41 protein-coding genes and 2 tRNA genes are annotated in these 50,134 nt (G+C 76.2%); 27 read left to right on the plus strand and 16 right to left on the minus strand.

Annotated elements, in window-relative coordinates; translation table 11 throughout:
• The coding region (locus AC3WUG_RS12140; protein ID WP_492327888.1) for an RNA polymerase sigma factor at positions 1-633 on the minus strand (633 nt) is incomplete at its 3' end.
• Positions 634-652: 19 nt separating this feature from the next.
• Positions 653-1,078 carry a peptidase inhibitor family I36 protein gene (locus AC3WUG_RS12145; RefSeq protein WP_492327889.1) on the minus strand — a complete coding sequence of 142 codons (426 nt, stop codon included), beginning with the start codon at positions 1,076-1,078 and terminating at the stop codon, positions 653-655.
• A gap of 79 nt (positions 1,079-1,157) precedes the next feature.
• Here AC3WUG_RS12145 and AC3WUG_RS12150 point away from each other — a divergent pair, with 79 nt between their 5' ends.
• Complete coding sequence (locus AC3WUG_RS12150; protein WP_492327890.1) at positions 1,158-1,640, plus strand: NUDIX domain-containing protein; 483 nt, start codon at positions 1,158-1,160, stop codon at positions 1,638-1,640.
• Between the two features lie 32 nt (positions 1,641-1,672).
• Here the strand turns inward: AC3WUG_RS12150 and AC3WUG_RS12155 are convergent, their stop codons facing one another.
• A complete protein-coding gene (locus AC3WUG_RS12155) occupies positions 1,673-3,091 on the minus strand; it encodes an ATP-binding protein (protein WP_492327891.1) in 1,419 nt (472 codons plus the stop codon).
• Positions 3,088-3,741 (minus strand): response regulator transcription factor, encoded by a 654-nt coding sequence (locus AC3WUG_RS12160; RefSeq protein WP_492327892.1) that lies wholly within the window; start codon positions 3,739-3,741, stop codon positions 3,088-3,090. The genes AC3WUG_RS12155 and AC3WUG_RS12160 overlap by 4 nt, the downstream gene beginning before the upstream one ends.
• Before the next feature lie 94 nt (positions 3,742-3,835).
• Here AC3WUG_RS12160 and AC3WUG_RS12165 point away from each other — a divergent pair, with 94 nt between their 5' ends.
• From AC3WUG_RS12165 to AC3WUG_RS12175, 3 genes are read left to right on the plus strand one after another with little or no spacing between them, the layout of a single operon-like run.
• The gene (locus AC3WUG_RS12165; RefSeq protein ID WP_492327893.1) at positions 3,836-5,068 is read left to right on the plus strand and encodes a LolA family protein; all 1,233 of its coding nucleotides are present in this window, start codon (positions 3,836-3,838) and stop codon (positions 5,066-5,068) included.
• Positions 5,065-6,051: an ABC transporter ATP-binding protein gene (locus tag AC3WUG_RS12170; protein ID WP_492327894.1), complete on the plus strand. Its 987-nt coding sequence runs from the start codon at positions 5,065-5,067 to the stop codon at positions 6,049-6,051. Before AC3WUG_RS12165 ends, AC3WUG_RS12170 begins: the two co-directional genes overlap by 4 nt.
• Complete coding sequence (locus AC3WUG_RS12175) at positions 6,038-6,904, plus strand: DUF2705 family protein (protein WP_492327895.1); 867 nt, start codon at positions 6,038-6,040, stop codon at positions 6,902-6,904. Before AC3WUG_RS12170 ends, AC3WUG_RS12175 begins: the two co-directional genes overlap by 14 nt.
• A 16-nt stretch (positions 6,905-6,920) precedes the next feature.
• Here the strand turns inward: AC3WUG_RS12175 and AC3WUG_RS12180 are convergent, their stop codons facing one another.
• On the minus strand, positions 6,921-7,307 hold the full coding sequence (locus AC3WUG_RS12180) for a DUF1304 domain-containing protein (RefSeq protein WP_492327896.1): 387 nt from the start codon (positions 7,305-7,307) through the stop codon (positions 6,921-6,923).
• A 74-nt stretch (positions 7,308-7,381) separates the two neighbouring features.
• Here AC3WUG_RS12180 and AC3WUG_RS12185 point away from each other — a divergent pair, with 74 nt between their 5' ends.
• The 4 genes from AC3WUG_RS12185 (at position 7,382) to AC3WUG_RS12200 (ending at position 9,569) form a co-directional block, all read left to right on the plus strand.
• Positions 7,382-7,732: an ArsR/SmtB family transcription factor gene (locus AC3WUG_RS12185; RefSeq protein WP_492327897.1), complete on the plus strand. Its 351-nt coding sequence runs from the start codon at positions 7,382-7,384 to the stop codon at positions 7,730-7,732.
• Positions 7,729-8,217 carry an SRPBCC family protein gene (locus tag AC3WUG_RS12190; RefSeq protein ID WP_492327898.1) on the plus strand — a complete coding sequence of 163 codons (489 nt, stop codon included), beginning with the start codon at positions 7,729-7,731 and terminating at the stop codon, positions 8,215-8,217. The genes AC3WUG_RS12185 and AC3WUG_RS12190 overlap by 4 nt, the downstream gene beginning before the upstream one ends.
• A 136-nt stretch (positions 8,218-8,353) precedes the next feature.
• Entirely contained in the window at positions 8,354-9,112 is a 759-nt protein-coding gene (locus AC3WUG_RS12195; protein ID WP_492327899.1) for a YoaK family protein, read from the plus strand.
• 76 nt (positions 9,113-9,188) lie between these two features.
• Positions 9,189-9,569, plus strand: a complete 381-nt coding sequence (locus tag AC3WUG_RS12200; protein WP_158374374.1) for a VOC family protein — start codon at positions 9,189-9,191, stop codon at positions 9,567-9,569.
• A gap of 136 nt (positions 9,570-9,705) precedes the next feature.
• Here the strand turns inward: AC3WUG_RS12200 and AC3WUG_RS12205 are convergent, their stop codons facing one another.
• Positions 9,706-10,434 (minus strand): PadR family transcriptional regulator, encoded by a 729-nt coding sequence (locus AC3WUG_RS12205; RefSeq protein WP_492327900.1) that lies wholly within the window; start codon positions 10,432-10,434, stop codon positions 9,706-9,708.
• Positions 10,435-10,711: 277 nt separating this feature from the next.
• Between AC3WUG_RS12205 and AC3WUG_RS12210 the strand changes: the two genes are divergently transcribed.
• Entirely contained in the window at positions 10,712-12,166 is a 1,455-nt protein-coding gene (locus AC3WUG_RS12210; protein ID WP_492327901.1) for a lipase maturation factor family protein, read from the plus strand.
• Between the two features lie 43 nt (positions 12,167-12,209).
• Here the strand turns inward: AC3WUG_RS12210 and AC3WUG_RS12215 are convergent, their stop codons facing one another.
• Positions 12,210-13,433 carry an ROK family transcriptional regulator gene (locus AC3WUG_RS12215; protein ID WP_492327902.1) on the minus strand — a complete coding sequence of 408 codons (1,224 nt, stop codon included), beginning with the start codon at positions 13,431-13,433 and terminating at the stop codon, positions 12,210-12,212.
• A gap of 59 nt (positions 13,434-13,492) precedes the next feature.
• Here AC3WUG_RS12215 and AC3WUG_RS12220 point away from each other — a divergent pair, with 59 nt between their 5' ends.
• Complete coding sequence (locus AC3WUG_RS12220; RefSeq protein WP_492327903.1) at positions 13,493-14,383, plus strand: LacI family DNA-binding transcriptional regulator; 891 nt, start codon at positions 13,493-13,495, stop codon at positions 14,381-14,383.
• Between the two features lie 52 nt (positions 14,384-14,435).
• Here AC3WUG_RS12220 and AC3WUG_RS12225 read toward each other — a convergent pair whose 3' ends face one another.
• The gene (locus AC3WUG_RS12225) at positions 14,436-16,610 is read right to left on the minus strand and encodes an alpha-galactosidase (RefSeq protein ID WP_492327904.1); all 2,175 of its coding nucleotides are present in this window, start codon (positions 16,608-16,610) and stop codon (positions 14,436-14,438) included.
• 38 nt (positions 16,611-16,648) lie between these two features.
• Positions 16,649-17,968, minus strand: coding sequence for an ROK family protein (locus AC3WUG_RS12230; protein WP_492327905.1), 1,320 nt, complete (start codon positions 17,966-17,968; stop codon positions 16,649-16,651).
• Positions 17,969-18,088: 120 nt separating this feature from the next.
• Here AC3WUG_RS12230 and AC3WUG_RS12235 point away from each other — a divergent pair, with 120 nt between their 5' ends.
• The 11 genes from AC3WUG_RS12235 (at position 18,089) to AC3WUG_RS12285 (ending at position 33,699) form a co-directional block, all read left to right on the plus strand.
• Positions 18,089-19,804, plus strand: a complete 1,716-nt coding sequence (locus AC3WUG_RS12235) for an ABC transporter substrate-binding protein (protein ID WP_492327906.1) — start codon at positions 18,089-18,091, stop codon at positions 19,802-19,804.
• A 43-nt stretch (positions 19,805-19,847) separates the two neighbouring features.
• Positions 19,848-20,837 carry an ABC transporter permease gene (locus tag AC3WUG_RS12240; RefSeq protein WP_147794172.1) on the plus strand — a complete coding sequence of 330 codons (990 nt, stop codon included), beginning with the start codon at positions 19,848-19,850 and terminating at the stop codon, positions 20,835-20,837.
• Positions 20,838-20,849: 12 nt separating this feature from the next.
• Entirely contained in the window at positions 20,850-21,860 is a 1,011-nt protein-coding gene (locus tag AC3WUG_RS12245) for an ABC transporter permease (protein ID WP_492327907.1), read from the plus strand.
• Positions 21,860-22,747, plus strand: a complete 888-nt coding sequence (locus AC3WUG_RS12250) for an ABC transporter ATP-binding protein (protein ID WP_492327908.1) — start codon at positions 21,860-21,862, stop codon at positions 22,745-22,747. Before AC3WUG_RS12245 ends, AC3WUG_RS12250 begins: the two co-directional genes overlap by 1 nt.
• Positions 22,747-23,685: an ABC transporter ATP-binding protein gene (locus AC3WUG_RS12255; RefSeq protein WP_492327909.1), complete on the plus strand. Its 939-nt coding sequence runs from the start codon at positions 22,747-22,749 to the stop codon at positions 23,683-23,685. The genes AC3WUG_RS12250 and AC3WUG_RS12255 overlap by 1 nt, the downstream gene beginning before the upstream one ends.
• The gene (locus AC3WUG_RS12260) at positions 23,678-25,720 is read left to right on the plus strand and encodes a beta-galactosidase (protein ID WP_492327910.1); all 2,043 of its coding nucleotides are present in this window, start codon (positions 23,678-23,680) and stop codon (positions 25,718-25,720) included. Before AC3WUG_RS12255 ends, AC3WUG_RS12260 begins: the two co-directional genes overlap by 8 nt.
• 56 nt (positions 25,721-25,776) lie before the next feature.
• Positions 25,777-28,356, plus strand: coding sequence for a glycoside hydrolase family 2 protein (locus tag AC3WUG_RS12265; RefSeq protein WP_492327911.1), 2,580 nt, complete (start codon positions 25,777-25,779; stop codon positions 28,354-28,356).
• The gene (locus AC3WUG_RS12270; protein ID WP_492327912.1) at positions 28,353-29,876 is read left to right on the plus strand and encodes a glycoside hydrolase family 1 protein; all 1,524 of its coding nucleotides are present in this window, start codon (positions 28,353-28,355) and stop codon (positions 29,874-29,876) included. The genes AC3WUG_RS12265 and AC3WUG_RS12270 overlap by 4 nt, the downstream gene beginning before the upstream one ends.
• A gap of 100 nt (positions 29,877-29,976) precedes the next feature.
• A complete protein-coding gene (locus tag AC3WUG_RS12275) occupies positions 29,977-31,557 on the plus strand; it encodes a Na+/H+ antiporter (RefSeq protein ID WP_492327913.1) in 1,581 nt (526 codons plus the stop codon).
• 174 nt (positions 31,558-31,731) lie between these two features.
• Complete coding sequence (locus AC3WUG_RS12280; protein ID WP_492327923.1) at positions 31,732-33,279, plus strand: ATP-dependent DNA ligase; 1,548 nt, start codon at positions 31,732-31,734, stop codon at positions 33,277-33,279.
• A gap of 150 nt (positions 33,280-33,429) precedes the next feature.
• Positions 33,430-33,699 carry a hypothetical protein gene (locus AC3WUG_RS12285; protein WP_158374346.1) on the plus strand — a complete coding sequence of 90 codons (270 nt, stop codon included), beginning with the start codon at positions 33,430-33,432 and terminating at the stop codon, positions 33,697-33,699.
• A gap of 192 nt (positions 33,700-33,891) precedes the next feature.
• Here the strand turns inward: AC3WUG_RS12285 and ligD are convergent, their stop codons facing one another.
• Entirely contained in the window at positions 33,892-35,544 is a 1,653-nt protein-coding gene (gene ligD / locus AC3WUG_RS12290) for a non-homologous end-joining DNA ligase (protein WP_492327914.1), read from the minus strand.
• Positions 35,545-35,611: 67 nt separating this feature from the next.
• On the minus strand, positions 35,612-37,189 hold the full coding sequence (locus AC3WUG_RS12295; RefSeq protein ID WP_492327915.1) for a CYTH and CHAD domain-containing protein: 1,578 nt from the start codon (positions 37,187-37,189) through the stop codon (positions 35,612-35,614).
• 285 nt (positions 37,190-37,474) lie between these two features.
• On the opposite strand from AC3WUG_RS12295, the gene AC3WUG_RS12300 reads away from it, so the two are divergent.
• The 4 genes from AC3WUG_RS12300 (at position 37,475) to gap (ending at position 42,400) form a co-directional block, all read left to right on the plus strand.
• The gene (locus AC3WUG_RS12300) at positions 37,475-39,040 is read left to right on the plus strand and encodes a methyl-accepting chemotaxis protein (protein ID WP_492327916.1); all 1,566 of its coding nucleotides are present in this window, start codon (positions 37,475-37,477) and stop codon (positions 39,038-39,040) included.
• Between the two features lie 139 nt (positions 39,041-39,179).
• The gene (locus AC3WUG_RS12305) at positions 39,180-40,274 is read left to right on the plus strand and encodes an epoxide hydrolase family protein (protein ID WP_492327917.1); all 1,095 of its coding nucleotides are present in this window, start codon (positions 39,180-39,182) and stop codon (positions 40,272-40,274) included.
• Between the two features lie 37 nt (positions 40,275-40,311).
• The gene (locus AC3WUG_RS12310; protein WP_492327918.1) at positions 40,312-41,268 is read left to right on the plus strand and encodes a GlxA family transcriptional regulator; all 957 of its coding nucleotides are present in this window, start codon (positions 40,312-40,314) and stop codon (positions 41,266-41,268) included.
• 127 nt (positions 41,269-41,395) lie between these two features.
• A complete protein-coding gene (gene gap / locus AC3WUG_RS12315; protein WP_492327919.1) occupies positions 41,396-42,400 on the plus strand; it encodes a type I glyceraldehyde-3-phosphate dehydrogenase in 1,005 nt (334 codons plus the stop codon).
• Between the two features lie 46 nt (positions 42,401-42,446).
• Here the strand turns inward: gap and AC3WUG_RS12320 are convergent.
• The 3 genes from AC3WUG_RS12320 to AC3WUG_RS12330 form a co-directional block, all read right to left on the minus strand.
• Positions 42,447-42,523 (minus strand) — tRNA-Met (locus tag AC3WUG_RS12320).
• Between the two features lie 192 nt (positions 42,524-42,715).
• Positions 42,716-42,789: transfer RNA gene (locus AC3WUG_RS12325), tRNA-Met, on the minus strand.
• Positions 42,790-42,887: 98 nt separating this feature from the next.
• A complete protein-coding gene (locus tag AC3WUG_RS12330) occupies positions 42,888-45,824 on the minus strand; it encodes a UPF0182 family membrane protein (RefSeq protein ID WP_492327924.1) in 2,937 nt (978 codons plus the stop codon).
• A 264-nt stretch (positions 45,825-46,088) separates the two neighbouring features.
• On the opposite strand from AC3WUG_RS12330, the gene AC3WUG_RS12335 reads away from it, so the two are divergent.
• A complete protein-coding gene (locus tag AC3WUG_RS12335; protein ID WP_492327920.1) occupies positions 46,089-46,661 on the plus strand; it encodes a PPA1309 family protein in 573 nt (190 codons plus the stop codon).
• A gap of 15 nt (positions 46,662-46,676) precedes the next feature.
• Here the strand turns inward: AC3WUG_RS12335 and AC3WUG_RS12340 are convergent, their stop codons facing one another.
• The gene (locus AC3WUG_RS12340) at positions 46,677-47,891 is read right to left on the minus strand and encodes a YlbL family protein (protein WP_492327921.1); all 1,215 of its coding nucleotides are present in this window, start codon (positions 47,889-47,891) and stop codon (positions 46,677-46,679) included.
• A gap of 126 nt (positions 47,892-48,017) precedes the next feature.
• Here AC3WUG_RS12340 and AC3WUG_RS12345 point away from each other — a divergent pair, with 126 nt between their 5' ends.
• Entirely contained in the window at positions 48,018-49,481 is a 1,464-nt protein-coding gene (locus AC3WUG_RS12345; RefSeq protein ID WP_492327922.1) for a zinc-dependent metalloprotease, read from the plus strand.
• Positions 49,482-49,503: 22 nt separating this feature from the next.
• Here the strand turns inward: AC3WUG_RS12345 and AC3WUG_RS12350 are convergent, their stop codons facing one another.
• Entirely contained in the window at positions 49,504-50,052 is a 549-nt protein-coding gene (locus AC3WUG_RS12350; RefSeq protein WP_218706849.1) for a M48 metallopeptidase family protein, read from the minus strand.
• Between the last annotated feature and the right edge of the window lie 82 nt (positions 50,053-50,134).

Genomic DNA, 50,134 nt, shown 5'->3' on the forward strand with positions numbered 1-50,134 from the left:
GCGGTCGGGCGTCGTGCCGCCCGGCGTGCGGTCGGGCGTCGTGCCGCCCGGCGTGCGGTCGGGCGTCGTGCCGCCCGTGCTGCCGTCGGGCGTCCTGCCGTCGAGCACCGCGGCCAGCCGGGCGCGGGCCCGGGACAGCCGCGAGGTGAGCGCGGTGAGCGAGCAGCCGAGCACCTCGGCCGCCTCGCTCGGCGTGAGCCCCGCCCACACGGTCAGGGACATCGCCTCGCCCTCGGCCGGCGGCAGCTGGTCGAGCAGCCACCGGGCGAGGTCGTCGCCGGCCAGCCGGTCCGACGGGTCCGCGACCGGCGCCCGGGTGGGCTCCGCCGCCGCGACGCCCGCGACGGTGCGCAGCTGGCGGCTGCGCTGGTCGTGGACGTGCTTGACCTTGTTGCGGGCGACGCCGAACACCCAGGGCCGGAGCTCGGCGTCGGGCACGGGCGCGTCGGCCCACCGGCGCCAGAGCACCAGGAAGGTCTCGGCGACCACGTCCTCCGCGAGGTCGTCCGGGACCTGACGGCGGGCGTACCCGCGGACCTGGGGCGCGAGCAGGCGGTAGGCAGCGGCGAACGCCTCGGCGTCGCCGTCCTCCGCGGGGGCGCGCCCCGCGCCCCCGTCGCCCCCTGCCCCCACGCCGTCCTCAGGTCGCTCGTCAGCATGTCGTCGCACTCATCGTACGGACCGACAGGCTGCCCACGGACGTCGTCGCCGTCTGCGCGCCGGCGTTCCAGCAGGTGACGCCGCCGGTGCCGCCCGAGCCGGAGTAGGTGCGCACGTCGACGCCCATCCGGTTCCAGACCGAGCCGGCGTTCGCGATCGACGTCGCCTGGAGCCCGGACGCGCCGGTGGACCAGAAGGTGCCCGAGTACCCCGTGCCGCTCCACAGGCAGAACCGGCCGGTCCCGCACTGGCTGGCGCTGTACCCGGTCACCTCCACGGGCCCCGTCGGGTCGTCGTCCGCCGCGCTCGCGGGCGCGGCGAGCGCGGACGCCCCGAGCGCGGACAGCGCGAGCGCCACAGCGCCGACGAGGGCGACGCGGGCACGACGGGCGGAGGCGGGCTGCACATGGGGTGTCATCCCGCCATGCTCGAAGCTCGTCACGCCGGACGCCTGTGAGATCCGTCACACGTCGCCATGCATGGCAGAGTCGGACCCCGTGACCGACCGCTACGCCCCCGACGACCACCTGGGCCACCGCTCGCTGCTCGTCGCCGCCGCCTACGTGCTCCTGCTCCGCGGGGACGAGGTGCTGCTGCAGCTCCGCCACGGCACCGGCTACATGGACGGCCGGTGGGCGACGCTCGCCGGGCACGTCGACCCGGGCGAGTCCGTGCACGAGGCGGCCGTGCGCGAGGCCGCGGAGGAGGCCGGCGTGCGGCTCGACCCGGCGGACCTCGAGCCGGTGACGACCCTGCACCGCTTCGAGCGCGGCGGGCCGCAGGTCGAGCAGCGGTGCGACTGGTTCTTCGTGGCGCGGCACTGGTCCGGGGACCCGGCCGTGGCCGAGCCCGACAAGGCCGCCGAGATGCGCTGGTTCCCGCTGGGCGCGCTGCCCGACCTCGTGGTGCCGCACGAGCGGCTGGTGCTCGACGGCGTCCGCGACGGCGGCCTGCCGGCGGTCGTGTCGCTCCCGTCCTGACGCCCGCCGCCCTCCCCGTCGCGCAGCCCCGGTCACGGCAGCCGCAGCTCCGCGCGCAGGCCGGGCGCGCCGTCGGGCCGGTCGGCCAGGACCACGTCGCCCCCGTGCTCGCGCGCGACCTCCCGGGCGATCGCCAGGCCGAGCCCGCTGCCGCCCCCGGGGCGCGCCCGCGCCGCGTCCAGGCGCACGAACCGCGCGAACGCCCGCTCGCGGTCGGGCGCGGCTATCCCCGGGCCGTCGTCGACGACGGCCACCAGCCCGTCGGCGACCTCGACGCGCACCGCCCCCGCGGCGTGCCCGATCGCGTTGTCGACGAGGTTGCGGACCACCCGGCCCAGGGCCGCCGCGTCCCCGCGCGCCCGTCCCGTGCCGACCACCTCGAGCGCCACGGGCCGCGCCGGCGCGCCGGCCGCCGCGGGCGCACCCGGCTCCTCGGCACCGACGGCCCCGGCCGCCGCGAGCGCCGCCGCCTCCCGCGCCACCTCGCCGAGGTCCACGTCGGCGTCCGGCACCGGCCGCGACCCGAGCCGCGCGAGCAGCAGCAGGTCGTCGACCAGCGCCTGCATCCGCCGCACCTGGTCGCCGAGCCCCTCGACGAGCTCCCCGGGCGCGTACGCCTCCGGGTGCGTGCCGGCCACCTCCAGCTGGGCCCGCAGCGCCGCCAGCGGGGTGCGCAGCTCGTGCGCGGCGTCCGCGACGAACGCGCGCTGCCGGCCCGCCGCCTCCTCGAGCCGGTCCAGCATCTCGTTGAGCGTCCGGGCCAGCGCGCCGACCTCGTCGTCGGTCCCGGGGTCCGGCAGCGAGCCGGGGCCGCCGGCCCGCGCGACCTGGGCCGCCGCGGACCGCAGGCGCTCGACCGGCCGCAGCGCGCGCCCCAGCGCCACCCAGATCGCCGCCGCGAACAGCGCGGTCAGCACCGGCACCACGCCCGCGAGCGCCAGGCGCAGCGCGCGGACCAGCCCCTCGACCTCCGCGACCGGGACCGTCGCGACCACCACCGTCCCCTCGGGGGCGCCGGCGGGCGCGACGACCGCGACCCGGGCCGCGCGGTCGTACGCGGACGCCCCGGTCCCCCCGACCACCGGCTCGCCCCGCGCCGCCGCGGCCCGGGCCCGGAGGTCCGCCAGCGCGTCCCCGCCGAGCACCGGCAGCGTCCGGCTGGCGGTCGGCGAGGTGGCGGCGACGCGGCCGCCGGCGTCGAGCACCTGGACGATCTCCCCCGGCTCCGCCACCGGCAGCGCCTCGGGGACCTGGTCGCTCGCCACGAGCGCCGCCACGGTCTCCGCGCGCCCCCGCACCACCTCGTCGAGCGCCGCCACCCGCCCGCGGGACAGCACCGTGCTGAGCACGACCGCCCCGACGACCAGCGCGGCGCACAGCAGCCCGGCCGTGAGCACGGTGAGCCGGGCGCGCAGCGACCACCGGGCCCGGCGCGGCCGGTCCCCGCTCACCCCGCGACCCGGTAGCCCGCGCCGCGGACGGTCGCGATCGCCTCCCGCCCGAGCTTGCGGCGCAGGTACCCCACGTACACCTCGACGACGTTGCCGTCCTCGCCGGGCCCGTCCCAGACGTGGTCCCGCAGCTCGACCTTCCCGACGACCCGGTCCGCGTGCCGCATCAGGTACTCGAGCAGCGCCAGCTCCCGCGCGGTGAGGTCGACCGGCGCGCCGGCCCGGGTCACGGTCCGGGCGGCCGGGTCGAGCACCAGGTCGCCGACCGCCAGCACCGCGGGCCGCACCTGCGGCGGCCGGCGCAGCAGCGCCCGGATCCGCGCGACGAGCACGACGAACGAGAACGGCTTGGTCAGGTAGTCGTCGGCCCCGACGTCCAGGCCGTCCGCGACGTCGTGCTCCCCGTCCTTCGCGCTCAGCAGCAGCACCGGCGTGGTGACCCCGGCGGCGCGCAGGCCGGTGACCACGTCGTAGCCGTTGCGCCGCGGCAGCATCACGTCGAGCACGATCGCGTCGTAGTCCCGGTCGGTCGCGAGGTCGAGCCCCGCGGCGCCGTCGTAGGCCACGTCGACCGCGAACCCCTCGGCCGTCAGCCCGCGGCGCAGGGCGTCCACCAGCCCGCGCTCGTCGTCCACCACCAGCACCCGCACCCCCGCAGCATCGCACCGCGGGCGGCGCGCGGCGGCCCCGGGGCGGCTCGGCGTTCTCAGCGCCGCCTCAGCGCGGGTGGCGCACAGTGGGGGCATGGCCGACACCGAGCGCCCCCGCCGCACCCTCTCCCCCCGCGCCCGCTGGGCCGTGCCCGGGGTCGTCGCCGTGGCGGTGGCCGCCGCGGTCGGCGTCCCGGCGCTCGCCTCGCCGGGCGACGCCGACCTGCCCGCGCTCACCCCCCAGGAGCTGCTGAGCAAGGTCGCGGACGCCGGGCCGACGCCGGTGCAGGGCACCGTCGTCTACACCGCGCGCCTGGGGCTGCCCGAGCTGCCCGCGGAGCTGACCGGCGCGGACCCGCTGAACCTGCTGGGCGGCTCGTCCACGCTGCGGGTGTGGTCCGACGGCGCGGAGCGGTCCCGGGTCTCGCTGCTCGGGGCCACCTCGGAGTACTCGGTCGTGCACGACGGCGACGAGGCGTGGACCTACTCCTCCACCGACGACGCGGTCACGCACTACACCCTCGACCCGGCCGACGTGGCGCGGTACCAGGCGCTCGCCGACCGGGCCGCCGCGGCCGACGGCGCCGACCTGCCCACCCCCGAGGCCGCCGCCGCGCAGGTGCTCGCGCTCGCCGAGCAGGACGCCGACGTCACCGTCGACAGCCCGACGACCGTCGCCGGGCGGGACGCCTACCAGCTCGTGGTCAGCCCGACCGACGACGAGACGCTGGTGTCCCGGGTGGTCGTCGCGGTGGACGCCGAGACCTCCCAGCCGCTGCGGGTGCAGACGTGGTCGACGTCCGACGGCGCCGCCCCCTCGCTGGAGGTCGGCTTCACCGACGTGCAGTTCACCGCGCCCGCCGACTCCGTGCTGGCGTTCTCCGCCCCCGCCGGCTCCAGCACCGAGGACGTCGTCGTGCCGCTGCCGGACGTGCCGGAGGGCGCGGGCGAGCCCGGGACCGTCCCGCCGCTCCCCGACGGCGTGGCGGTCGCCGGTTCGGGCTGGTCGACCGTCGTCACGCTGAGCGACGTCGACGTCGCGGGCCTCGTCGGCGGGGACGCCGCCTCGCTCGCCACCGTCCCCGGCGCGGAGCGCGTGCTCGGCTCCGAGGAGGCGCAGGACCTCGTGCAGCAGTTCGTCCCGAGCGACTCCGACGGCACCCCCGGCCGGCCGTCGCTCGACACGACGGCGCTCTACGACCAGCTCACCACCGCGGTCCCCGAGGGCCGGCTGCTCAGCTCGACCCTGCTGTCGGTGCTGGTCACCGACGACGGCCGGGTGCTGGTCGGCTCCGTGCCGGCGGACGCGCTGCGCGCCGCGGCATGAGCGACGCGCACCACGACGGCGACCTGGCCGTCCGGACCGCGGGCCTGACCAAGCGGTTCCGGAGCGGCCAGGTCGCCGTCGACGGCCTGGACCTGGCCGTGCCCCGCGGCGCCGTGTACGGGTTCCTCGGGCCGAACGGGTCCGGCAAGACGACCACGATCCGCATGCTGCTCGGCCTCGCCCACCCCACCGCGGGGCGCGCCTGGCTGCTCGGCGCCGCGATGCCCGAGGAGGCGGCGCGCGTGCTGCCGCGGGTCGGCGCGCTCGTCGAGGGGCCCGCGTTCCACCCGTACCTGTCCGGCCGGGCCAACCTGGCGCGGCTCGACGCCGGGGACGCCACCGCCGACCCGCGCACCAGCCGCCGGCGCGCGGACGCCGCGCTCGACCGGGTGGGCCTCGGGGCCGCGGCGACCAAGCCGTACCGGCAGTACTCGCTCGGCATGAAGCAGCGGCTCGGCCTGGCCGCCGCGCTGCTGCAGCCCCGGGACCTGCTGGTGCTGGACGAGCCGACCAACGGCCTCGACCCGCAGGGCACCCGCGAGGTGCGGCACCTCGTCCGGGAGCTCGCCGACGGCGGCGCGACCGTGCTCGTGTCGTCGCACCTGCTCGCCGAGATCGAGCAGGTGTGCACGCACGTCGGGATCATGAGCCGCGGCCGGCTGCTGCTCCAGGGCGAGCGGGCCGCGCTCACCGACCGGGAGGGCGCCCGCCTGGCCGTGACCACCCGCGCCGGGCAGGCCGACGCGGCCGCCGAGGTGCTGCGCGGGCTGGGTCTCGCCGACGTCGCGCGCGACGGGCGGGCGCTCCCGGGCGGGGCCGGGACGGCGCGGCTCACCGCGGTGCTCGGCCCGACGCCGCCCGAGAAGGTGTCGGCCGCGCTCGTGCACGCGGGCGTCGACCTGGTCGGCCTCGAGGTCGACCGGCCGAGCCTGGAGCAGGTGTTCGTCGAGCTGACCGGGGAGGGCTTCGATGTCGCGCGCTGAGGTGCTGGACGCCCCCGTGGCCGCGGCCGCGCCGGTCGCGTTCGCCCGCCTGCTGCGGTCCGAGCTGCGCCTGGTGCTCGGCCGGCGCCGGAACCTGGTGCTGCTCGCGGGGCTCGCGCTGGTGCCGGTCGTGATCGGCACGGTGCTGCTGGTCACCCGGGACAGCGCGCTGTCCGGGCAGGGCCCCGCCTTCCTGGCGCAGGTCACCGGCAACGGGCTGTTCCTGGTGGTCGCCGCGCTCTTCCTCTGCCTGCCGTTCCTGCTCCCCCTGTGCATCGGCATCGCGTCCGGCGACGCGGTCGCCGGCGAGGCGTCCGCCGGCACGCTGCGCTACCTGCTCGTCGTGCCGGTCCCCCGGACCCGGCTGCTGGCCGTGAAGGCGCTGGCCGCCCTCGCGTTCGCCGCCGCCGCGGTGCTGGCGGTCGCGGTGACCGGGCTGCTGATCGGGGCCGCGTACTTCGGCGTGCACGACGTGGTGCTGCTGTCCGGCAGCACCGTGCCCGTCGGCGAGGGCCTGGTCCGGGTCGCCGGGATCGTCGCCTACGTCGGGCTGTCGCTGACCGGGCTGGTCGCGGTCGGGCTGTTCTTCTCGACGCTGACGGAGGTGCCCGTCGGCGCGATGGCCGCGACGGTCGTCGTGGCCGTGGTGTCGACGGTCCTCGACTCGCTGCCGCAGCTCTCCGCGATCCACCCGGGGCTGCTCACGCACCACTGGTTCGACTTCGCCGAGTTCCTCCGGGTGCAGGTCGACTGGGGCGTCGTGGGGTCCGGGCTCCTGGTGCAGGCGGCCTGGGTGGCCGTGTTCGGGGCGCTCGCGTGGGCGCGGTTCACCACCGCGGACGTGACGTCCTAGGCCGGTCGGCGCCGGTTCAGGCGAGCAGGCCGACGACGGTCGCGACGACCGCGAGCAGCGGGAACGCCCCCTGCGTGGCGGCCGCCCGCGCCTTGTCCGGCGACGACAGCACGAGCACCAGCGCCGCCGCGAGCATCGAGCCGGTGCCGGCGAGCACGAGCGCCGCGCCCACGGCGTCCGCGCCGGTCGCCGTGGCGACGACCCCCGCCGCCGCGACCACCGCGAGGAACAGGTTGTAGAAGCCCTGGTTGAACGCGAGCTCCTTCGTCGCCTCGGCGCCCTCGGGCGTCGTGCCGAACGTCGCGCGGGTCCGGGGGGACGTCCAGGTCAGCGACTCGAGCGTGAAGATGTACACGTGCACCAGGGCCGCGAGCGCGGCGAGCACCAGTCCGGCGGCGATCATGCGGGCCAGTCTGCCGTGCCGCGGGGCGCCCGAGGTCTTGTGACGTGCGCCACAGGCGAGTAACGTACAACCACATGGTTGTACGTCAGCTGGAACCCGACGAGGTGGACCGGGTGTTCGCCGCGCTGGCCGACGCCACCCGCCGCGACATCGTCACGCGGGTGCTGCGCCGGGAGGCGTCGGTGACCGCCCTCGCGCGCTCCTACGAGATGAGCTTCGCCGCCGTGCAGAAGCACGTGGCGGTGCTCGAGCGCGCGCACCTCGTGACCAAGCAGCGGCAGGGCCGCGAGCAGGTCGTCCACGCCGACGTCGCGACCATCCGGGCGGCCGGACGGCTGCTCGACCGGTTCGAGGAGATCTGGCGCGGCCGCGTCGGCCGCATGGCGGAGCTCCTCGGGGACATGCGAGAAGGGGACGACTCATGACCGTCGTGGACACCATCAAGGACACCGACGCACTGACGCTCACCGTGGTGGCCGAGCTCGCCGCCCCGCCCGAGCGGGTGTGGCGGCTGTGGTCCGAGGGCGAGCAGCTCGGCCGCTGGTGGGGCCCTCCGGGGTGGCCGGCGACCTTCCCCGCCCACGACCTCACCCCCGGCGCCGAGTCGCGCTACTACATGACCGGCCCGGACGGGACGCGGGCGCACGGCTGGTGGCGCGTGCTGGCGGTCGACCCGCCCCGCTCGATCGAGATCCAGGACGGGTTCTCCGACGCCGACGGCAACCCGGACGACGCCATGCCCGCCGCCCTGATGCGCACCGAGCTCACGCCCGTCGACGGCGGGACGCGCATGACCATCACCACGCAGTTCCCGGACGCCGAGGCGATGGCCCAGGTGATCGCGATGGGGATGGAGGAGGGCATGCGCGAGGCGGTCGGGCAGATCCCGGCGCTGCTCGCGGAGGGCTGAGCCGCGGGGGCGGTGCGGGCCGGCCACGGCCGATGGTCCCGTCAAGTCATGGGACGACTAGGCGCATACTGGGGGACGTGAGCGGCGTGACCCGGCAGCGACCGACCCGCACCACCCCCGAGGGGCGGCGCGAGCCGTGAGGGTCCGCACCCGCCCCGAGCACCCCGCGACCGGGGCCGCGCTCGCCGTCGTCGGCGGCTTCCTCGACGCCTACACGTTCGTGGCGCACGGCGGCGTGTTCGCCAACGCCCAGACCGGCAACGTCGTGTTCGTGGCGATCCACGCCGCGGAGGGCCGGTGGGCCCAGGCCGCGGGCTACCTGCCGATCATCGGCGCGTTCGTGCTGGGCCTGGTCGCGGCGGAGTGGCTGGCGGCGCACCGCCGGCTGCCCGGGCTCGACGACCCGACGCGCGTGGTGCTGCTCGCCGAGATCGCCGTGCTGGTCGCCGTCGCGGGCCTGCCGCGCTCGGTGCCGACGCTCGTGACGACCATGGCGGTGGCGTTCGTCGCCGCGCTGCAGGTCACGACCTTCCGACTCGTCCGGGACACCACCTACAGCACGACGATGACCACCGGGAACCTGCGCACCCTCGTGACCGCGGCCTACGAGTGGCTCAGCGGCTACGACCCGACCCAGCGCGTGGTCGCGCGGCGGCTCGCGCTGATCGTGCTGGCGTTCGCCGGCGGTGCCGGGATCGGCGCGGTGGCGAGCGCGCCGGGCGCGCTGGGCACCCGCGCGACGCTGCTCGCCGCGGCGGTGCTGGCCGTGGTGCTGGCCGCGATCGAGACGCACACCCGGCGGACGGCGGGCGGCGGCGCGGCGGGTGGCGGCGCGGCGGGTGCTCCGGGCGTCGCCCGCCCGGTGCCCGCGGGCGTCGGCACCGACGGCGACTGACCGGGACAGACCCGCGGTACTGGTGGTCGGGGCGGTGGGAGCGCTACCGTCCGTCGGGACATCGAGGAGGATGCCCGTGCACCGCAGCCGGATCTCGACCCTGCTCATCGACGCCCCGCACGCCGAGGCCGCCGCCGCGGCCCGGTTCTGGTCCGCCGCCACCGGCGTGGCCTCGTGGTCGGTGCCGGACGAGGAGCAGTTCACCCACCTCGAGGACCCCGTCCCCGGGCTGGTCGCCGCCGTGCAGTCGATCGGCGGCCCGGCGCGGTACCACCTCGACATGGAGACCGACGACGTCGCCGCCGAGACCGCGCGGCTGCTCGACCTCGGCGCGGTCGAGGTCGGCGGCTGGCTGGACTGCCGCACGCTGCGCGTGCCGGGCGGGCACCTGCTGTGCGTGATCCCGGTGCACAGCGACCCGGCGGACTTCGCCGAGCAGGCGCACGTCTGGCCCTGACCGCCCGCACTCGTGCGTCGGGGTCGCCTCCCACCGACGGCGAGTGGATCCGCTCGAGCCGGCCAGGACCGGCGGGCCGGACGGGCCGGGTGGGCCGGGCGGCCGGGCACGAGCGCGGTGGGCGCCGTGCCCGCCGTCAGGCGGTCGGGCCCTCCGGGGCCGGGGCGTCCGGGGCCGGCGCCGGGTCGTCGCCCGCCAGCACGCGGTACACCGACCGGCGCGCCTCGGCGAGGATCTCGCCCGCGCGCACCCGCTGCGCCTCGGTCCCGCCGCGCCCCACGGCCCGGACGGCCTCGAGCAGCGGCCCGACCTCGGCGCGCAGGTCCACGCCCTGCTCGGCGTCGCCGGCCGCGAACGGGTCCGGCCAGGACGCGCCGTCCCGCTCGACGAGGGCGCGGCCCTCCTCGGTCAGCGTGGCGAGCTTGCGGCCCGCCGAGGCGGTGAGCGTCACGACGCCCTCGTCCTCCAGGAGGTTCAGGGTCGGGTAGACGGCACCAGGGCTCGGGCGCCACCGGCCGTCGCTGCGCTCCGCGATCGCCTCCATCAGCTGGTACCCGTGCATCGGCTGCTCGGCCAGCAGCAGCAGGATCGCGTTGCGGACGTCGCCGCGCGGTCGCCGGCCGCGCCGGCCGCCGGGACCGAAACCGCCGGGGCCGAAACCGCCCGGGCCGAACCCGCCGGGACCCCCGGGGCCGAAGCCCCCACCGGGACCGAACCCCGCGCCCGGGCCGAAGCCGCGCGGCCCGTGGCCGCCGAACCCCCGCCCGCGCCCGCGGTGCCCCTCGTGCGACCCGTGCGGGCCGCGACCGGACCGCTCGTCGCGGCCCTCGCTCTCGAACTCGTCCGATGTGTCGTTGTATCGCATGACGCTAACGATATATCGCTACTGCTCTTGCGTGAACCCCTCCCCTCACGACGATCTCCTCCCCTCCGCGCGGCGTGCTCCGCCGACTCTCCGAACTCGGACTGCCGCGAGAGGGCGGAACACAGTCCGGACGTGCAGAGTCGGCGGGCGGCGCCCGCAGCTCTCGGCTCTGCCGGGAGCCTGGACGACAGCCGAGAGTTGCCATCTCGGCGAGGGGGGCGAGGCTGGGAGCACGGGGGGCGAGGGCGGGGCGAGGCGGCGCGGACGGGGGTGGGCGATGGAGTGGTTCGGCGCGGAGGGGTACACGATCGCCCGGGCGGTCGCGCAGCGCGGCGTCGCCGCCGTCTACGTGCTCGCGTTCGTGAACGTGCTGCGCCAGTTCCGCCCGCTGCTCGGGGAGCGCGGCCTGCTCCCGGTCCCCGCGTTCACCGAGCGGGTGCCGTTCCGGGCCGCGCCGAGCCTGTTCGCCTGGCGGTACTCCGACCGGCTGCTCGTCGTCGTCGGCTGGGTGGGGCTCGTGGTCGCCGCGGCGCTGGTCGCCGGGCTGCCGCAGCAGGGCCCGCCGTGGCTGCCGCTGCTCGCCTTCGCCGTGCTGTGGGTGCTGTACCTGTCGGTGGTGAACGTCGGGCAGACGTTCTACGGGTTCGGGTGGGAGTCGCTGCTGCTGGAGGCCGGGTTCCTGGTCGCGTTCCTCGGGTCGGACGCGGTGGCCCCGCCGTGGACCGTCCTCGCGCTGCTGTGGTGGCTGGTGCTCCGGCTGGAGCTCGGCGCGGGCCTGATCAAGTGGCGGGGTGACCCCGCGTGGCGCGACCTGACGGCGCTGTACTACCACCACGAGACCCAGCCGATGCCGGGCCCCGCGAGCCGGCTGTTCCACCTGCTCCCCCGCCCGCTGCACCGCGTCGAGGTCGCCGCGAACCACGTCGCGCAGCTGGTGGTGCCGTTCGGGCTGCTGGTCCCGGGCCCCGTGGCGGGCACGGCGGCGGCGATCATGATCGTGACGCAGCTCTGGCTGGTGCTGTCCGGCAACTTCGCGTGGCTGAACTGGCTGACGATCGTGCTGGCGGCGTCGGCGGTCGACGACCGGTCCTGGGCGGCGGTGCTCGGCCTGGTCGGCGTCGACGTCCGCACCGGCGCGCCGCCCGCCGGCCCGCCGCCGTGGTTCGTCGGGGTCGTGCTCGCCGTCACGGCGCTGTGCGTCGTGCTGTCGTTCTGGCCGGCGCGCAACCTGGTGTCCCGGAACCAGCGGATGAACGCGTCGTTCAACCCGTTCCACCTGATCAACGCCTACGGCGCGTTCGGAACGATCACGCGCCGGCGCACCGAGGTCGTGGTGGAGGGCACCCGGGACGACGACCCCGGGGCCGCGACCTGGCAGGAGTACGGGTTCCGCGGCAAGCCGGGGGACGTCCGGCGCCTGCCCCGGCAGTACGCGCCGTACCACCTGCGGCTCGACTGGCTGATGTGGTTCCTGGCGCTCGGGTCGGCGGCGCAGCTGCGCTGGTTCGTGCCGTTCCTCGGGAAGCTGCTGGAGGCCGACCGCCCGACGCTCCGGCTGCTGGCGCACGACCCGTTCCGCGGCGAGCGCCCGCGGTGGGTGCGGGCGCGGCTGTACCGGTACCGGTTCGCCACCCCGGCGGAGCACCGGGCCACCGGCGACCGGTGGGTGCGCGCGGACGAGGGGCTGCTGGTGGACGCCGTCAGCCTGGAGCTGCTGACCCGCCGGCGCTGACCCGCCGGCGAGCCCGACCCGCCGCCGCGCAGCGCCCGGCGCGTCACCCGCGCCGCGGCGCCAGGTCCTCCTGCAGCACCAGCGCCGCGGCCCCGACCGCCGCCGCGTCCGCGACGTGCGCCGCGAGCGCCACCCGGACCCCGTGCCGGTCCGCGGCGTGCAGCTCGGCCCGCAGCCGCCGCTCGACGACCTGCGCGTACAGCGACCCCGCCGTGCTGAACGCCGGGCCGGCCAGCACCACCGAGTCGACGTCCAGCAGGTTCGCGGCGGTCACGGCGGCGTCCGCCAGGTACTCCGCGGAGTCCTCGACGAGCTCGAGCGCGAGCGGGTCGCCCTGCACGGCGGCGGTGGCGAGCGCCCCGAAGTCGGTGATCGGATCGCCGTCCGCGCTGAGCCGCGCGGAGGTGGTCCGGCCCGCGGCCACCGCCTCCCGGGCCCGCCGGGCGACGGCGTGCGGGGCGGCGAGCTCCTCGAGCGTCGGCCCGGCGTCGTGCCCGGTGCGGTGCAGGTGCATCCGGCCGAGCGGCCCCGGGTTCCCGCTGGCGCCGCGGTGCACGGTGCCGCCGACGACGACGCCCGCGCCGATCCCGGCGCCCATGTAGAGCGTGCAGTGCGCGACCGACCCGGCGGTGCGGCCGGCCCAGTACTCGCCGACGGCCGCGGCGGTGGCGTCGTTGTCCAGCACCACCGGCAGCCCGACGGCCTCCGCGAGGGCCGCGCGCACACCGAAGCCCTGCCACCGGTGCAGCGAGCGGGAGACCGTGATCGCGCCCGCGTCGAGGTCCAGGGTGCCCGGGACGGCGAGGCCGACGCCGGCGACCCGGTCCCGCCCGATGCCCGCGGCCCGGAGCAGCACGTCGATCTCCCCCGCGATGCCGATGACGACCGCGTCGGGGTCCTCCTCGCGCGCGCCGCGCACCCGCGTCCGGGCCACGACGGCACCCCGGGCGTCGATGAGCACGACGACCAGCCAGTCCGCGCCGAGCTGCACGCCGACGGCGCACCGGGCCAGCGGGTCGAGCGTGAGCATCACCCGCGGCTTGCCGCCGGTCCACTCGCGCGCGCCGCTCTCGCGGAGCAGCCCTTGGTCGAGCAGCGCGCGCACCGCGTGCGAGATCGCCGCCTGGGTCAGCCCGGTGAGCTCCGCGAGCTCGACGCGGCTGATCGGCCCGCGGGTGCGGACCAGGTCGAGCACCCGGGAGCGCGTGGTCGACGGCGCGCGGCCGCCCCGCCGCCCGGCGCCCTGCCCGACCTCGACGCCGTCCATGCCGCTCAGCATGGCACGGCGGCACACCCCCGCCGCGCCGGGCGTGCGATGCTGCGCCCATGACGACGTCGACGCCGCCCGACCGGCGGCCGGGCAGCGGCGTCCGGGTCGGGCTGGCGCTGCTGCCGGCCGACGACGACGGCGCGCTCGAGCCCTTCTACACCGACCTGCTGGCGGGCATGGAGGAGGAGCTCGACGCCCACGGGGCGAGCGTGTTCGTGCACGTGGTCCCCGACCTGGACGCGGAGCTGGTGGCCTACCGTCGCTGGGCCCGGGACGGGCTCGTGGACGCCGTGGTGATCTCCGACCTGGTGGCCGACGACCCCCGGGAGCAGGCCTGCCGCGACCTCGGGCTGCCGTCCGTGCTGCTCGGCGGCGAGCCCGGCGGCGGGCGGTGGGTGGTCGACTACGACAACGACGGCGCCATGCGCACCGCGGTCGCGTTCCTGGCGGACCTGGGGCACCGCCGGGTGGGGTGGGTGTCCGGACCGGAGCGGTACCGGCACACCCGGGTGCGCGCCGCGGCGTTCCACGAGGCCGCGGCCGCCGCCGGCATCACCGGGCTGCACCGGGAGGGCGACTACGGCGCGGCCAGCGGCGCCCTGCGCACCGCCGAGCTGCTCGCGCTGCCCGAGCCGCCGACGGCGATCGTGTACGACAACGACCTGATGCCGCTGGCCGGGCTGCGCGAGGCGGCCCGGCTCGGCGTGCGGGTCCCGCAGGACCTGTCGGTGCTGGCCTGGGACGACTCGGCGAACGTGCGCATCTCGCACCCGCCGCTGTCCGTGGTGAGCCGCGACGTGCACGAGCTCGGCGCGCTCACCGCCCAGGTGCTGCTGCGTGCGGTCGCGGGCGGACCGCCGGCGACGACCCGCACCCCGGGCGTGCGGGTCGTCGCGCGGGGCTCGACGGCGCCGCCCGGCGGCGCGCCCGTCCCGCCGCCCGGCTGAGCGGGGGGCGGCGCGACCCCGGTCCGCCGCCCCCGCCCGCCGCGCCGCCGCCTCAGACCGCCGTCGCGTGCAGCACCAGCGCCTGCGCCGGCCACAGCGCGGGGATCTGCAGCCCGACCTCGCCGAGCACCCGGCCCGGCAGGGTCACCTCGCCCGCGGCCAGCCAGGGCGGCGTGATCCAGCCCCAGCGCGCGGCGCCGACCTCGTCGCGCACCCGCACCCGGTACCGCACGTCGGGGCGCAGCCCGTGCAGCCGGACCGGCTCCGGCCGGGCGTCCTCCAGCGCGGCGACGGTCGCGACGGTCCACACCCCCGCGGAGCCGTCCGGCGCCACCGCGCCCACCACCCGGAGCGCCGGGTCGCGCACGTCCGCGTGCACGGCGGTCCCGGTGTGCAGGAGCGGCCGCAGCTCCCGGTACAGCCCCGCGAACCGGGTGAGCACCTCGACCTCCTCGTCCGAGCAGGACAGCACGTCCCACTCGAAGCCGGCGGAGCCCATCAGGCTCGTCGCCAGCCGGTAGGACAGGTCGAGGGTCCGGCCCGAGCTGTGCGAGGTCGGGGGCCCGACGTGCGCGCCGACGAGCTCCGGCGGCAGCAGCAGCCCGGTCCAGCGCTGGATGTCCTGCCGTTCCACGGCGTCGTTGGAGTCGGACGCCCACACCCGGTCGGCGACCTCCAGCACGCCGAGGTCGCTGCGCGCGCCGCCCGAGGAGCAGGACTCGATCTCCAGGCCCGGGTGCCGCGCCTTCAGCTCCGCCATCAGGCCCAGGACCGCCCGGGTCTGCGCGTCGACGCCGGGCCGGCCGTCGTGCCGGGCGTCGACCAGGTCGCGGTTGTGGTCCCACTTGATGAAGTCGATCCCGAGCTCCGCCACCAGGGCCGAGACCTGGCCCAGGACGTGCTCCCGCGCCTCCGGCCGGGCCAGGTCGAGCACGTACTGGGTGCGGTACGACAGCCCCTCGGGGTCGGGGACCCGGTCGGGGTCGTGCAGCAGCCAGTCCGGGTGCGCCCGCGCCAGGTCGGAGTCGAGGCTGACCATCTCCGGCTCGAACCAGAGGCCGAACTGCATGCCGAGCGCGTGCACCCGCTCCGCGAGCGGCCCGAGCCCGTCCGGCCACACGGCCCGGTCCACCACCCAGTCCCCGAGCCCGCGGGTGTCGTCGCGGCGGGCCAGGAACCAGCCGTCGTCCAGCACGAACCGCTCGACGCCGATCCGCGCCGCCCGCTCCGCGAGCCGGAGCACCGTGGCCGGGTCGTGGTCGAAGTAGACCGCCTCCCAGGTGTTGAGCACGAGGGGCCGCTCCGTGCGGGGGTGCTGCGGGCGCGCGCGCAGGAAGGTGTGGAACCGCGCGGACACGCCGTCGAGACCCGCGCCGGACCACGCGAACCACGCCGTCGGCGCCGCGAACGCCTCGCCCGGCGCGAGCAGCACCTCGCCCGCGCGCAGCAGCTCGCCGGCGCCGAGCAGCGTCGGCTGGTCGGGCAGCCGGTCGGTGCGGTACGTGGCGTCCGCGGGCCACGCGAGGTGCACGGCCCAGACCTCGCCGTCCCGGTCGCGCGGCGCCGCGGCGGACAGGGCCAGCAGCCACGGGTGGTCGTGGCCCGGGCGGCCGCGCCGGGTCTGCCGCGCCAGGGATCCGCGCGGCAGCGGGCCGGTCTGCGGCACCTTCTCCCGGGTCCACCGGCCGGCGAACGTGGTGACCACGTCCGCGCGGGTGGGCACCGGCAGCGCCGCCTCCAGGGCCTGCACCTCGACGGGACCGGGCGCGTCCGGCGCCACCTCCAGCCGGTGGTCGACCCCGAGCAGCCCGCCGGGCTCCAGGTGCAGCCGCGAGCGCAGCACCAGCCCGGCGGCGGCGTCGCGGGCGACGACCTCGACCGCGTGGCCGTCCTCGTCCGCGGCGGGCGGCTCGGCCCGCCACCGCGGGGTGAGCGGCACGCCGCCGCGCACGAGCTGCAGCCCCGGGCGACCCGGCCAGCCGTCGGTGTCCTGCGGCAGCAGCGACGGGTGCCCGGCGGCGTCGAGGGTGCCCGGGGGCGTCTGCCGGTCCGCGGCGGCCCGCAGCCCGGCGAGGTCCGCCGGGGCGAGCGGCCCGAGGTCGGCGCCCCAGTGCTGCACCTCGGGCAGGCCGTCGCGCGGGTGGGCCAGGACGACGGCGACGCCGTCGCGGCGGAGCAGGGTCCAGGACGCCGGGTCGGTCGCGGGGGTGGGGGTCGGGTCGGTCACGGGCTCTCCTTCGAGTCGGACGGTCGGGTCAGACGGGTCTACACGGGGAGGGGCGGGGCGGCGGGGGCGGCGGGCCGCGGGGCCGCGGCGGGCGCGGCGCGCGCGTGCGACGAGGCGGGCGCACCCGGCGCACCAGGCGCACCGACCGCAGCCGACACCCCCGCCGCCGCCACCCCCGGCCGCCCGAGCGGCGACCGCAGCACCACCAGCGCCCCGCCCACCGCCGCGGACACCCGCACGTCGCGGGACAGCCGCACCCGCACGGGCCGCAGCAGCCGCGCGAGCGCCCCGGCGTCGACCACCGCCTGCACCCCCGCGACGTACAGCGGCCCGGCGACGCCGAACGCGGGCCCGGCGAGCACCACGGTATCGAGGTCGAACAGGTTCATCAGCGTCACGGCCGCGGTGCCGAGGTGCCGGGCGGACGCCGCCAGCAGCGCCGCGCACGCCGCGTCGCCCGCGACCGCGGCCCGCGCCACCCGCTGGAAGTCGGCGAGCACCGCGTCCGCCCCGCCGGTCAGCCCGAGCCGGACCGCGAGCGCACCGTCCCGCAGCGCGGCGGCGACCACCGCCCCGGGGCCCGCGAGCACCTCCACGCACCCCCGGTTGCCGCACGCGCACGCGGGTCCCGCGGGGTCGACCGGGACGTGCCCGATCTCGACCGGGTTGGCGGTGCCGCCGCGGTACACCTCGGACCCCGCGATCACGCCCCCGCCCACACCGGTCGCCATGTAGAGCACGCCGAAGGTGTCGACGTCGAGGGCCCCGACCCACTGCTCGCCCACGGCCGCGGCGGTCGCGTCGTTCTCCAGCAGCACCGGCAGCCCGAGCAGCCGGGCGAGCGTGCCGGTGAGGGGGTAGTCCCGCCACTCCGGCGTCGGCTGCCCCGTGAGCACGGCGCCGGCCGCGCGGTCCTGGGGCCCGTGGGTGACCAGCCCGACGCCGAGCACCCGGTCGCGCGGGATGCCCGCCCCGGCCAGCAGCAGGTCGATGTGCCGTGCGAGCACCGGCAGCGTGTCGTCGGGCGCGCCCCGGCCCACGCCGCGGACGCCGGTGGACGCGACCCGGCGTCCCGCGAAGTCGGTGACGACGACGCTGCTCGCGCACCGGTCGAGCTGCACGCCCACGGCGAACCACGCGCCGGCGTCCAGCTCCAGCAGCCGCCGGGGCGAGCCGACGCCGCCGGTGACCCGGCCGACCTCGTGCACGAGGCCCTCGCCCATGAGGTCGCGCACGACGTGCGTGATGGTCGCCGCGGTGAGCCCGGACCGGTCGGCGAGCTCGACCCTGCTGACCGTGCCGTGCGTGCGGATCAGGTCGAGGACGAGCGCCCCGGTCGCGGCACGAGGTGCTCGCATGTCCCGACCATATCTTGACATGCTTAATTTAAGCACGTAACGATATGCCTGCGTTTCCCCGGGCCGCGACGACGCGGCCACGACCAGACCGTCGGCCGCGACGGGTGGAAAGGACCAGCGATGTTCCTCAGGTCAGCACGCACGCACCGGCGCCGCGCCCGCCGCGTCGTCCCGCTCGTCGCCGGCGCCGCGACGCTCGCCCTCCTCGCCGCGTGCAGCGGCGGCGACGGCGGCGGCTCGGGCAGCACCGGCGCCTCGGGCGACGGCAGCACGCTCGTCGCCTACACCGGCCAGTCCGGCGACTACCAGGTCAACTTCAACCCGTTCTCCCCGTCCCGGATCGGCGGGCTCGGCGCGATCTACGAGCAGCTGTTCTTCATCAACAAGGCCGCCGAGTCCGACCCGGTGCCGCTGCTCGGCACCGAGTACGCCTGGAACGACGACGGCACCGAGCTGCAGGTCACGCTCCGCGACGACGTCACCTGGTCCGACGGCGAGCCGTTCACCGCCGACGACGTCGTGTTCACCTACGACCTGCTCGCGAGCACCCCGGCGATCAACAACGTCGGCTACGCGGGGACCGCGACCGCGGCCGACGACACCCACGTGACGTTCACGTTCGAGGCGCCCGCGTTCGTGCAGGGCCCCGACGTGCTGTCCGGGGTGCCGATCGTCCCCGAGCACCTGTGGGCGGACGTCGACCCGACCGCCGACGTGGTCGAGGACCCGGTCGGCACCGGCGCGTACGTGCTCGGCGACTTCAAGCCGCAGGCGTTCACCTACACCGCGAACCCCGACTACTGGGGCGGCGAGCCGGCCGTGAAGACCATCCGGTTCCTGTCCCTGTCCGGCAACACCGCGGGCGCCGACGGGATCGCGAACGGGACCATCGACTGGCAGACCGGCCCGGTGCCGGACATCCAGAACGTCGCCGAGAACTTCCCCGGCTACGACACGCTGACCGCCGCGCAGAACCAGATGGTGCTCGCGACCTGCTCCAGCGTCGAGCTCGGCTGCTCCGGCCCGCAGACCGACCCCGCCGTCCGACACGCGCTGTACCTCGCGATGGACCGCACCCAGCTCAACCAGCTCGCGTTCGAGGAGACCGCGTCCGAGATCTCGCCGACGTTCGCCCTGACCTCCACGCAGGAGGCCACCATCTCGGCCGACGTCGAGGAGCCGGTCGCCCCCGAGAAGGCCGACCCCGAGGGCGCCGCCGCGGTGCTCGAGGCCGCCGGCTGGGCCAAGGGCTCCGACGGCATCTACGCCAAGGACGGCGAGCGGCTCACCGTGACGGTCGAGGTCGTCACCGGCTGGACCGACTACATCACCGCCGTGCAGACGATCGCGCAGCAGGCCAAGGCCGCCGGCATCGACGTGCAGACCGCGCAGTCGTCGTGGAACGAGTGGACCGAGCGCCGGACGCAGGGCAACTTCCAGCTGGCGATCGACTCGCTGTGGCAGGGCCCGGCGCCCGACCCGTACTACCTGTACACGTACTTCTTCTCGTCGGCGACGGGCGCCCCGGTCGGCGAGGCCGCGGGCAACAACTACTCCCGGTACGCCAACCCGGACGTGGATGCCGCGCTCGAGTCCCTGAAGACCATGCCGCTGGACGACGCCGAGGCCCGGCAGCCGTACTTCGACGCGATCCAGGCCGCGGTCGTCGAGGACATGCCGTACATCCCGATCCTCACCGGCGGCACCACGAGCGAGTGGAACGTCGGCGGGTTCACCGGCTGGCCGACCGAGGACGACATGTACGCCTTCCCGGCGGTGTGGTCCGCGTTCGACGCCGCGGAGATCTTCAAGCGCCTGGAGCCGGCGGCCGGCTGAGGCGACCCGGGCCGGTCTCCCCCGCCGTCGGAAGGGTCGCGACGTGAACTACGTCCTGCGCAAGCTCGGCTTCTACGCGGTCGCCCTGTGGGCCGCCGTCACCCTGAACTTCCTCATCCCCCGCCTGCTCCCGGGCAACCCGGTCGACATCCTGCTGGCCAAGCTCCAGCAGCGCGGCGGGACGGTCACCCCCGAGACCCGGGAGGCGTACTCCGCCCTGCTCGGCGGCGACACCACCGACTCCCTGCTGCAGCAGTACGGCACCTACCTGTCGAACCTGCTGCACGGCGACCTCGGCGTCTCGGTCACCTACTTCCCGACCCCGGTCAGCGAGGTCATCGGCACGTCGATGCCGTGGACCGTCGTGCTGGTCGGCATCGCCACGGTGCTCGCGGCGACCATCGGCGTGCTGCTCGGCGCGTTCGTCGGCTGGCGGCCCGGCACCTGGCTGGACTCGGCGGTGCCGCTGACCACGCTGCTCGCCGCGGTGCCGTACTTCTGGCTCGCGCTGGTGCTGGTCTACCTGCTGTCCCGGGTGCTCGGCTGGTTCCCGTCGCAGGGCGGCTACGACGTCGTGCTCGACCCCGGCTGGTCGCCCGAGTTCATCGGCTCGGCGATCGAGTACGGCTTCGTGCCCGCGCTGACCATCGTGGTCGCGTCGATCGGCGGCTGGCTGCTCGGGATGCGCAACATGATGGTGTCGACGCTGTCCGAGGACTACGTCCTCACCGCGCGCGCCAAGGGCCTGCCGCACGGGCAGGTGATGCGGAACTACGCCGCCCGCAACGCCGTGCTGCCGTCCGTCGCCGGGTTCGCCATCTCGCTGGGCTTCGTCGTCTCCGGGTCCGTGGTCACCGAGCAGGTGTTCTCCTATCCCGGCATCGGGTCCCGGCTGCTCGCCGCGGTCACCAACAACGACTACGCGCTCATGCAGGGCGTGTTCCTGTTCATCACCCTGGCCGTGCTCGGCGCGAACCTCGTCGTCGACCTGCTGTACGGCCTCATCGACCCGCGCACCCGCGCGAAGGGCTGAGGGGAGCCGGCGATGACGAACATCGGACCGGACGTGCAGGTGGCCGTCGAGGGGCCCGGCGGGCCCGTCGAGACCACCGCACCGACCGACGCGCCCGAACCCCGCCCGACGGGGACCCGCGCCCGCCCCGCGTGGCGGATGCTGCTGCCGACCATGACCCCGTGGCTCGCCACCGGCCTCGTGCTGATCGTCGGGGTGGTGCTGCTCGGCGTGGTCGGGCCGTACCTGGTCGGCGACCCCGACGCGATCTCCGACGTCGGCCTGGCCCCGCCGTCGGCGGAGCACTGGCTCGGCACCACCCAGACCGGCCAGGACGTGCTCGCCCAGCTGGCCTACGCCACCCGCGGCTCGCTGCAGATCGGCCTCATGGTCGGCGTGCTCGCCACGCTGCTGTCGGCGTTCTTCGGGATCTACGGCGCCTACCTGGGCGGCGCGGCGGACGAAGGGTTCTCCCTGCTGTCGAACGTGTTCCTGGTGATCCCCGGCCTGCCGCTGGTCATCGTGATCTCGGGCTTCGTGCCCCGGGAGAGCCGCGGGCTGTGGACGATCGCGGTGGTGCTCGCCCTGACGTCGTGGGCGGCGTCCGCCCGGGTGCTGCGCGCGCAGACCCTGTCGGTGCGGTCGCGCGACTACGTGGCCGCGTCCCGGCTGTCGGGCGAGAAGCCGTGGCGGGTCATCGGCGTGGAGATCCTGCCGAACCTGCTCCCGGTGCTCGCGTCGCAGTTCGTGTACGCGGTGATCGCGGCGATCCTCGGCGAGGCGGGCCTGTCGTTCCTCGGCCTCGGCGCCTCGAACGCCTCGACCCTCGGCACGATGCTGTTCTACGCGCAGAACGGCTTCGCCCTCCCGCTCGGCGCCTGGTGGTGGTTCGTCCCGCCCGGCCTCGTCATCGCGCTGTTCGGCATGGGGCTGTCCCTGGTCAACTTCTCGATCGACGAGATCATCAACCCCCGCCTGAAGAACGCCCGCACCGCCCGCCGTCGCGCGAAGGCGGCCGCCCGCGTCGCCAGGAAGGCCGCCTGATGACCACGCTCACCGACCGCGTCCCGCACGCCGCGGCGCCCGCGCGCCGCCCCGTGCTCACCGTCACCGACCTCACCGTCGTCTACGACGTCGAGGAGCCCGTCACCGCCGTCAGGGGCGCGAGCCTGCAGCTCGGCCGCGGCGAGATCCTCGGCCTGGCCGGCGAGTCCGGCTGCGGCAAGACGACTCTGGCGTACGCCATCAACCGGCTGCACCAGCCGCCGGCCCGGATCGCGTCCGGCTCGGTCGTGTTCCACGACCGGGACGGCGGCGACGTCGACCTGCTCGGCCTCGACGACGAGCCGCTGCGCCGGTTCCGCTGGTCGCAGCTGTCGATGGTGTTCCAGGGCGCGATGAACTCGCTCAACCCGGTCCGCACGATCGGGTCGCAGCTCGACGACACCCTGCGGGCGCACTCCTCGATGTCGCGGACCCAGCGCAGGGCGCGGTCCGCCGAGGTGCTGACCCGGGTCGGCGTCGACCCCGGCCGGCTGCGGTCCTACCCGCACGAGCTGTCCGGCGGGATGCGGCAGCGGGTGATGATCGCGATGGCGATGCTGCTCGAGCCGCAGATCATGATCATGGACGAGCCGACCACCGCCCTCGACGTGGTGGTGCAGCGGGAGATCCTCCGGGAGATCGTCCGGCTCCGGGACGAGCTCGACTTCGCGGTCGTGTTCATCACCCACGACCTGCCCCTGCTGCTGGAGATCAGCGACCGGATCGCGGTGATGCTCGCCGGCGAGATCGTCGAGCTGGAGACCGCGACGCAGCTGCACCGCTCCCCCGCCCACCCGTACACCCGCCGGCTGCTCGGGTCGTTCCCGAGCCTGTCCGGCGAGCGCGGCGCGTTCATCCGCGACGGCGTCGACCCCGAGGAGGCCTGATGACCAGCGTGCACGTCACCAACCTGACCAAGGACTACGCCCTGCGCTCCGGCCTGCGCCGCAGCACCCTGCGCGCGGTCGACCGGGTGTCGTTCGACCTGGTGCCCCGGCGCACCGTCGCCCTGGTCGGCGAGTCGGGCTCCGGGAAGTCGACGATCGCCAAGCTGCTCACCCGGATGGAGAAGCCGTCCGCCGGGCGGATCGAGGTGCAGCTGGACGACCGGACGCCCGTGATGGGCTCCGTCTACCAGCGGCACGTGCAGATGGTGTTCCAGGACCCGTTCGCGTCCCTGAACCCGTTCCACTCCGTCGAGCACCACGTGGCCCGCCCGCTGCGGATCCACCGCCGCACCCACGACGCGGCGTCCACCCACGCCCGGGTGCTGGAGATGCTGGAGCGGGTCAACCTGCACCCCGCGGAGGACATGGCCGCACGCCGCCCGCACGAGCTGTCCGGCGGGCAGCGGCAGCGCGTCGCGATCGCCCGGGCGCTCGCCCCGGGCGCGCAGGTGCTCATCGCCGACGAGCCGGTGTCGATGCTCGACGTGTCCATCCGGCTCGGGGTGCTCAACCTGCTCGGCCGGCTGCAGCGGGAGGACAACCTCGCGGTCCTCTACATCACGCACGACCTGGCGACCGCGCGGCACTTCTCCGACGAGATCCTCGTGCTGTACCGCGGCCGGGTGGTGGAGCGCGGGCCGGCGGACGCCGTGATCCTCGACCCGCACCACGACTACACGAAGCTGCTCGCGATGGCCGCGCCCGACCCGGACCGGGTCGGCAGCGTCGGGCGCGAGGGCGACACCGCCGTGGCGCGCGACGGCATCGACAACTCCGTCTGCTACGACCACACGCTCGGGGCGTGGGTGCCGATCGACGAGGCGGAGGCCGCGGCCGTCGCCGCGTCGTCGGTCGCGAAGGAGCGCGCGCGTGCCTGAGTTCGTCAGCGCGGTCGTCCCGCCGCCGCCCGCCGCCGCACCCCCGCCGGTCCACCTGGTCGACGGCCTCGCGTTCGGCGGCGACTACAACCCCGAGCAGTGGCCCCGCGCGGTCTGGGACGAGGACGTCGCCCTGATGCGCGAGGCCGGGGTCAACCTGGTCACCCTCGGGGTGTTCTCCTGGGGCCTGGTCGAGACCGCCGACGGCGTCTTCGACTGGAGCTGGTTCGACGACGCGGTCGCGCTGCTGCACGCGCACGGCATCGCGATCGACCTGGCCACCCCGACCGCCGCCCCGCCGTCGTGGCTGCACACCGCGCACCCCGAGGTGCTGCCGTACGACGCGGACCTGTACCAGCAGCCACCCGGCGGCCGGCTGGCGTGGTGCCCGAGCAGCGCGGTGTTCCGGCGGTACGCCCTGCGGTACGTCGAGGCGCTGGCGGAGCGGTACGGCCGGCACCCCGCCGTGCGGCTGTGGCACGTGAGCAACGAGCTCGGCGGCGGCAACGCGCGGTGCTACTGCGACGTGTCGGCCGCGGCGTTCCGGGACTGGCTGCGCGCGCGGTACGGGTCCCTGGACGCGGTGAACGCGGCGTGGGGCACGGCGCAGTGGGGGCACCGGTTCGGCGCGTGGGACGAGATCCTGCCGCCGCGCGGGAAGCACGGTGCCCCGAACCCCGGGCTCTACCTCGACTACGAGCGGTACTCCTCGGACGCGCTGCTCGCGCACTACCTCGCCGAGAAGGAGGTGCTCGAGCGGCACTCCGACGCCCCCGTCACGACGAACATGATGGTCGGCCCCGGCGCGCAGGTCGTCGACTACGCGTCCTGGGCCCCGCACACCGCCGTGGTGGCGAACGACCACTACACGCTGGTCGACGACCCCGACCGGGAGCAGGACCTCGCGTTCGCCGGCGACCGGATGCGCGGGATGTCGGCGGGTCGCCGGCCGTGGCTGCTCATGGAGCACTCCACCGGCGCGCCGTCCTGGCAGCAGCGCAACCGCGCGAAGGACCCCGGCGAGATCGCCCGGAACGCCCTCGCGCACGTGGCGCGGGGCTCCGACGGCGCGCTGTTCTTCCAGTGGCGCGCCTCGACCGCCGGGGCCGAGCAGTTCCACTCCGCGATGGTGCCGCACTCCGGGACCCGGTCCCGGATCTGGCGGGAGGTCGTCGCCCTCGGGCGCGACCTCCGGGCCCTGGCCGAGGTGCAGGGCACGGTGGTCGAGCCCGCCCGCGCCGCGATGGTCGTCGACGACCCGGCCGGCTGGGCGCTGCAGCACGGGCTGACCCCGCACCGGGCGCTGCGGTACGGGCGCGAGCTGCGCACCTGGCACCGCGCCCTGTGGGAGCGGCAGGTGCTCTGCGACGTCGTGCCGCCCGGGACCGACCTGGCCGGCTACGACCTGGTGCTGGTGCCGACGCTGCAGGTGCTGTCCGACGCGGAGGCGGACCGGCTGCGCGCCGTGCCGGAACGCGGCGGGACGCTGCTGGTCACCTACCTGTCCGGCGTCTGCGAGCCGACCGGCCGGGTCCGGCCCGGGCTGGGCGCCCTGCAGGACGTGCTCGGCGCGTGGACCGACGAGTTCTACCCGCTGCAGGCCGGCGAGCGCGTCCGGCTGGACGACGGCACCGAGGTCGCGGACTGGACCGAGCGGGTCGAGCTCGACGGCGCCGAGGCGGTCGTCCGGTACGCGGCGTCGTCGCTGGCGGGCGGCCCGGCGGTGACCCGCCGCTCCGTCGGCGACGGCGGGGCCGCCTGGTACGTCGGGGCGGCGCTGCCCCGCGCGGCCGTCGACCGGGTCGCCGCCCTGCTCGTCGAGGAGGCCGGGCTGCCGCGCACCGCCGAGGCCGACCCCGGCGTCGAGGCGGTCCGCCGCGTCGGCGCCGGGTCGTCCTACCTGTTCCTGCTCAACCACACCGACGCGGACCGCACGGCCACCGCGTCCGGGACCGACCTGCTGACCGGCGCGGAGGTCGGGCCCGTCACCACCGTGCCGGCGGGCGGCGTGCGCGTCGTCCGCGAGCGCCGCTGACACCTGCGACACCCCTGCGCCACCCTGAGCCACCCCTGCGACACCCGGGAGCACCCGTGCAGCACCACACCCTCGCCGACGGCTGGACCGTCACCGCCACCGCCGGCCCCGTGCCCGACGCCGTCCTCGCCGCGGGCGCGCTCGCCGCCGAGGTGCCCGGCTCCGTGCACACCGACCTCCTGGCCGCCGGCCTCATCCCGGACCCGTACCTGGACGCGCACGAGGAGTCCGTGCGCTGGTTCCACGGCACGGACTGGCGGTACGAGCGGGCGCTCGTGCTGGAGCCCGCCGCGGACGGCGAGCGGGTCGACCTCGTGCTGGAGGGCGTCGACACCGTGGGCACCGTGGCGCTCGGCGGGCGAGTGCTCGGGACGACCGCGAACATGCACCGGTCGTACCGGTACGACGTCCGGGACCTGGCGGATCGGGCCCCGCGCGCGCTGACCGTCGACCTGCGGTCCGCCACCGCGTACGCCGACGAGGTGCGGGACGCCCTGGGCGACCGCCCCTCGGCGTACAGCCCGGTGCCGTACAACTTCGTCCGCAAGATGGCGTGCTCGTTCGGCTGGGACTGGGGCCCGGACCTGCGCACCGCCGGGCTGTGGAAGCCCGTGCGCGTCGAGCGCTGGTCGGTGGCCCGGCTGGCCCGGGTGCGGCCGCTGGTCACGCTCGATGCCGACGGCACCGGCCGGGTCGCGGTGCACGTGGACGTGGAGCGGTCGGGGCTGGTCCCGGACGCCGCGCTGACCGTCCGCGCGGCGGTGCTGGGGGTGTCGGCCTCGGTGACCGTGCCGGCGGGCGACTCCGCGGCGGCCGTCGAGCTCGCGGTCCCGGGCGCCCCGGTGTGGTGGCCGGTCGGGCACGGCGAGCAGCCGCTGGCGGACCTGGACGTGACGCTGGCGGCGGCCGACGGCGACGACCGCGCGGCGCTGGACACCTGGCGCCGCCGGGTCGGCTTCCGGTCCGTCACCCTCGACACCGCCGACGACGAGCACGGCACCCGGTTCACGCTCGTGGTCAACGGCCGCCCGGTCGCCGTGCGCGGGGCGAACTGGATCCCCGACGACCACCTCCTGACCCGGATCACCCGCGAGCGCCTGGCGCGCCGGCTCGACCAGGCGGCCGACGCGCACCTCAACCTGCTGCGGGTCTGGGGCGGCGGGGTCTACGAGTCCGAGGACTTCTACGAGGCGTGCGACGAGCGCGGCCTGCTGGTCTGGCAGGACTTCCTGCTCGCCTGCGCGGCGTACCCGGAGGAGGAGCCGCTGCGCTCCGAGATCGAGGCGGAGGCGCGGGAGAACGTCGTGCGGCTGATGCCGCACCCGTCCCTGGTGCTGTGGAACGGCGGCAACGAGAACGTCTGGGGCCACGAGGACTGGGGCTGGAAGGCGCAGCTCGGCGACGCGACCTGGGGCCGGTGGTACGCCGAGGAGCTGTTCCCCGCCGTGCTGGCGGAGCTGGACCCGACCCGCCCGTACGCCACCAACAGCCCGTTCACCCCGCGCCGCGACCCCGAGGACGTGCACCCCAACGACCCCGACCGCGGCACGCACCACCAGTGGGAGGTGTGGAACCGGGTCGACTACACGGTCTACCGCTCGGAGATCCCGCGGTTCTGCTCGGAGTTCGGGTTCCAGGGCCCGCCGGCCTGGCGCACGCTCGTCGACTGGGTGCACGCCGTCGACGGCGGCCCGCTCGCCGACGCCCGCCTGCCGCAGGAGGACCCGGTGTTCCTCGTGCATCAGAAGGCCGAGGACGGCAACGGCAAGCTCGACCGCGGCATGGCGCCGCACCTGGGCGTCCCGCGCGACTTCGCCGACTGGCACTGGGCGGCCCAGCTCAACCAGGCGCGCGCCGTCCGGCACGCGGTCGAGCACTACCGCGCCTGGTGGCCGCGCACCGCGGGCTGGATCGTCTGGCAGCTCAACGACTGCTGGCCGGTCACGTCCTGGGCCGCCGTCGACTCCGCCGAGCGGCCCAAGCCGCTCTGGTACGCCCTGCGCGCGGCGGGCGCCCCGCGCACGCTGTTCCTGGCCGAGCGCGACGGCGGGGTCGTGCTGGTCGCGACCAACGACACCGACGAGCCCTGGGCCGGCACCGCCCACCTGCGCCGGGAGACGCTCGGCGGCGTCACGGCGGCGGCGGCCGGCCTGCCGGTGGCGGTCGAGCCGCGGTCGGTGGCCGTCGTGCCGCTGCCGGCGGACCTCGCCACGCCCCGCGACCCGGCGGGCGAGGTGCTCGCGGCGCGGCTGCCGGACGGCGGCTCCGAGCGGCGGGCGACGCACGCGTTCGTCGAGGACGTCGACCTCCGCCTCGACCCGGGCGCGGTGCGGGCCACGGCCGCGCGCGAGCCCGGCGGCTACCGGGTCGAGGTCGTCGCCCGGTCCTACGCGGCCGACGTCACGCTGCACGCCGACCGGCTCGCGGCGGACGCGCTCGTCGACGACGCGCTGGTCACGCTGCTGGCGGGCGAGCGGGCGACGTTCCACGTGACGACGGACGCCGTGCTCGACCTGGCCGACCTGACGTCCGCGCCGGTGCTGCGGTCGGCGAACGACCTGCGGGGCGTGCCGCTCGCCGGCGAGCCGCTCGCGGGCGAGCCCGACCTCGAGGCCGACCTCGAGGCGGCCCGGTGAGCGGGGCACGCCGGTTCCCGGACGGGTTCGTCTGGGGCGCGGCCACGGCCGCGTACCAGGTGGAGGGCGCGACGGACGCGGACGGCCGCGGCCCGTCGATCTGGGACACGTTCTCCCGGACGCCCGGCGCCGTGCTCGGCGGCCACACCGGCGACCTCGGCACCGACCACTACCGCCGGTTCGCCGACGACGTCGCGCTGATGGCCGACCTCGGGCTTGGTGCCTACCGGTTCTCGGTCGCGTGGCCCCGCGTGCAGCCGACCGGGCGCGGACCGGCCAACCAGGCCGGGCTGGACTTCTACCGGCGGCTGGCCGACACCCTGCTCGCGCACGGCATCGACCCCGTCGTCACGCTCTACCACTGGGACCTGCCCCAGGCGCTGGAGGACGCCGGCGGCTGGCCCGCGCGGGACACCGCGTGGCGGTTCGCCGACTACGCGGGCCTCGTCGCGGGCGCGCTCGGCGACCGCGTCGCGCTGTGGACCACGCTCAACGAGCCGTGGTGCTCCGCCTACCTCGGGTACGCGTCCGGCGAGCACGCGCCCGGCGTGCAGGACCCCGCTCGGGCGCTGGCCGCGGTGCACACGCTCAACCTCGCGCACGGGCTCGGCGCCCGCGCGGTCCGCGCCGCCGCGGGGGACGCGGCGCCGGTGGCGATCACGCTGAACCTCCAGGTGAACCGGGCCGCGTCGGCGGCGCCCGCGGACGTGGCCGCGAAGGCGCGGCTCGACCGGGTGGCGAACGAGGTGTTCCTCGGGCCGCTGCTCGACGGCACCTACCCGGAGGAGGTCGTCGCGGAGACCGCGCACCTGACCGACTGGTCGTTCGTGCGCGACGGGGACCTGGACCTGGTGCGGTCGCGGTTGGACGCGCTCGGGGTGAACTACTACACGACCGCGCTGGTCGGCGCGGACACGGCCGGGACCGGGCCGGCGCCCGGGACCGGGGACGCCGCGGCCGGGGAGGCCGACGTGCAGGCGGCGTCGCCCGCGGGCGCGACCCGGCCGCCCGCCAACCTCGTCGAGGGCGTCCGCTGGCGGCACCAGCCGGGCCCGCGGACCGCGATGGGCTGGGTCGTCGACCCGTCCGGGCTGACCGAGCTGCTGGTCGACCTGCACCGGCGCCGCCCGGACCTCCCGCTGCACGTCACCGAGAACGGGGCCGCGTACCCCGACGTCGTCGCGCCCGACGGGGGCGTGCACGACGCCGACCGCGTCGCCTACCTGCACGCTCATGTCGAGGCGGTGGGCGCGGCGCTGGACGCCGGGGCGGACGTCCGCGGCTACTTCGCGTGGTCGCTGCTGGACAACTTCGAGTGGGCGTACGGGTACGAGCGCCGGTTCGGGATCGTGCACGTCGACTACGCCACGATGGCCCGCACCGTGAAGGACTCGGGGCACTGGTACCGGCGGCTCGCGACCACGGGCGTGCTGCCGCCGGTGGCCGGCGCGGTGGCCGTCGGTGCGAGCGCGGGCACCGCGGCGGGCGCCGGGGCCGGGGCGGGCGCCGGCCCCGGCTGAGCCGCCCCCTCTTGCCGGGTCGGGGCGGCGCGAGCATCCTCGTGCCGTCCCACCCGGCCGCCCCCTGGGCGACCGGTGCCCGCCCGCCGCAGGAGGCACCGTGCTCACGCTGGAGCTCATCGTCGTCGTGCTGCTCGCGCTCCTGGCCGGAACCGCCCTGGGGCGCCGGCTCGGCGTCGCGCCGCCGCTGGTCCTGCTCGTCCTCGGGGTCGCCCTCGGGTTCCTCCCCGCGTTCCGCGGGCTCACGGTGCCGCCGGAGCTGGTGCTGCTGGTGGTGCTGCCCGCGCTGCTCTACTGGGAGAGCCTGACGACGTCGCTGCGCGAGATCCGCGCGAACCTGCGGGTGATCGTGCTGTCCAGCGTCCTGCTCGTGGTGGTGACCGCGGGCGTCGTGGCGGTCGTCCTGCACGCCCTCGGGATGCCGTGGGGCCCGGCGTGGATCCTCGGCGGCGTGCTCGCGCCGACCGACGCCACCGCCGTGGCCGGGGTCGCCCGCGGGATGCCGCGCCGCACCCTCACCACCCTGCGCGCGGAGAGCCTGGTCAACGACGGCACCGCCCTGGTGATCTACGCGATCGCGGTGCACGCCGTCGCCGAGCCGGTCACGGGCGGCTACCTGGCGGGGCGGTTCACGATCTCCTACCTCGGCGGCGCGGCCGCGGGGGTGGTGGTGTGGTGGCTGGCGGTCCAGCTGCGCGAGCGGATGCACGAGGCGATCCAGCAGAGCGTGATCAGCGTGCTGACCCCGTTCGCCGCGTTCCTGCTCGCGGAGCTCGTGGAGGCGTCCGGCGTCCTCGCCGTGGTCGTCGCCGGCCTGCTCATCAGCCAGAGCGGGCCGCGCCTCATCCCCGCCGCCGCCCGGGTGCAGTCGCAGTCGTTCTGGGCGGTGGTCAGCCACGTGCTCAACGGCGCGCTGTTCGTGCTCGTCGGCATGCAGCTCGTCACCGCCGCCGACGGCCTGACCTCCGCCCGGCTCCCCGAGGCCGTGGGCTGGACCGCCGCCGCGTTCGGCGCGGTGATCGGCACCCGGATGCTGTGGTTCCACACGACGCCGTACATCGTCCGCGCGCTCGACCGCCGCCCGGTGCAGCGCACCCGGCGGGTGTCCTGGCGGCACCGGATGCCCGGGGCGTGGGCGGGGTTCCGCGGTGCGGTGTCGCTGGCCGCGGCCCTGGGCGTGCCCGAGACCACCGGGGACGGCGCGCCCTTCCCCGGACGCGACGTCATCATCTTCATCACCGGCGGCGTGATCCTGGCGACGCTGCTGCTCCAGGGGCTCACGCTGCCGGCGGTCGTCCGCTGGGCCCGGCTCCCCGTCGACGACGGCGTCGAGAGCGAGCGGCACCACGCGGAGAAGGTGGCGACCCGGGCCGCGCTGGACGCCCTCCCGGCCGAGGCGGCGCGGCTCGGGCTGAACGGCAAGGTCGTCACCAAGCTCGAGGCGGAGTACCGGATGCACGCGGAGGCGCTGGCGGAGGCCGGCGACGGGCCCGCCGACGACGGCCGCCCGCGCGAGGCCGACTTCGACGCGCTCCGGCTGGCGGTGCTCGCGCACAAGCGCGCGGCGGTGGTGCGGCTGCGCGACGAGCGGAGGATCGACGACATCGTGCTGCGCGAGGTGCAGGCCCAGCTCGACGCGGAGGAGGTCCGGCTCACCCGCGGCGCGCTCTCCGCGGAGTGAGCCGGGCTCGGCCACCGTTCCCATCCCCACCCGATTCTCGCGACGCCACCGGATTCGGGCGTGTGGTTCGCGAGAATCGGGAGGGGTCGCCGCCCGGCCGGTGCAGGGCTGGGCTGGGGTGCCGCACCCGTCGCCCGCGGGCGCGTGTCGGTGGTCGGAGGCAGGATGACGGACGTGCTGCTCGCCGACGTCGCCGCCACCAGCGCGGGCCTGGCCGCGACCCGCTCGCGCCTCGCCAAGCGGGCGCTGCTCGTGGACCTGCTCCGCCGCACCGGCCCGGACGAGGTGCCCGTCGTCGCTCGCTACCTCGCGGGCGAGCTCCGGCAGCGCCGCACCGGCCTGGGCTGGCGCTCCCTGCGCGACCTGCCGCCGCCCGCGGCCGAGCCGTCGCTGGACGTCCTCGCCGTGGACGCGACGTTCGAGCGGATGGCCGGTCTGTCCGGCCCGGGGTCCGCGGGCGCGCGGTCGGCGCTCGCGGCGGAGCTGTTCGGCGCCGCCACCGCCGACGAGCAGCGGTTCCTCGCCGGGCTCGTCTCGGGCGAGGTGCGGCAGGGCGCCCTGGACGCGCTGCTGCTGGACGCCGTCGCCGAGGCCGCCGGCGTGCCGGTCGCGGCGGTCCGGCGGGCCGCGATGCTGGCGGGGGCGAGCGAACCGGTCGCCGAGGCGGCGCTCGCGGCGGCCACCCCCGAGGCGGCGCGGGCCGCCCTGGACGCGTTCGGCCTGGCGGTCGGCCGCCCGGTGCGGCCGATGCTCGCCGCCTCCGCGCCCGACGTCCCCGCGGCGGTCGCCGGCTTCGACGGCCGGGCCGTGGTCGTCGACGCCAAGCTCGACGGCATCCGGATCCAGGTGCACCGCGACGGCGACGACGTGCGGGTCTACACCCGCAGCCTCGACGACATCACCGCCCGGGTGCCCGAGGTCGTGGAGGCCGCACGGGCGCTGCCCGTGCGCTCGGTCGTCCTGGACGGCGAGGCGCTCGCGCTCGGGCCCGACGGCCGGCCGCGCCCGTTCCAGGAGACCGCCGCCCGCAGCGCCACCCGGGACGCCGAGCTCGCCGCGACCACGGCGCTGCACCCGTTCTTCTTCGACGTCCTGCACCGCGACGGCGTCGACCTGCTCGACGCGCCGCTGACCGACCGGCTGGCCGTGCTCGACGCCATCGCCCCGGACCACGCCGTCGAGCGGGTCGTCACCGCCGACCCCGACGTGGCGCAGGAGGCGTTCGCCGGCTGGGTCGCCGCCGGTCAGGAGGGCGTCATCGTCAAGGACGCCGCCGCGCCCTACGAGGCCGGCCGGCGCGGCGGCGCCTGGGTCAAGGTCAAGCCGCGGCACACCCTCGACCTGGTGGTGCTCGCCGTCGAGCGCGGCTCCGGCCGCCGGGTCGGCTCCCTGTCCAACATCCACCTCGGCGCCCGGGACCGGGACGGCGGGTTCGTCATGCTCGGCAAGACGTTCAAGGGCATGACGGACGAGATGCTCGCCTGGCAGACCGCGCGGTTCCGGGAGCTCGAGGTGGCCGACGACGGCTGGACCGTGACGCTGCGGCCCGAGCAGGTGGTGGAGATCGCGTTCGACGGCGTGCAGCGGTCCACCCGGTACGCCGGCGGGCTGGCGCTCCGGTTCGCGCGGGTGCTGCGGTACCGCGACGACAAGCCCGCGGCGGAGGCGGACACGATCGACACGGTGCGGGCGCTGGCGGCACCGGCGGGTGCCGCGGGCTGACGCCGGCGCGGGTCGGGCCCGACCTCACCCGGGAACCGGGACCCAGGTCCCTTCCGCACCCGCTCGCCCCGGGCCGTCGTGGCGCGCGGACGGGTGATCCACCCCCAGGTCAGCGGCCTCGTCGTGATTCGCGCGCGAGAGGATGGACCCGTGGACCACCACCCTCGGTCCACGGGCCGCGAGGACGCGACCGCCTCCCCCGCGGCGACCCAGCCGGTGGCGCGACCCGCCACCCAGACCGTGCAGGAGGACCCCGTGCACCCCGACCTGTTCCTCGTCGTGTACCGCCAGCAGGAGCGCGAGCTCGAGCACCGGCTCGAGCACCGGCGCTCGCAGGCCGCCCGGGGCGACGACCCCGGACGCCGGCCGCGGCACCGCCGCCCGCTCGCGGCCCTCGCGGCGGCCCGCCGCCGCCACTGACCCGGCCCGCCGGGCCCGCCCCGGCCCCGGCCCCGGGCGCCGAGGTCGTCACCTCCGCACGAGGTCGTCACTCACGAGTGACGACCTCGTCGCCTGGTGACGACCTCGTCGCGTTCCGCCGACCTCGTCGCCCCGGCACCCGCGCGCCCGGCAGCCCGAAGCCCGCCGCACCCTCGCCCGGGCGCGCCGCGCTCACGCCAGCCGCGGCAGCACCTGCCCCGGCCCGAGCAGCACCCGGAACGGGTCCCCCCGCTCCGCCACCCGGTCGAGCACCGTGCGGATCGTGAACGCGTCCGGCCGCAGCCACGGCTCGTCGAGCTCGTCCCAGGTGATCGGTGCGGACACCGGCGCCCCGGCGCGCGCCCGCGGGCTGTACGGCGCCACCAGCGTCTTGTTGATGGCGTTCTGCGTGTAGTCGAGCCGCGCCTGACCGCCGCGCGCCTTGACCTCCCACTTCCAGCTCACCAGGTCGGGCACGACCGCGCCGACGGTCCGCGAGACCCGTTCGACCCACGCGCGGGTGTCGTCGAACGACGGGCCGGTCGCGATCGGGATCCAGATCTGGATGCCGCGCTGCCCGGTCACCTTCGGCACGGCGCGCACGCCCAGGTGCTCGAACGCGTCCCGGTGCAACCGGGCGAGCAGCAGCACGTCCTCCCACGCGGTCGACGGCCCGGGGTCGAGGTCGACCAGCGCGTACGTCGGGCTCCGGGGCGCGTCGGTGCGGGACGTCCAGGCGTGCCACTCCAGCGCCCCGAAGTTCGCCGCCCAGATCAGCGCCGCCGGCTCGTCGACGACGAGGTACGTGCGGCTGTCGCCGGAGTCGGCCTCCGGGTTGTCCCAGCGCGGCAGCCAGTCGGGCGCGTGCGTCGGCAGCTCCTTGTGCCAGAACCCCGCGGTGCCGGCGCCCTGCGGGAACCGGTGCATGTTCAGCGCGCGGCCGTGCAGGTACGGCAGCACCACGGGCGCGACCCGCGCGGCGTACCGGAGCAGCTCGCGCTTGGTCACCGGCTCCTCGCCGTCGCGCGCCGGGAACAGCACCTTGTCGAGGTTCGTCACCTTGAGCCGGCGGCCGTGCACCTCCCAGGTCCCGCCGTCCGGGCCGAGGTCGTCGAGCGCGGCGAGCTCGTCGTCGGTCGGCGGCCCGGCCTGCGGCGCCCGCAGGTCGACGGACGCCTCGGCGGCGGGGCGGTCGGACCGCCACAGCCGGTCGGGGTCGGCCTTGACCTCGTCGTTGGTCCGGCCGCTCAGCACGGACCGCGGGTGGTCCTCCGCGTCCCAGCCCTTCTCGGCGTGCTCGTCGTGCTTGTGCACCAGGATCCACTGCTCCTTGCCGTCCGCGCCCGGCTCGCCGCGCCGCACCAGCACCAGCCGGCCGCGCAGCTTCTCGCCGTGGACGTCGGCGTGCAGCTCGCCCGCCGCGATCGTCGCCGCCGGGTCGTCGGTGCCGTGCGGCTCCCAGGTGCCGCGGTCCCACACGATCACGTCGCCGCCGCCGTACTCACCGGCCGGGATCACGCCCTCGAAGTCCTCGTACTCCAGCGGGTGGTCCTCGACGTGCACGGCCATCCGGCGCACGTCCGGGTCGAGGGTCGGGCCGCGCGGCACCGCCCAGGACACCAGCACCCCGTCGACCTCGAACCGCACGTCGTAGTGCAGCCGCCGGGCGCGGTGCCGCTGCACGACGAACCTCCGCGGCGCCCCCGGGTCGCCCGCCGCCGGCGTCCCGCCCCCCGCGGGCTCCGCGGTGCGGTCGAAGTCCCGCATCGACCGGTAGGTCTCCAGCCCGCGCGCCGGGGCCGTGCCCTTCCCCGCCGCCGTCGCGCGGCGCCGCCGCTCCGGCACGCTGACCACCCCTTCCCCGGCTCGGACGCCCGGGACCAGCGTGGCGGAGACGGGCGCCGCGCGCGCGTCAGCCGAGCCAGCGGCGCAGCCGGGCCTTGCCCGCCGCGCGGGCGACGCCGCGCGCCGCGCGCTCGGTCTCCCGGCCGCGCGCCTCCTCCAGGGCGTGCAGCCGGCCGTGCAGGAACGCCACCTCGGTGCTCGGCGCGTGCCGGGCGAGCTCCCGGAGCCGCGCCCGCGCGACCACCGAGTCGTGGTGCTCGCCGAGCACCTCCTGCAGGTCCTCCATCCGGCGCGCATACCGGGCGGCGTCCTTCCCGAGCACGCCCGCGACCGACTCCCCCGCGTACCGGGCGGCCTTCGCGGCCTTGCGGGCGTCGTGCAGCGCGTCGTCGCGGCGCCGCCCCTCGGGCACCCGGCGCGCGCGCCGCAGCCGGCGCCGCACCGTCCGGTCCCGCCGGGCGACCTGGGCGGGCAGCACCCGCCGGGCCCGCCGCCGCCCCTCGTCGGAGTACCGCGGCTCGGCCACGAACGCCGCGAGGTCGCGCAGCAGCCGCCGGTACCGGTCCCCGTCGAGCTCGCCGAGCAGCGCGTCGAGCGCGTCCCGCGCCGCCCGGCCGAGCTCCGCGTCCGCGGCCGCCGCGGCCGCGTGCGTCCCCGACCCGACGGCCTCCTCCGCCCCCGGGCCCCCGACCGCGGACCGCACCCGCTCGCGCAGCACCTCCGCGTCCCGGGCCCGGCCGAGCACGTCCGCCAGCCAGCCGAGCTCGTCGCGCAGCGGCCGCACGACGCCGGGCTCGAACAGCGGGCGGAACGTCCGCAGCGCGTTGCGCACCCGCCGGGCGGCCACGCGCATCTGGTGCACCGCGTCCGCGGCGCCGAGCCGGACGCGCGGGTCCTGCTCCCGCAACCGGTCGACCTGGTCGGCCACGTAGCCGACCACCACGTCCCCGGCGGGGGACTTCGGCGTCGGCCGGCGACGGGTGCTCACGTGCTCCTCGGCCGGCCCGAGCACCCGCTCCAGCTTGGAGCGCTGCTCCGCCGGGTGCACGCCCAGGGCGGCGAGCCGCTCCTCGACGGCGTCCAGCAGGCCGCCCGCGCCCTCGACCAGCTCGACCTCGACCTCGCGCCACTCCTCGGGCGCGCTCACGACGTCCCCGGTCGACCCCGACGGCCGGACCCGGCGCGCCGTCACCCGGTCGTCGACCAGCTCCAGCAGCACCCGGCCCGTCGCGTCCGCCAACCGGTGCACGGCGCGGGACGTCCGCACCTCCGCGACCGGCCGGAGGGTCGCGCCGAGCGTGGCCGCGTGCACGAACGCGCGCAGCGACGCCGGCACGGTGCGCACGGCCCGTCCGGGCGGCAGCCGGACCTCGGACCGCTCGTCCGGCCCCGCCGGGACCTTGAGGTGCCAGCCCGCGTCGTCGCCGCCCGTGCGACGGCGCAGCGTCAGCCCGGCCGCGGCCAGCCGGAGGTCGGCGGTGTCGAAGTAGGTCGCGACGAGCTCGACGGCCTCGTCGCTCGTGGCGACGGGGGTCCCGCCGTCGGGCAGCCCCGCGGCCCCGGCCAGGAGCTCGGTCAGCGCCGGGAGCTCGACGTCCGGGCCGGTGGCGTACTTGCGCTCGATCTCGCGGTGCACGTCGGCCATGGCACCCGTTGTATCCCGGACGGCTCGCGCGGGCGACCGCGGGCCCGTGCCTCCGGGGTCGCCCGTCCGGGGTCGGCCGTCCGGGTGAACCGCCGGCGCCCGGCCGCGGATCGCCGGGGCGGTGCTCCCCACCCGGGACCTCCGGCCCCTCTCCGCGCCCGCTCCGGCGCCGATCGGACGGGCTCCAGGGGGCAGTACCGCCCGACGCACGAAGACGAAGGCGCCGACATGAGCACCACACCCGCACGCCGCACCACCGCCAGGTCGTGGATCCGCGACCGTGGCGTGAGCACCCGCATCCTCACCGCCGTCCTGCTCGCATCGCTGGTCGGTGCGCTCGTCGGCGTCACGGGCATCGCGGCGCTCGCCCGCACGAACGACGCGACCGCGTCCCTGTACCGCGAGAACGTCATCGGGCTGCAGAACGCCGCCGCCATCCGGCGGGCCACGGTGGAGATGCGGTTCGCCCTCGCCAACCACATGATCGCCGACGGCCCCGCCGACAAGGACGCCGCGGAGCAGCAGATCGCCGCGGCGGAGGCCGAGGTGCGCGACGCCGTCGCTGCCTACCAGGAGCTCGACCTCGACGAGGACGCCCGCGCCGAGCTGTCCGACTTCGTCACCGCCCTCGACGGCTACGCGAGGCTCCGCGACGAGAAGATGCTGCCGGCCAGCCGCGCCGGCGACGACGAGCTGTACACGGCGATCCGTGACGGCGAGGCGCAGGACATCATCGACACGATGGGCAGCAGCATGGCGCAGCTCGTGTCCGGCGAGGAGGAGGACGCCGCCGCGGCGGCCCGGGCGGCGCAGCGCGGCTTCGAGTCGAACCGCACGCAGGTGATCGTCCTGCTGGTGCTGGGGACGGCGCTCGCCGTCGGCGTCGGGATGCTGGTCGCCCGGTCGATCGTCCGCGGCCTCGCCCGGGTCCGCAGGGTCGCCGAGGGCATCGAGCACGGTGACCTGACGGTCCGCGCCGGCCTCACCTCGCGGGACGAGGTCGGGGCGATGGGCGCGGCGCTCGACTCCGCCGTGGCGAACCTGCGCGACATCATCGGCACCATCGACACCTCGTCGGGCTCCCTCGCGTCGGCGGCGGAGCAGATGTCGTCGACGACCGGCCAGATCGCCGCCGCCGCCGAGGAGACGTCGGCCCAGGCCGGGGTGGTGTCCGCCGCCGCCGAGCAGGTGTCCCGGAACGTCCAGACCGTCGCCGCGGGGTCGGAGGAGATGGGGGCGTCCATCCAGGAGATCGCCCGCAACGCCACCCTGGCCGCGGAGGTCGCGAACCGCGCCGTCGCCACCGTCGGCGACACCACGGCCACGATGGGCCGGCTGGGCGAGTCCAGCAAGGAGATCGGCAACGTCGTCAAGCTCATCACCTCGATCGCCGAGCAGACGAACCTGCTGGCGCTCAACGCCACCATCGAGGCCGCCCGCGCGGGCGAGGCGGGCAAGGGGTTCGCGGTGGTCGCCGGCGAGGTGAAGGAGCTGGCGCAGGAGACGGCCAGGGCGACGGACGAGATCGCGCGCCGAGTCGACTCGATCCAGGGCGACGCCGACGGGGCCGTGGCCGCGATCGACGAGATCAGCGCGATCATCGCCCGGATCAACGACTACCAGATGACGATCTCCAGCGCCGTCGAGCAGCAGACGTCGACCACCGCGGAGATGAACCGCAGCGTGTCCGAGGCCGCGACGGGGTCGTCGGAGATCGCCTCGACCATCTCCGGGGTGGCGGAGGCGGCGGGCACGACCACGCGGGGGGTGTCCGAGTCCCGGCAGGCGGTCGCGTCGCTGGCCCGGATGTCCGCCGGGCTGAAGGACGTGGTCGGGCGCTTCACGGTCTGACCGTGCGGGGCGCCCGGCGGCCGGGCCGGGGCCGCCGGCGCTCGCCGGGTGACCGCCGGGTGGTGGCGTGTCGGACCCTGGTGCCAGGTTGAGACGTGACCGCACGCTGGACCGCACGACGACCGACGAGGGGACGCGCATGCGCGAGCACGCCTTCGTCCGGGTCACCCCGGACGCGCTCGACGACCTGACCGACCGGCTGGCCCGGACCCGCACCGTGCCGGCTCCCGCCCTGGACCGGCCGACCGGGGTCGACCCCGACGTGCTCGCCGGCCTCCTCGCGCACTGGCGCACCGGGTTCGACTGGCGCGCCCAGGAGGAGCGCATCGCCGCCCAGCCCTGGTACGAGACCGAAGAGGCGGCGGTCCCGGTGCGGGCGATCGTCCGCCGTGGGGCACCCGACGCCCCGGTCGTGGTCCTGCTGCACGGCTGGCCCGACTCGGTGCTGCGCTTCGAGCGGGTGCTCCCCGCGCTGGCGGACCTGACGGTGGTCGTCCCGGCGCTGCCCGGGTTCCCGTTCGCGGCCCCGGTCGACGGGGGTGGGCTCTCCGCCGTCGCGATGGCCGACGCCGTCGCCGGGGCCCTGCGCGAGCTCGGGTTCGACCGCTACGTCGTGTCGGCGGGCGACGTGGGGTGCGACGTCGCCGAGGCGCTCGCCGCCCGGCACCCCGAGGCCGTCACCGCGCTGCACCTCACCGACGTCTCGCAGTACCACTTCCTCGTCGACCTGCCCGGGGACCTGAGCGAGGAGGAGCGGGCCTACGTCGCGTACGGGCACCGGTGGCAGGCGGAGCAGGGCGGCTACATGCACCAGCAGGCCACCCGGCCCGGCACGCTCGCGGCGGCGCTCGGCGACTCCCCCGCGGGCCTGGCGGCGTGGATCGTCGAGAAGCTGGTGGCCTGGACGGACTCCGACGGCGACCTGGCCCGGGCGTTCACGCCGGACGAGGCGCTGACCTGGGTCGGCGCGTACTGGTTCACCGGCTCGATCGGGACGTCCTTCGCCCCGTACGCCGCCGGCGGCGCCAAGGACTGGCCCCGCATCGAGGCGCCCACCGTGTTCACGGTGTTCGCCCACGACCTCGTCAACGCCCCGCGCCGGTTCGCCGAGCGGTTCTTCACGGTCGCGGACTGGCGCGAGCACGCCCGCGGCGGGCACTTCGCCGCCTGGGAGCGACCGGCCGACTACCTGTGGGGGGTGCGCCGCGCGGTCGAGCTGCGCCGTCGGGACTGACGCCGGGCGGGACCCGGGCGCGCCCTACGCTGGCGCCGTGGCCGCCACCCGCCTCCGCCGCGTCGCCGTGCTCGTGCTCGAGGGCGCCAAGCCGCTCGACGTCGGCATCCCGGCCCAGGTCTTCACGAACCGGCCGAGCATGCCGTACGAGGTCCGCGTCTGCGGCCCCGCGCCCGGTCTGGTCCGGGGCGGCGACGGTCTGTCGTACCACGTCGCCGACGGGCTCGACGCGCTGGCCTGGGCCGACGTCGTGTTCATCCCCGGCTACCGGCACCCCGACCAGGAGGACCCGCCGCCGGCCGTCGTCGCCGCGCTCCTCGCCGCCCACGCGCGGGGCGCCGACCTCGCGGCGATCTCCACGGGCGCGTTCGCGCTGGCCGCCACCGGGCTGCTCGACGGCCGCCGGGCCACGACGCACTGGCACTACACCCGCGCGTTCGCCGCCCGGTACCCGCGCGTCACCGTCGACGAGAACGTGCTGTTCGTCGACGAGGGCCAGGTGCTCACCTCCGCCGGCGCCGCCTCCGGGATCGACCTGTGCCTGCACCTCATCCGGCGCGACCTCGGCGTCGCCCCGTCGAACCACGCCGCGCGCCGCCTCGTCGCCGCGCCGTACCGCTCCGGCGGCCAGGCGCAGTACGTGCCGCGGAGCGTCCCGGAGCCGCTCGGCGAGCGGTTCGCCGCGACCCGGGAGTGGGCGCTGCACCGGCTCGGGGAGCCGCTGACCCTGGAGGCGCTGGCCCGGCACGCGGCGGTGTCGCCGCGCACGTTCTCGCGCCGGTTCGTCGAGGACTCCGGGTACACGCCGATGGAGTGGGTGCTGCGCGCCCGGGTGGACGTGGCCCGCGAGCTGCTGGAGCGCTCGCAGCGGTCCGTCGAGCAGGTGGCCGTGGACGTCGGGCTGGGGACGGGGGCGAACCTTCGGCGGCACTTCCAGCGGGTGCTGGGGACGACGCCGAGCGAGTACCGGCGGACGTTCGCGCGGGGCGAGTAGCCCGGCGCGACCCGCGACGTGACGCTGGCGAGATCCGTGCGGACCATGGCGCCCACGCCGCTGTCGGCGCGGCGCCGGCACGCCGAGGCTGGTGGCGTCACCCACGGACACCACCGGGAGGATCTCCATGACCCGCGTCGCCATCAACGGCTTCGGACGCATCGGCCGCAACGTCCTGCGCGCGCTCCTCGAGCGCGGCAACGACCTCGAGGTCGTCGCCGTCAACGACCTCGCCGAGCCGGCCGCCCTCGCCCGCCTGCTCGCCTTCGACTCCACCGCGGGCCGGCTCGGCCGCCCCGTGTCCGTCGACGGCGACCACCTCGTCGTCGACGGTCGGCGCATCGCGGTCCTGGGCGAGCGCGAGCCGGCCCGGCTGCCGTGGGCGGAGCTCGGGGTCGACGTCGTGCTGGAGTCGACCGGGCGGTTCGCGAGCGCCGCCGCCGCCCGCGGCCACCTCGACGCCGGCGCGCGCGCCGTGCTCGTCGGCGCGCCGTCCGACGGGGCGGACGTCACGATCGCGTACGGCGTGAACACCGACGCCTACGACCCGGCCGCGCACACCGTGATCTCGAACGCCTCGTGCACGACCAACGCCCTCGCCCCGCTGGCCCTCGTCCTCGACGAGCTGGCCGGGATCGAGCACGCGTTCATGACGACCGTGCACGCCTACACGCAGGAGCAGAACCTGCAGGACGGCCCGCACCGGGACCCCCGGCGCGCGCGGGCGGCCGCGGTCAACATCGTCCCGACGACCACGGGCGCCGCCAAGGCGATCGGGCTCGTGCTGCCGCAGCTGGACGGGCGGCTGTCCGGCGACTCCATCCGCGTGCCCGTCCCGGTGGGCTCGCTCGTCGAGCTCAACGCGACCGTCACCCGCGACGTCACCCGCGAGGACGTGCTGGCCGCGTACCGCGCCGCGGCGGCCGGACCGCTCGCCGGGGTGCTCGAGTACTCCGAGGACTTCCTCGTCTCGTCCGACATCGTCGGGAACCCGGCGTCGTCGGTCTTCGACTCGCACCTGACGCGGGTCGACGGCAGGCACGTGAAGGTCGTGGCCTGGTACGACAACGAGTGGGGCTTCTCGAACCGCGTGGTCGACACCCTCGAGCTCATCGGGCGCTCGCAGGGCTGAGGCGGGACGACGAAGGCCCGGACCACGTGGTCCGGGCCTTCGTCCGTGGTAGCGGGGACAGGATTTGAACCTGCGACCTCTGGGTTATGAGCCCAGCGAGCTACCGAGCTGCTCCACCCCGCGTCGGTGTCGCCCACCCTACGCGAGTCCGGCGCCGGGACCTATTCGGGGCGCCGGGACCCCGTCCGGGCCGCGCGCCCCAGCACCAGCACGCGGCCCGCGCCACCCCGCCCACGGCGGCTGCTCGCCCGGAGAACGACGAAGGCCCGGACCGTGTGGTCCGGGCCTTCGCGACCGATCTGCATCGGCACTGTGTAGCGGGGGCAGGATTTGAACCTGCGACCTCTGGGTTATGAGCCCAGCGAGCTACCGAGCTGCTCCACCCCGCGTCGGTGATCACTACGTTACGCCAGGGTGACGGCCAGTCCAAATCCAGCCCCCGTGCCCTCGGTCACACCGGGCCCGCCGCCGTGCGCGCGTCCCGGGGTCAGCCGCCCGAGCCGCCCAGCTCCGCGTCGGCCGCCGCGGCGTCCTCCAGGGCCGCCTGCAGCCGGGACTGCGCCTCGCCGTAGGCGGCGAAGTCGCCGTCCGCCAGCGCGGCCTGACCGTCCTGGTACGCCTGGGTGGCCCGGTCGATCGCCTGCGTCAGCCGGGTCTGGGCGTCGGCCGCGCCGGCGCCCGCGTCACCCGTCGGGGCCGGGGTCGGCGCGGGCGTGGCGGTGCCGTCGCCCGTGCCCGTGTCGCCCCCGGTGTCCCCGCCCGTGTCGGGCGGCGTGATCTCGTTGCCGGCGTCGCCCGCGGACGTGCCGTCGTCGCCGCCGAACACCTGGTCCAGCGCCTCGTCGAGGGTGCTCGCGAACCCGATCTGGTCGCCGAACGACACCAGCACGCGCTGCAGCAGCGGGAACTGGGTGCCGCTCGCCGCCTGGACGTACACAGGCTGCACGTAGAGCAGGCCGCCGCCGACGGGCAGCGTGAGCAGGTTGCCGCGGATGACCTGGGAGTCGCCCCGCGCCAGGATGTTCAGCTCGTTCGACACGTCCGGGTTGGACGAGAAGTTGTTGTTCATCTGGTTCGGCCCGGGGACGGTGGAGTCGCGTGGCAGCTCCAGCAGCCGGATCTTGCCGTAGCCCTCCGCCGGCTCGCCCTCGGCCGACCCGGCCTCGGCGTCCACGGCGATGTACCCCGTGAGCACGTCACGGGCGTTGCCGCCCGCGGGCACGTACGTGGACATCAGCGAGAACGTGGCCGCGTCCTGCGTCGGCATCTCCAGCGTCAGGTAGTACGGCGGCTGCGCGACGCTCTGGCCGGAGGCCGTCGGGTCGTTCGGCGTGCGCCACGCGTCGTTGCCCGAGAAGAACTGGCCCGGGTCGGTCACGTGGTAGGTGCCGAGCAGGGTGCGCTGCACCTTGAACAGGTCCTCGGGGTACCGGATGTGGCTCATCAGCTCGGAGCTGATCTCGGACACCGGCTCGAGCGAGGTGTCGAAGACGTTGCTCCAGGCCTGCAGGACCGGGTCGGAGGCGTCCCAGGCGTACAGCGTGACGCTGCCGTCGTAGGCGTCGACCGTGGCCTTCACCGAGTTGCGGATGTAGTTGACCTTCTCGGGCTGCAGGGCCGCGATGGTGGTCGACGTCTCGGTGAGCGAGTCCACGGTGGCGTCCTCGAGGGACTGCGCCGCGGCGTACGGGTACTGGTTCGACGTCGTGTACCCGTCGACGATCCACTTGACCCGCCCGTCGACGACCGCGGGGTACACCCGGCCGTCGAGCGTGAGGTACGGCGCGACCTTCTGGACGCGGTCGACCGGGTCGCGGTCGTAGAGGATCTGCGACTCGGAGGTCACGCGGTCGGAGAACAGGATCTGCTCGGAGCCGAACTTGATCGAGTAGAGCAGCTTGCTCCAGAACGTCCCGATCTCCGGGCCGGCCGAGACCTCGTCGGTCGGGAACGAGGTGTTCACCGCGCCGCCCGACTCGTCGTCCGGGTAGTCGAGCTCCCACTCGGAGCCCTCGGGGGCGCCGACGATCGAGTAGTTCGGCGAGCTCTGGCCGAAGTAGATCCGCGGCTCGTACTCGCCCATCTCGCCGGACGACGGGATGCCGCCCTCCCAGAACTCGGGCGCGCCGCTCGACGTGGTGGTGTTGCCGTACGCCGCGACGACGCCGAACCCGTGGGTGTAGACGGTCGCGTCGTTCGTCCAGTTCCGGCGCTGGGCGTCCAGGCCGTCCAGGTCGAGCTCGCGGACGGCGATCACGGTGTCGCGGCTCTCGTCGGCCACGTCGTACCGGTCGACCGACAGGGTGTCGGGGAAGGAGTAGAACCCGCGGATCTGCTCGAGCTGGCGGAACGAGTCCGACACCACCTGCGGGTCGAGCAGGCGGATCGACGCGGTGGTCTCCGCGTCCTCGCGCAGCGCGCCCGGCTCGGCCGTGACGCTCGCGTTGTAGTCGCTGGTCTCCACGTCCTCGAGGCCGTAGGCGGCCAGGGTGGCGTCGATGTTGCGCTGGATGAACTCCGACTCCGCGTCCTGCTGGTTCGGGTTCACCTGGAACCGCTGGACGACCGCCGGGTAGATGCCGCCGATGGCGACGGCGCTGACGATCATCAGGCCGACGCCGATGGCCGGCAGCCGCCAGGTGCCGCGCACCGCCGTCACGACGAACATGACGGCGACCAGCAGCGCCACGCCCGCGAGGATGCTCTTGGACGGGATGACGGCGTTGACGTCGGTGTACGAGGCGCCGGCGAACCGGTCGCCCTCCTGCGTCAGGATCGAGTAGCGGTCGAGGAAGTAGTTGGCCGCGATCAGCACCATGAGGACGGCGGCGATCACGGACAGGTGCACCCGGGCAGCGCGCGTCATGCGCGGGGTGCCGGCGGAGCCGCCGACCCGGAACCCGCCGTACAGGTAGTGCGTCGCGACGGCGGCGATGCCGGACAGCACCGTGACGGCCATCAGGAAGCTGACGATGAACCGCATGCCGGGCAGCTGGAACATGTAGAACGACAGGTCGAGGCCCCACTGCGGGTCCTCGCGGCCGACCTCGGTGCTGTTCATCCAGAGCTGGATCGAGCTCCACTGCTGGGAGGCCGCGATGCCGGCGAACAGGCCGAGCACGGCGGGGCCCGCGACGAGCACGACGCGGCGCAGCGGCTCGACGGCCTCGCGGTAGGCGTCGAGGCTCGCCTGCTCCTGGTTGGAGGGTGCGTAGACGGGCCGGGTGCGGTAGCCGATCGCGAGGCTGGCGAACACGGCCCCGCCCATGACCAGCAGGCCGGCGAGGAACAGCGCCCCGCGGGTCAGCCACTGGGTCCACAGGACCTGGGAGAAGCCCAGCTGGTCGAACCACAGGACCTCGGTCCAGAACTGGGCGAGCAGCAGCACGGCCACGACGACCAGGGCGAGCACCACGACGGTGATCGCGAGGGGGCTCGGCCGGCGGCGGCCGGCGGCGCCTCTCGGTGGCCGGGGCGGTCGTGGCCCCCGGGGCTGTCGGGCGGACGGGTTGGCGAAGGTCACGGCCTTGAGGTCCTCGTCGTCGGGTACGGGTCACGCGTGCACGCACCGGGCTGCACCCGACGCACACGCTCGCACAACGCGCCAGGTGGGCCCCAGGTTCCCACAGCCCGCACCCCGCGCACCCGCGCCGGGTGCCCGGCCGCCCCACCTGGCGCGGGTGCGAGGATGGCACCCGTGACGCAGACGCCCGAGACCCACGCCAGCACCCCCGCCCAGCGCGCCCTCGCGGCCGCGGTCGTCGAGATCGAGCGGCACGTCGCCACCGGCGGCTGGGACGGCCCCGTGCGGGTGTTCGCCCTGGTCCGGACGCAGGCGGCCCTCGACGCCGAGCCGGCGCTCGCGTCGCAGCTGCCGCCCGACGTGCTGGCCGCCGCGGCCGCCGACCCCGACCACCTCACCTCGGTGGAGCAGGAGGGCCTGCCCGCGAGCGACGACCTGGAGGGCCTGCTCGGCGCGATCGCCTGGCCCGAGGGCGTCGACGGCGCGGCGCTCACGGTCGAGCGGATCGTGCTGCCGCCGGAGGCCGAGGAGGGCCTGCCGGAGGACCCCGACGCCGCGCTAGCCGCGCTGCTCGCGCACCCGCAGCGGCAGGACGTGCGGCTCGCGGTCGGGGTGCTGCGGGGCGGCCCGTCCTGGTGCGCCGTGCGGCAGCGGTCCGAGGACCGGGACGACGCCGTGGGCCAGGGCGAGGACGTGGTGCCCGGGCTGGTCGAGGGTCTGCGGGCGACGTTCGCCTGAGTCCCCCCGGGGGGCTCAGCCCGCGTCGGCCGCGTCCGCCGCCGTGCAGGTCGGCAGGTCGCCGGCCTCCCCGGCGCCGATCGCCTCGACGGCCTCGCGCGCCTCGTGCAGCGTCGCGATCTTCACGACCGTCAGCCCGTCCGGGACGTGCCCGACGACCTCGTCGCAGTTGCCGGCGGGCGCGAGGAACCACTCGGCGCCGTCCCGGAGCGAGCCGGCCATCTTCTGCCGGATGCCGCCGATCGGGCCGACGGCGCCGTTGAGGTCCATGGTGCCGGTGCCGGCGATGACCTGGCCGTTCGCCTCGTCGTCGGGGGTGAGCTTGTCGATGATCCCGAGCGCGAACATCGTGCCGGCGCTGGAGCCGCCGATCTGGTCGATCCGGATGGACACGTCCACCGGCGGGTCGAACGTCGGGTCGATGTACACGCCGAGCTGGCTGCCGGAGCCGTCCTCGCGGGCGCCCGTGACGACCTCGAGGTCGACCTCCGACCCGTCGCGCTGCACGCCGAGCGTGACCGTCGTCCCGGGGTCGGTGCCGTCCAGCAGGTCGATGAGCTGGCCGTACGAGGTGAGGGCCGTCCCGTCGTAGGACAGGAGCACGTCGCCCTCCTCGACCACGCCCTCCGCGCCCGAGCCCTCGACCGCGTCGTGCACGGTGAGCGTGACCGGGACGGTGTACCCGAGCTCCTCGAGCGCCGCGACGGTCGCGTTCTCCTGCGAGGACACCATCTGCGCCTCGTTCTGCTCGTCCAGCTGCTCCTGGGTCGCGTCCTGCGGGAACACCGACTCGACCGGCAGCACCCGCCGCGACGGGCTCAGCCAGCCCTGCAGCACGCCGAGCACGCTGGACGGGTAGCCCGGGCCGCCGGTGGTGGAGACGGTGGTGAGCCGCAGCTGCCCGGTGGAGTCGTAGGTCTCGGCGCCGTCGACCGTGATGAGCGCCTGGCCGTCGTGCTCCCCGAGGGTGTCGAGCGTCGGTCCGGGCGAGTTGACCGCGTACGGGACCGGCATCAGCAGCAGCACGACCAGCAGCACCGCCGTGAGCAGGACGCCGCCGGAGAGCAGCGCCGCGCGCCGGGTCACCGGCGGGGCGGGCTCGCGGAGGTCCTCGGGCGCGTCCGCCGCGGCGTCGCCGAGGGGCGGGCTGCCGGCGGCGCCGTCGAGCGGGTCGGTCCGGCCCGCGGCCGACGCGTCGGGGTCCGAGGGGGTTCCGGGCTGGGCGTGCACCGGACGATCATGCCGCACGGACCCGTGAGGGTCGCGTGCGCCCTCAGCGAACCGGGGGTGACGACCTGGTCCCGGTGCGCGGGGGTGTGGTTACGGTGGCACCACGACGAGCCCGGGAGCACCGAGATGACCGACGACCCCACCGCGCGCCAGCCCGGCGAGCCCTCCGACGGCGCCGCCTGGGAGCAGATGCTGCGCCAGATGTTCGGCCCGGGCGCGGACGAGGCGCTGCGCCAGATGCGCGAGCAGGGCCTCGACCCCGCGGAGATGGCCCGCGCGTCCGGCCTGCCCGACGACCCGATGCTGATGAACCAGGTGATCGCCCAGGTCCAGCGGATGCTGTCGTCGAGCGGCGACGGCCCCGTGAACTGGGACGTCGCCCACGACATGGCCCGGCAGCAGGCGGTCACCGGCGGCGACCCGACCCTCAGCCCGGCCGAGCAGCGCCAGGCGACCGAGGCGCTGGGTGTCGCGGAGCTGTGGCTGGACGCGGCCACCGACCTGCCGCCGGCCGGCGGGCACGTGCGCGCCCTGTCCCGCTCCGAGTGGGTCGAGCAGACCCTGCCGACCTGGCGCACGCTGACCGAGCCGGTCGCGACGTCGATGTCGACGGCCCTGGCCGCGACCCTCGCCGACCAGCTGCCCGAGGGCATGGAGCTCCCGGCGGGGTTCGGCGCCGGCGGCCTCGACCCCGCCGCGATGATGCGCCAGCTCGGCGCGCTCGTGTTCGGCATGCAGGTCGGCCAGGCGGCCGGCTCGCTGTCCCGCGAGGTGTTCGGTCTGACCGACGCGGGACTGCCGCTCGTCGCCGAGCCCGCGACCGCGCTGGTGCCGGGCAACGTCGCCGCGTTCGCCGACGGCCTGGAGATCCCCCTCGAGGAGGTGCGGCTGTTCCTGGCGCTCCGCGAGGCGGCGCACGCCCGGCTGTTCACGCACGTCACCTGGCTGCGCGGCCACCTGCTCGCCGCCGTCGACGCCTACGCCCGCGGCATCACCATCGACGTCGAGAGCCTCGAGGAGTCGGTCCGGGCCATCGACCCGACGGACCCGGCCGCGCTGCAGGGCGCGCTGTCCTCCGGGGTGTTCGCCCCGCAGACCACGCCCGAGCAGCAGGCCGTGCTCGCCCGGCTGGAGACCGCGCTGGCGCTCGTCGAGGGCTGGGTGGACGAGGTCGTCGCCACGGCGGCGCTCCCCCACCTGCCGCACGCCGTCGCCCTGCGCGAGATGATCCGCCGCCGCCGCGCCGCCGGGGGCCCCGCCGAGCAGACGTTCGCGACGCTGGTCGGCCTCGAGCTGCGGCCGCGCCGGTCGCGGGACGCCGCCGCGCTGTGGGCGCGCATCGCCCGCGAGCAGGGGCCGGAGGCGCGCGACGCCGTGTGGGACCACCCCGACCTGCTGCCGACGGCCGAGGACCTCGACGACCCGGCCGGGTACGCCGGGCGGCGGGCCGCGGCCGAGGGCGAGCACGCGGACCTGGACCGGGCGCTGGCGGAGATCCTCGGCGAGGGCCCCGGCGACGACGGTGCCGCGGGCGGTCCGGCGGACGGCGAGCCCGGGACGCCCCCCGGCGGCGACCAGCCGGCCCGCTGAGCCGGTCCGGACCCCGGGGCGGTCAGTCCGCCTCGGGGTCGGCCACGTCCTCCTCGGCGCCGGGTGCCTCCCCGGCGTCGCCGCCCTCCCCCGGCGCGCGCTCCGCGAAGGAGTAGCCCTCGAGGAACCCGCGCGCCCGCTCGGTGCGCGGGTACGCCTCGAGCTCGGCCCAGAACTCCGGGCCGTGGCCGGCGTGCAGCAGGTGGGCGAGCTCGTGCAGCAGCACGTAGTCGGTGACCCACGGGGGCATGCCGCGCAGCCGGTCGGACAGCCGGATGCTGCCGTCCCCCACGCTGCACGAGCCCCAGCGCCGGCCCTGGTTGCCCGACCACCGCACGCTCGACGGGACGGCGCGGCCGCCCAGGTAGCGCTGGCTGAGCTCGGCGGCGCGGCGCACCAGCTGGTCGTCGGACGGGCGTCGGCGCTGCTCCTGGGTGGCGAGCCGGTCGAGCATCCGGCGCACCCACTCGCGCTCCTGCGCCCGGGTGAACCGGGCGGGGATGGCGACGATCGTCCGGCCGCCCTCGCGGTAGGCGGTGACGGTGCGGGACCGGCGGCGGGAGCGGCGCACCTCGACCGGGCCGAGCCGGGGGTCGCCGTCGGCGGCGCCGTCGGGCGCGGGGGTCGCGGCGGGCCCGCTCGCGGCGTGGGCG

Source organism: Cellulomonas sp. EB106-03-03-XG116, assembly GCF_058792015.1.

Coding starts and splice junctions, on each gene's coding strand:
- AC3WUG_RS12165 (WP_492327893.1), top strand. CDS start 3,836: ATGGCCGACACCGAGCGCCCCCGCCGCACCCTCTCCCCCCGCGCCCGC.
- AC3WUG_RS12145 (WP_492327889.1), bottom strand. CDS start 1,078: ATGACACCCCATGTGCAGCCCGCCTCCGCCCGTCGTGCCCGCGTCGCC.
- AC3WUG_RS12245 (WP_492327907.1), top strand. CDS start 20,850: ATGACGAACATCGGACCGGACGTGCAGGTGGCCGTCGAGGGGCCCGGC.
- AC3WUG_RS12255 (WP_492327909.1), top strand. CDS start 22,747: ATGACCAGCGTGCACGTCACCAACCTGACCAAGGACTACGCCCTGCGC.
- AC3WUG_RS12175 (WP_492327895.1), top strand. CDS start 6,038: ATGTCGCGCGCTGAGGTGCTGGACGCCCCCGTGGCCGCGGCCGCGCCG.
- AC3WUG_RS12250 (WP_492327908.1), top strand. CDS start 21,860: ATGACCACGCTCACCGACCGCGTCCCGCACGCCGCGGCGCCCGCGCGC.
- AC3WUG_RS12235 (WP_492327906.1), top strand. CDS start 18,089: ATGTTCCTCAGGTCAGCACGCACGCACCGGCGCCGCGCCCGCCGCGTC.
- AC3WUG_RS12230 (WP_492327905.1), bottom strand. CDS start 17,968: ATGCGAGCACCTCGTGCCGCGACCGGGGCGCTCGTCCTCGACCTGATC.
- AC3WUG_RS12190 (WP_492327898.1), top strand. CDS start 7,729: ATGACCGTCGTGGACACCATCAAGGACACCGACGCACTGACGCTCACC.
- AC3WUG_RS12295 (WP_492327915.1), bottom strand. CDS start 37,189: ATGGCCGACGTGCACCGCGAGATCGAGCGCAAGTACGCCACCGGCCCG.
- AC3WUG_RS12215 (WP_492327902.1), bottom strand. CDS start 13,433: ATGGACGGCGTCGAGGTCGGGCAGGGCGCCGGGCGGCGGGGCGGCCGC.
- AC3WUG_RS12185 (WP_492327897.1), top strand. CDS start 7,382: ATGGTTGTACGTCAGCTGGAACCCGACGAGGTGGACCGGGTGTTCGCC.
- AC3WUG_RS12220 (WP_492327903.1), top strand. CDS start 13,493: ATGACGACGTCGACGCCGCCCGACCGGCGGCCGGGCAGCGGCGTCCGG.
- AC3WUG_RS12170 (WP_492327894.1), top strand. CDS start 5,065: ATGAGCGACGCGCACCACGACGGCGACCTGGCCGTCCGGACCGCGGGC.
- gap (WP_492327919.1), top strand. CDS start 41,396: ATGACCCGCGTCGCCATCAACGGCTTCGGACGCATCGGCCGCAACGTC.
- AC3WUG_RS12205 (WP_492327900.1), bottom strand. CDS start 10,434: ATGCGATACAACGACACATCGGACGAGTTCGAGAGCGAGGGCCGCGAC.
- AC3WUG_RS12180 (WP_492327896.1), bottom strand. CDS start 7,307: ATGATCGCCGCCGGACTGGTGCTCGCCGCGCTCGCGGCCCTGGTGCAC.
- AC3WUG_RS12345 (WP_492327922.1), top strand. CDS start 48,018: ATGACCGACGACCCCACCGCGCGCCAGCCCGGCGAGCCCTCCGACGGC.
- AC3WUG_RS12305 (WP_492327917.1), top strand. CDS start 39,180: ATGCGCGAGCACGCCTTCGTCCGGGTCACCCCGGACGCGCTCGACGAC.
- AC3WUG_RS12335 (WP_492327920.1), top strand. CDS start 46,089: ATGGCACCCGTGACGCAGACGCCCGAGACCCACGCCAGCACCCCCGCC.
- AC3WUG_RS12210 (WP_492327901.1), top strand. CDS start 10,712: ATGGAGTGGTTCGGCGCGGAGGGGTACACGATCGCCCGGGCGGTCGCG.